Consider the following 57,002-nt stretch of genomic DNA (forward strand, 5'->3'; position numbering starts at 1 on the left):
GCGGGCGTGTCCCTGGCCGCCACGGTGGTCCGCGTACTTGCCCGGCTGGCCGCGACGGTCGGCCGGATGGTCAAGATCGTCGCCCGGCTCGCCGAGGTGCTGACCCGGCTGGCCGCCCGGCTGGCCAAGGTCTCCGGCCAGCTGATGAAGTACGCCAAGGACGTCATGGAGCTGAAGAAGCGGAAGAAGCAGTACAAGATGCTGACCCGCAACGGCTGGACGGCCGAGGGGCGGGCGTTCCAGATCGAACGGTTCACGATGCTGTTCCCGGGAAAGATCGCGATCAACTACGCGTCACCTGTGAACATCCCGGGCTTCGGCGGGGCGGCGCTGGACACCACGGTCGGGCTGCACGACGTCGCCGACGGCACGAAGGACCGCAACTACCTGGTCGACGGCACGTACCGTGAGGACCTCGGCCCGTACACCAAGGGCGTGCAGAACGTCTTCGACAGCATCCTGCCCTGAGAGAGGTACGGACATGGCCTTCCCCGGCCTGGACCGGATCGAGGCGCTGGCCCGCAATCTGGACGGTTGGCAGCGGGAACTGGCGGCGCGGATGAGCGAGATCGAGGAGACCAGCGCGGTGGGGGTCAGCGACTCCGGCCTGGTCCGGGTCACCGCCGCCGCCGACGGCGGGATCCTGTCGTCCGAGTTGGACGCCCGGGCGATGCGGCTCGATTCGTACACCCTCGCCGAGGAGTTCACCACCGCCGCCCGCCGGGCCCAGGAGGCCGCGGCGGCGCAGGTCCGCGAGCTGGTCGGTGAGGTCATCGGCACTCCGGGAGGCGGGCCCACCGGACCCCGCGGCCACGATGACCACTGACCCGGTGGACGGCCGGCGGGAGCGGTACGCGGAGGGCCTGGCCCGGTTGCTCGACCCGGGCGAGCAGCTCCGGGCCCTCGCGCAGGCCCGCGAGGGGATGGGTGCGGGCCCGGCCGATCCGCAGCCGCCGCAGCCGCCCGCCGACGGGGGCGGGCCCGGGTTCCTCGGCGTCGTGCTCAACGTGCTGGGTCCGATCATCACCTTCGGCCGGCTGGACGACGCCGTCACCCGGCTCTTCTTCGGTGTCAGCGGTCGAGGCGGGCCCGGCTCCGCGGCGTCCCTGCTGCGCCACGCACTGACCGTCGGCAAGGTCACCGACCTGCGCGAGAGCGTCCTGGCGGTGACCGACAAGCGGCTGCTGCTCGCCACCACCGGCCGGATGACGCTTACCTCCGGCGCGGCGGCGGACGACCGGGCCCGGTCCGATCTCGAGGTCCGGTTCGCGCTGCCCCGGGCCGCCGTGGCCGGGGCGCGCGTCGGCTGGTACCGGCTCAATCCCCGCCGGCTGCGGATCGACTTCACCGACGGCTCCTGGCTGGCGTTCACCGTGCCGCTCGGCGAGTCGGCCCGGCCGCTGCGGGAGGTCGCCTCAGCCCTGTCCGGCTGAGTCGCCGGTCAGCGGGGCGGGCAGCGGCGCGCTGTGCAGCACCGCCAGCCGGGAGACCGCCCGGGTGAGCACCACGTAGAGGCGGTGCAGGCCGCGCGGCTCGGCCGCCACGATGTCCGCCGGCTCGACCACGACGACATGGTCGTACTCCAGGCCCTTGACCAGCGTCGCGGGCACCACCGTGACGCGCGCCGCGGTGGCCGGGTCGTCGGCGGTCGCGGTCTGGACCCCGCGGCGGCGAGGGTGGCGCGCAACCGGTCGACCGTGCGGTCCGCCGCGATCACGGCCACCGAACCCTCGTGTGCCAGCGCCGCGCGCACCTCGGCCACCGTCGCCGGAACCGGATCCGCGACGGTACGCACGTCCAGCGCGCCGTCGCGGCGCAGCGACTCGGCCGGTGGCACGTCCACGGCGAGCGACGGGAGCAGCCGGTTGGCGAACGCGACCACCGCCGCGGGCACCCGGAAACCGACCGTCAGCGGCACCACCGCCGCGTCCGGCTTGCCGAGGTGGCGCAGCGTCTCGCGCCAGTCCCGGGCGGCCCACGGCGCGGTGCCCTGCGCGAGATCGCCGAGCAGGGTGATGGAGCCGTGCTCGCTGCGCCGGGCGATCGCCCGGCACTGCATCGGCGAGAGGTCCTGCGCCTCGTCCACCACCACGTGCCCGTAGCCGGCCGGCCGCTCGATCAGGCCCGCCCCCTCGTCGAGCAGCACCGCGTCGGCGGCGGTCCAGCGGGTCGCCTTCGGCGTCCGGCCCGGCCTCGTGCCGGCGCCCGGGCTGGTGAGCAGTGCCTGCTCCTCGGTGGTGAGCAGGCCGTCCGCCGCGGCGGCCAGCCGTCGCGGATCGGTGAGCAGCGCGTGGAGCAGACCCTCCGGGTCGAGCGCCGGCCACACCGCGTCGAGGAAGGTGGTCACCGGCTTCGACTTCGCCATCCGGCGCAGCCAGGCGTCGCTCGGCGACTCGGCCCGGCGCGCCTCGGCCTGCCGTTGCAGCAGGCCGACCACCCGCGCCCGGACCCGGTCGCGGCCCACGGCGTACGGCAGCCCTTCCCGGCGGGTCTCCTCGACCACCCGGTGCAGCGGCTCCAGACCGATCCGCCAGCGGAACGACCCGTCGGAGACCGCGATCGGCTCGACCGGTTCGCCGACGTACGCGTCGACGGCCCGGCGCAGCACCTCGGCCATCCGGACGTCGTGCTTGACCGTCGCGACGGCGGGCTCGTCGACCGCGCGCACCGGCACCCGGGCGACCAGGTCCTCCACAGTGGCCTGCTCGACCTCGACCTCGCCGAGCGCCGGCAGGACCGCGGCGATGTACGACAGGAAGGCCCGGTTCGGCCCGACGATCAGCACGCCGGCCCGGCGCAGCCGTTCCCGGTGCAGGTAGAGCAGGTAGGCGGCCCGGTGCAGGCCGACGGCCGTCTTCCCGGTGCCCGGCGCCCCCTGCACGCAGATCGAGTCGGCCAGGTCGGCCCGGACCAGTTCGTCCTGCTCCGGCTGGATGGTGGCGACGATGTCCCGCATCGGCCCGACGCGGGGCCGCTCGATCTCGGCGGTGAGGATCCGGCTGGCCGTCCCCAATTCCTCGCCCCGGTCCAGGTGCTCGTCCTCGAAGCTGGTAAGCGCGCCGTTGTTGAAACCGAAGCGCCGTCGTACCGCGACGCCCTGCGGGTCCCGGGCGCTGGCCCGGTAGAACGAGCGGGACACCGGGGCCCGCCAGTCCAGCACCAGCGGCTCGCCCAGGTCGTCGGTGACGTGGCGGCGCCCCACGTGGTAGCGCCGGCCGGCGTGGTCCGCGTCCTCGTGGCCGAAGTCGAGCCGGCCGAAGAAGAGCGGCGTGGTGGGGTCGTCGGCGAGTTCGGCGACCCGGCGGGCGAGGTGCCGGCCGAGCTGCTCGGCGGTGTACGCGTCCCCGGCCACCGTGTCGCCGGTGGCGAAGAGCGCCTCGGCCCGTTCGCGCATCCGCCGCAGGGCGGCCCGGGAGAGGTCGAGGTGCGCACGTTCCGCGGCGAGGTCGTCGTCCAGAGTGAGGTCGGTTGCGGTCACGCTGATTTCCCCTTGAGGTCATCCGCTGATCGCTCGCGTGTCCGGGCGCGGATGGCCGGCGTCCGGCGCGGGGACGTCCGGTGCGGTGCGAAGCTCACCTCGGCCGTCAAGCGGCCTGCCAGCTTACGCCGAGGTCGCGCGCCCCTCCACCGATTTTCCGGAAGCTGACGCGACTCCGGCGGTGCCGGTCGTCGGGGCGGTTGGCCCGACGGGTCCGGGCGGCGGGATCATGTCGGTATGACCGAGCCGCACACCGAGGCGCGCCGGACGATCAGCGACCCGCAGGTGATGCGGGCGCTGGCCCACCCGGCCCGGATCGCGATCCTGGAGCACCTGAGCACCAACGAGGGCGGTGCGACGGCGACCGACTGCGCCGAGATCGTCGGGTTGTCGCCGAGCGCGACGAGCTACCACCTGCGGGCGCTCGCGAAGTTCGGCCTGGTCGAGGTGGCGCCGAGCCGGGGTGACGCCAGGGAGCGGGTCTGGCGAGCCGTGGGTCGGGGCTTGATGGTCGACCCGGGTCGGGATGCCGGTCCGGAGGCCCGGGCCGCCGAACAGGCCCTCGTCGAGGCGTACGCGGTCCGCGAGCTGGACCGCACCCGGGACTGGTTGCGGCGGGCGGGCGACGAGCCGACCGAGTGGTACGAGGCGGCGCTGTTCAGCGACAGCACCCTGGTGCTGACGGCCGAGGAGTTGGCGGAGCTGAACCGGGCGGTGGCGGAGTTGCTCGACCCGTACCGGAAACGGAACCGGCCGGAGCCGCCGGCCGGCGCCCGCGCGGTCGCGATCCACTACAAGGTCGTGCCGTTGGCGTAGGGCCCGGGGGCTTGAAACGCGAGTTGTGAAGGACTATTTTCGAAATATGTCCTTCACAACTGGTCCGTCGCGCTGGCGCGACGTCTGGCTGGCCACCACGGCCCGCGGCACCACCATCTGCGGCGAGTTCCTCGCGACCACCGCGCTGGCCCTGGCCCTCCAGGCGCGGGGCGCGGACGGGCTGGCCGTCTCGGGGCTGCTCCTCGCGGCGACACTGCCACTCGTGGCGCTGGCACCGCTGACCGGCCGGCTCGCCGACCGGGTCGACAGCCGGGTGCTGCTGGTCACCGTCGGTGCCGCCCAGTCCCTGATCTGCCTTGTGCTCGCGCACACCGAGCACCCGGTGGCGGTCGTCGCGCTGGTGGGCGTGCTCGCCTGCGGGCTCGCGGTGACCCAACCCTGCCTGGCCGCCCTGCTCCCGGCCATGGTGCGCGAGGAGGACCTGCCCCGGGCCAGCGCCATCCAGCAGACCGCCGTCTCCGTGGGCGCGCTCGGCGGCCCGGTGCTCGCCGGGCTCCTGGTCGGGCAGTTCGGCGCCCGCCTACCGCTGCTGCTGAACGCGGCGTGCTATCTCGCGCTTGTCGTCGCCGGGCTGCTGATACGTACCCGACGGGGCGGGCGACGCGGCGTGGTCCCTGGGGGTGCGGCAGCCGCGGCGCCGGCCTGGCGGCTGCGGCGCGACCCGTTGCTGCTGACGATGGTGGTGACGACCGCGGCGGTGATCACCGCCGTCGGCGGCATCAACGTGGTCGAGGTGTTCTTCATCCGGGAGACGCTTGACGGTTCGGCCACCATGTACGGCCTGGTCGGCGCCGCCTGGATGGCCGGCCTGCTGCCGGGCAGCTGGCTCGCGGCCCGACTGTCCCGGCGGCTCACCGACGACGGCGCGCTGCTCGGTGGGGTCCTGCTCGCCCTCGGGGGCTGCGCGCTGATGGTCGCGCTCGCCGCCACCGTCCCCGCGGCGGCGCTGCTGATCCCGCTCTGGCTCCTCGGAGGCGCGGCCAACGGAAGCGACAACGTATTCGCCAACGTGCTGACCGCCCGACGGGTGCCGGAGGCGTCGCGGGCCCGGGCGTACGCCGTCAAGGGCGCGGTGGTGCAGGGCGGCTCGATGGTCGGCTACCTGGTCGGCGGCGTCCTCCTGGCGGTGGTCCCACCGCGCCCGCTGATCGCCGGCCTCGGGCTGGCCGGCCTGCTGGTCGTCGGGGCGTTCGTGCCGTTCGTGGCCCGCGCGGCGCGGCGGAACCGGACCGTCGGACACCCCGTGCCGCGGACCGACCCCGCCGGGACGCGGATCGCTGCGGTATCGGCCACTCCCGCCCGGCCCGGCGAGCCGGCCCAGGTCACGGGGGATACGGTCGGGGCATGGTCGAGCACGTCGCGCGCCCCCGGGTCGGGCACATCCAGTTCCTGAACTGCCTACCGATCTACTGGGGGCTGATGCGCTCGGGCGCCCTGATCGACGTCGACCTGCACAAGGACTCGCCCGACCGGCTGAGCGCCGCCCTGGTCGCCGGTGACCTGGACATCGGCCCGATCACGCTCGTCGAGTACCTGAAGAACGCCGACGACCTGCTGCTCCTGCCCGACCTGGCGGTCGGCAGCGACGGTCCGGTGCTCTCGGTCAACATCGTCTCCACCCGGCCGCTGGCCGAGCTGGACCGGCGCCGGGTGGCGCTCGGCTCGACCTCGCGGACCGGCGTCCTGCTGGCGCAGCTGCTGCTCGCCGACCGGTACGGGGTGCACCCCGAGTACTTCCGCTGCCCGCCGGACCTCACCCAGATGCTGCTGGAGGCGGACGCCGGGGTCCTGATCGGCGACGTGGCGCTGCGCGCCCTCTACGAGGCGCCGCAGCGCGGCCTCACGGTCACCGACCTCGGGCAGGCCTGGCGCGAGTGGAGCGGCCTGCCGATGGTCTTCGCGGTCTGGGCGGTACGCCGGGACTTCGCCGCCGCCCACCCGGGCCTCGTCAAGGAGGTGCACGAGGCGTTCCTGCGCTCGCGGGACCTGTGCCTCGCGGAGCTGGACCAGGTCGCCGAGGCGGCCGCCCGCTGGGAGTCCTTCGACGCGGACACCCTGGCGACGTACTTCCGCACGCTCGACTTCAGCCTCGGCGACCGCCAGGTGGCCGGCCTGCGCGAGTTCGCCGCCCGCGCGGCCGCCGCCGGCGCCGTCCCGGAGCTGCCGGCCGGAGGTCCCGCCTTCTTCGAGGGCTGAGCGCCCGCTCTAGGGGCGGGTGAGCAGGGCTGCGGTGATCTTCTGGCAGCCCTGCATGCCGTACTCGTAGCCCTTCTCGATCGGGTACCGCAGCATCACGCCCATCGTCCAGGTGTCGCCGATCGCGAGGCAGTTGACGTGGTTCTCCTGCTCGCGGGTGCGGTCCACCCACCCGTTCTTGATCGCGATGGTCTTCCGCTCGGCCGCCGGGAACGCCTTGCGGATGCCGAAGTCGCCCGCGCCGCGTACCAGCCGCATCTCGTTGAGCAGCCACTCCGTCCACTCCGGGCCCGCGGCCCGGCCCTCGACGATGCACTGGCCGAGGCGGGCGGTGTCCCGGGGGGACAGGTTGGTGCGGCTCCAGCCGCCGTCGGCCGCGACGCTGCTGTCGGTCAGCTTGCACAGGGACAGCAGCCGCTTGATCGACGCCGAGCCTCCGAGGCTGTTGTAGAACTGCTGCGTCCGGGTGTTGTCGCTGTCCCGGATGATCTTCGTGGCGTCGGCCAGCTTCGCGTCGCTCGGGGTCCTGCCCGCTTCCGCCGTACGGCGCAGGTAGTCGGCGACGATCCAGGACTTGATCAGCGAGGCGGTGGTGCTGGTCTCGGCCATGTTCTCCGAGCCGATGATCTCGCCGGTGCGGCGGTCCAGCACGCTCCACGCGTACCAGCCGTCGAGGTCCAGATCGGTCAGGTCGTCGGCCGCGAAGGGCAGGGGCTCCAGCGAGGGGCTGGGCGACGGCGACGGGCGGACGCTGCGGTCGCTGGGCGCACCGGTGGACCGGTCCGCCGGCCCGGTCGGGGCACCCCAGCGCGCCGCCGCCTCGGACTCGAACGGCGAGCCGGGCAGCAGGCGCAGCGAGACGAGCACGAGTCCGATCAGGATGGCCGCGATGGCGACCGTCCGGACGATCGAGGTGGCGCCGCCCCGCGTACGGCGCTCGCTGGCCATCAGACCTTCCCGGCCGGCTGCTGCGGCACCTTGAGGGCGGCACCGGGCTGCGGGGTGACGAGTTGGGCGGCGACGCTGGCGCAGACCTGCGCGCCGTAGTCGAGGCCGCTCCGCTGCGGGTACCGGAGCATGACCGCGAGACTCCACTTGTCGGTGACCGCCAGGCAGTTGACGTGCCAGTTGCCGTCGTAGTTCAGCGGGGTCCAGCCGTTCTTCATGGCCACCGGGCCCTGACTGATGATCGACTCCGGCAGGCCGTCGATGATTCCCCACCGGCCACCGCCGGAGCGCTGCTTCTGGTCCTTCGCGGCGGTCGTGCCGCGGACCTTGCTCATCTCGTCCAGCAGGTACCCGGTCCACTTCGGGCCGGCGGCCTTGCCGTCGGCGATGCAGTCACCGAGCCGGACCGCGTCCCGGGGTGACATCTGGGTGAAGCTCCACCAGCCGACGTACCCGGGCACGGTGCCCGGTCTGGTGTCGGTGAGGCCGCAGGTGCCGATCATCCGCTTGATGGTGGCCGCCCTGCCGACCGCCCCGTAGAGCGCGTTCGCCGCGTCGTCGTTGCTGTCCCGGATGGCGGTCGTGATGTTCTTCCGCATCGCCGCCGAGGGCGCCTTGTCGCCGAGCTGCCGCAGGTAGTCGGCGGCGAACCAGGCCTTGATCATCGACTCGGTGGAGCTGGTCGCGGAGAGGTTCTTCGCCCCGGAGACCGTGCCGGTCCCGCGGTCCATCAGCGCCCAGGAGAAGAAGTCGCCCTTGAAGGCCACGGACACCGGCGCGGCGGCCAGGGTCGGTGGCGGGGGCGGCGTGGGGGCGGGTGCCGCGACGCTCTCCGCGCCGCCGCCGGCACCCCCACCGTCGCCGTTGGCGAGCCGGGCGTACGCGGTGGGGACGAGCAGGGCGCTACCGAGGAGAACCGCCATGACGGCGAGCACCAGGGTCACGCGGGGTCGCATGAGTGGGTGAGCTCCAGGTGTCAGGGCCGGGGGGGACCGGCTTGCGTTGTCCGGACCGAGCGGCGGGCCGTCGAGGCCGGGGGTGGCCTCAGCTGCATCAACGAGCGTCGGCAGCCGATCGGTATGACGGAGGAAGTCTACGTGCGGATTCGCGCTGCGCCGAGATCCGCGCACCTGGCAACTTGCGGCGAAGGCGGGATATGCCGACGGTTCGCGTCTTCTGGGGGGATTCGCCGCGGCGACGTGATTCACCTCATAGGCCATTCGGTCACTCAGCGTGTTTGACCGGCGGCGGCTTTCCCTGAATTCTGTTACAGCCACTGGAGTTTCGAGTGGGGAGCTGTAACACTTGGGCCATGTATGGCAATGACTTCCCCGCCGAGGACGCGTCCGGCGGCCTCCTCGGTGAGGTCGAGGCGGCCGAGGCGGCCCTGCGGGAGGCCGCCGAGCGCGGGCGGCGTGGCACCGCCGTCGGAGAGGATCTGGCGGCCTACTTCACCGAGGTCATCGACGCCGACCAGAAGGTCGAGCCCCGGGACTGGATGCCGGAGGCGTACCGGAAGACGTTGATCCGGCAGATCGCCCAGCACGCGCACTCCGAGATCATCGGAATGCAGCCGGAGGGCAACTGGATCACCCGCGCACCCTCGCTCAAGCGCAAGGCGATCCTGCTCGCCAAGGTGCAGGACGAGGCCGGCCACGGCCTCTACCTCTACGCCGCCGCCGAGACGCTTGGCGTCAGCCGGGACGAGTTGGTCGACCTGCTGCTCAGCGGCCGGCAGAAGTACAGCTCGATCTTCAACTACCCGACCCTGACCTGGGCGGACATGGGCGCGATCGGGTGGCTGGTCGACGGCGCGGCGATCGTCAACCAGGTGCCCCTGTGCCGCTGCTCGTACGGGCCGTACGCACGGGCCATGATCCGAATCTGCAAGGAGGAGTCGTTCCACCAGCGGCAGGGGTACGAGATCCTCCACACCCTCGCCCACGGCACCCCAGCTCAGAAGGCGATGGCCCAGGACGCGGTGGACCGGTGGTGGTACCCGTCGCTGGCCATGTTCGGCCCGCCGGACTCCGACTCCACCCACTCCGCCCAGTCCATGGCCTGGAAGATCAAGCGCTTCTCCAACGACGAGCTGCGCCAGCGCTTCGTGGACATGTGCGTCAAGCAGGCCGAGGTGCTCGGCCTCACCCTCCCCGACCCGGAGCTGCGCTGGAACGACGAGCGCGGGGCGTACGACTTCACCCAGCCCGACTACGACGAGCTGATGCGGGTGATCAAGGGAGAGGGCCCGTGCAACCGGCAGCGGATGGCGCACCGGCGGCGGGCGCACAGCGAGGGCGCCTGGGTCCGCGAGGCCGCCGCGGCGTACGCGGCCAAGCAGAGCGACAAGGAGAAGGTGGCAGCGTGACCGAGCAGTCCCCCCTCTGGGAGGTCTTCGTGCGGGCCCGCCGCGGGCTGTCCCACACCCACGTGGGCAGCCTCCACGCGCCCGACGCGGAGCTGGCCCTGCGCAACGCGCGGGACCTGTACACCCGGCGGCAGGAGGGCGTGTCGATCTGGGTGGTGCCGGCCAGCGCCATCACCGCCTCCAGCCCCGACGAGAAGGACGCCTTCTTCGACCCGGCGGCCGACAAGGTCTACCGCCACCCCACCTTCTACGAGGTGCCGGACGGGGTGGCGCACCTGTGAGGGGTCCCTTCGACTTCGCCCTCCGGCTCGGCGACGACGCGCTCATCGCGGCGCAGCGGCTGGCCGAGTGGTCCACCCGCGCGCCGGAGATGGAGGAGGACATCGCACTCGCCAACATCGCCCTCGACCAGCTCGGCGCCGCGCGCCTGCTGCTGACGTACGCGGGCGAGCTGGAGGGTGCCGGCCGGGACGAGGACGCGCTGGCCTACCTGCGCGACGACCGGGAGTTCCGCAACTGCCTCCTGGTGGAGCTGCCCAACGGCGACTTCGCGGTGACCATGGCGAAGCTGCTCTTCCTGTCGGCGTACCAGCTGCCGCTCTACACCGCGCTGTCCGGCTGCGCCGACGAGCGGCTGGCCGCGATCGGCGCCAAGGCGCGCAAGGAGTCGGCGTACCACCTCGATCACGCCTCGCTGTGGGTGCGGCGGCTCGGCGACGGCACCGCAGAGTCGCATCGCCGCATGCAGGCCGCCGTCGACGAGATCTGGCCGTACAGCCACGAGGTGTTCACTCCGGACCCGGCCGCGCCGGTCGACCCGGCCACCCTGCGGGCCGATTTCGACGCGACCGTGACCGGGGTGCTCGACGAGGCCACGCTGACCCTTCCGCGGAACGCGTGGGTGCCCTCCGGTGGCCGGGAGGGCGTGCACACCGAGCATCTGTCGTACCTGCTCGCCGAGATGCAGGTGCTGCACCGCGCCCACCCGGGGGCGAAGTGGTGAGTGACCCCAGGGCGGCCGTCGCGTCGGTGGTGGACCCGGAGATCCGGGTGATCACCATCGACGAGCTGGGCATCCTGCGGTCCGTCGACGAGGACCCGGCCACCGGCCGAGTCGTCGTCACCATCACACCCACCTACACCGGCTGCCCGGCGATGGACGTGATCCGCGCCGACATCCGTCGGGCCCTGGCCGCCGCTGGGCACCCCGACGCCGAGGTCCGCACGGTCTTCGCGCCGGCGTGGAGCACCGACTGGATCTCCGCGACCGGACGCGCCAAGCTCGCCGCCGCCGGGATCGCCCCGCCGGGTCCGGCGCGCCACGACGGTGCGGTGCCGCTGACCCTGGCCGTCCGCTGTCCGCGCTGCGGCTCACCGGAGACCGAGCAGGTCAGCCGGTTCGGCTCCACCGCGTGCAAGGCGCTCTGGCGCTGCCGTTCCTGCTCCGAACCCTTCGACCATCTGAAGGCGCTGTGACTGTCACGATCACCCGGCCGGTCCGCCGCCGGCCGGTCTTCCACCCGCTGCCCGTCGCCGCCGTCGACCGGCTCACCGCCGACGCCGTGGCGGTCGCCTTCGCCGTGCCCGAGGAGTTGCGCGGGACCTTCGCGTTCTCCGCCGGCCAGCACCTGACCGTGCGCCGGGTGACCGACGAGGGGGAGGAGGTGCGACGCTCATACTCGATCTGCTCGACCCCGGAGGAGCTGGCCCGGCACGGCCGGCTGCGGATCGGGGTCCGGGAGATTCCGGGCGGGGCCTTCTCCGCGTACGCCTGTGGGGCGCTGCGTGGCGGCGACACGGTCGAGGTGCTGCCGCCGTTGGGTCACTTCACCACGGCGTTCGCGCCGGACCGTGTGCGGCGGTACGGCGCGGTGGTCGCCGGCTCCGGCATCACCCCGGTGCTCTCGCTTGTCGCGACGGCGCTGGCCGTCGAGCCGGCCAGCACCTTCACCCTGGTGTACGGCAACCGCACGGCGAACACGGTGATGTTCGCCGAGGAGTTGGCGGACCTGAAGGACCGGTACCCGACCCGGCTGCACCTGGTGCACGTGCTCTCCCGTGAGCAGGGCGAGTCGCCGCTGCTGTCCGGGCGGATCGACGCCGAACGCCTGAGCCGGCTGCTGGACACCGTCGTGCCCGGTGACGCGATCGAGGAGTGGTTCCTCTGCGGCCCGTACGGGATGGTGGTCGACGCCCGGGACGTGCTCACCGGGCGCGGTGTCGCGGAGACGGCGGTGCACACGGAGTTGTTCCACGTCGACGCCCCGCCGGAGCCGGTACGCCGCCCGGGCGACGAGCCCGGCGCCGGCGCCGAGGTCACGATCGTGCTGGAGGGGCGTTCCTCGACGTTCACGATGGGCCGCGAGGAGCGGGTGCTGGACGCGGCGCTGAAGGTGCGTGCCGAGCTGCCGTACGCCTGCAAGGGCGGGGTCTGCTCGACCTGCCGGGCGAAGGTCGTCGACGGCGAGGTCACCATGGCCCGCAACTACGCCCTGGAACCCGACGAGCTGGCGGCGGGCTACGTCCTGACCTGTCAGTCCAGCCCCACCACGGACCGGCTGACGGTCGACTACGACGCCTGAGCAGCCCGCCCGCCCGCGCCCGCCCGCCCGACCGGCGCCGAGCGTGCGGTGCGTGCGCGGTTTGGCGTCACTCTCGGTCAGACCGTCGTCGTGACGTCAGGACTCCACCCCGTGCCTTTGCTCTGCTTACCCATACGCACAAGGTCGCTGACCAGCAGCTTCCTTCCAAGCGGGCCGACGGCGGTGGGGGGCGCATGGTCGCGGTGCGTGACCGTTGCGGACAGGTAAGCAGAGCAAAGGGGCGGAGTGGTCTGCCGGCGGGGGCAGAGCGGGCGCCGGCGGGGCAGTGGGCCGGGCGATCGGACGATCGAAACCGTCGGGGCGGGCCGGGCTGAGGGCGGGCCGGCCGGTGGGTGAGGTCCGGGCGTGGCCGGGCGTGGAGAGCCGGGGAGGTCACATCCGGGTGGCCGCTCGTCGCCGGGCGAGGGAGCCCGACGTAGGCTCGAGGGCGTGACGGTGAGCCGGGAGATCGACGACATCCTGCAGCGCGGCGCGGACGGCGGGCGGATCACGCCCGAGGAGGCCCTGCTGCTCTACACCGACGCGCCCTTCCACGCGCTGGGCGAGGCGGCCGACGCGGTACGCCGGCGGCGGTACCCGGACAACATCGTCACGTACCTGATCGACCGCAACATCAACTACACGAACGTCTGCGTGACGGCGTGCAAGTTCTGCGCCTTCTACCGCGCGCCGAAGCACAAGGAGGGCTGGACCCACTCGACGGAGGAGATCCTGCGCCGGTGCGGCGAGGCCGTCGAGCTGGGCGCCACCCAGGTCATGCTGCAGGGCGGGCACCACCCGGACTACGGCGTCGAGTACTACGAGGAGCTGTTCTCCTCGGTGAAGAAGGCGTACCCCCAACTCGCGATCCACTCGATCGGCCCCAGCGAGATCCTGCACATGGCGAAGGTCTCCGGAGTGAGCCTGGACGAGGCCATCGCGCGGATCAAGGCGGCGGGCCTGGACTCGATCGCCGGCGCCGGCGCCGAGATGCTGCCGGAGCGGCCGCGGAAGGCGATCGCACCGCTGAAGGAGTCCGGAGAGCGTTGGCTCGAGGTGATGGAGCTGGCCCACCGGCAGGGCGTCGAGTCGACCGCGACCATGATGATGGGCACCGGTGAAACCGCGGCCGAGCGGATCGAGCACCTGCGGATGATCCGCGACGTGCAGGACCGGACGCGGGGCTTCCGGGCGTTCATCCCGTGGACGTACCAGCCGGAGAACAACCACCTCAAGGGGCGTACGCAGGCCACCACGCTGGAGTACCTGCGGCTCGTCGCGGTGGCGCGGCTCTTCTTCGAGACCGTGCCGCACCTCCAGGCGTCGTGGCTCACCACCGGCAAGGACGTCGGGCAGCTCGCCCTGCACATGGGCGTCGACGACCTCGGCTCGATCATGCTTGAGGAGAACGTCATCTCCTCGGCGGGCGCACGCCACCGATCCAACCTGCACGAGCTGATCGGGATGATCCGCTCGGCCGACCGGATCCCCGCCCAGCGCGACACCCTCTACAACCGACTCGCGGTGCACCGGACACCGGCGGACGACCCGAGCGACGACCGGGTGGTCTCGCACTTCTCCTCCATCGCCCTCCCGGGCGGTGGCGCCGGCAGGACGCTCCCGCTCGTCGACGCTCGCTGACGCGCCCGCCCGCCCGGACGGTCGATCACCGTCCGGGCACGGCCGGTGACGAGTTTCGACTGGCCAAACGGCCGGTGCCGGTGGGTCGTAGATATCGATTCGGTGACCATTCCGTTGAGCGACGGGCACGTCGACGGATGACAACCCCGATCAATCCGGACAATCCTTAAGCCCCTCTTAGGTGGGCTGGCCAGGAGGCACGTCGACGGGGCTGGCGAGGATGATCGCCACCCGCTAACGTCCCCGCCCGTATGTTTCCTTCACCCCACGGGGGGACGCTTCCATGATCTTCCGTAACCGGTCGCTGGCGCGGCTCGGCGCGGCGGCACTGCTGGCCACCGGCGGGCTCGCCGTGACGGCGACGCCGGCGTACGCCGAGGACACCAAGGCCGACCTCGAGGTGACCGTCGCCGGCACCACGCTGGCCGAGGGCGCCACCGAGAAGGTCGGCTGGCTCAAGGTCAAGAACAACGGCCCGGGTACGCCGGCCGCGCTGAAGGTCGGTGTCGACCTCGCCGGCGTCTACGACGAGCGGATCTTCTCGGTTCCGCTGGGCCAGGACTGCGAGCTCGAGGACGCCGCCAAGTTCGTCTGCGCGGTGCCGGCGGATGCGATCCCGGGCCCGGGCGAGACGCTCGAGTACCCCGTGCTCACCATCAAGGACGTCGAGGGCACCGACGGCGGGGAGAGCAAGGTCCGCTTCTTCCTCGCCTCGGCCGACGACACCACGCCGGACAACAACCACAAGGACATCACCCTCCAGTTCGAGGGTGAGCCCGGCGTCGACCTCGGCGTCGTGGTGCCCGACGTGAAGACCCGGCCCGACGGTTCGCCGCTCTACGCCGGTGACGACGCCCTCGTCTTCGGTGAGATCATCAACCAGGGCGACACGATCGCCAAGGGCGTCGAGTTCAAGCTCCAGCTGCCGAAGGACGTCGCCTTCACCGAGCAGTACGAGGGCTGCGAGTACTCGGCCGACGCGGGCACCGCCACCTGCCGTGACGAGGCGATCGTCGTGGATCCGCAGACGATCCTGCTGATCCAGTTCCCGGTGAAGGTCGGTGCCGGGGTCCAGGCCCCGGTCACGCTGCCGGCCGGCTCGCTCGCCGCCGACGCGCTCGGCGTGGCGGAGCCCGGCTCCCCGGAGGCCCGCGGCGCCCGCACGACCACCCTTGAGAACGCCCGCCTGGTGAACAAGGGCGAGCGGATCACCGACGTGGACCCGACGGACAACATGGACGACTTCGCGGTCGTCGTCGCTGCCAAGGGCGGCGCCGGCGGTGGCGGCGAGGGTGACGGCGACGGCGACGGCCCCGGCCTGCCGGTGACCGGCCCGCAGGCCGGCCTGATGGGCGGAATCGGCGTCGCGGTGCTGCTCGCGGGTGGTGTGATGTTCCTGGTCGCGCGGCGTCGCCGGATCGTCCTGGTCAGCCCGGGTGACGAGAAGCCGACCGCCTGACGGTCCTCCATCGACCCGCGAGGGTCGTTCACATAACGCAGGGCAGTGCGGGCGGGATGGTCACATCCCGCCCGCACTGTCCCATCCGGACCGGTACCCGGCGGCGCGCGCCGGGAACTGGCATTACCGGATCCGAGTCAGATAACGTCCGCTCGTTCCGCAACCCTGCCCATCAGCCGTCCCTGACCCCCGGGGGATCGATGACACTTCTCCGCTTGCTGGCCCGAGCCGGGGCGGTCGCCCTGCTCGCGGCGACCGGCATCACCGGCGTGGCCGCTCCGGCGCACGCCGCCGACCAGGCCGACCTGGCCCTCACCCCGCTCAGCTACGAGCTGGCCAAGGGCGTGAAGGAGGCCAAGGCCAAGCCGTTCAAGTTCCAGGTCGACAACACCCGCGGCGACGTCGACGCGACGGCCGTCCGGGTGACCGTCGAGACGAAGCACCTGAAGGCCCGCAAGGTGGGCGTGGTCGTACCGGAGGGCTGCGAGGTCGACGGCACGTCGTTCAGCTGCCTCCTCGGTGACCTGCCGGCCGGCACCACCGAGGACTTCGGCATCCCGCTCTTCTCCACCGGCGGCCGCGGTGACGCCGGCACGCTGGTCGTGACGATCACGTCCGCGACGCCGGATCCGCACGCCGAGGACAACACCGTCGAGCACGACATCACCGTCGCCAAGCGCGGCTACGACCTGACCACCTGGGTGCAGGACGTCTACGCCGACGTGGACGTCGACGGCGACGACGAGGGCGAGGCCAAGCTCGCGGCGGTGAAGCCCGGCGACACCGCTCCGCTGGACTGGGCGGTCTACAACCACGGCAGCCGCCGGGCCACCGGCATCGCGTACGGGATCTCCCTGCCGGCCGGCGTGACCTTCGCCGAGCTGCCGGAGGGCTGCGTCGAACAGGAACTCGGCGGCGTCGCGGCGGCGTACTGCGAGGATTCCGGCGCGGTGCTCAAGCCGGGCCAGTTCTACACGGCGGACGTACGGGTGACGGTGGGCGCGGACGTGACCGAGCCGGTGCTCCGCCCGGGCTTCCTGTTCGCCGCCGGCCTCGACGCCGCGCAGGGCGAGCCGGAGGCGGAGCCCCGGGTCGCCAGCGACGCCCAGCGTCGGACGTTCACCGAGGTCGACCCGGTCGACAACACGGCACAGTTCGACGTGTTCGTGGACCTGAGCGCCGGGCCGACGCCGACGCCCACCCCGACCGGTGAGCCGACCGCCACGCCGACCCCGACCGCCGTCCCCACGACCACTCCGACGCCGGGTGACGGCTCCGGCGAGGGCGGCGGGCTGCCGGTCACCGGTGTGCAGGTCGGTTTGATCGCCGGCATCGGCGCGGCCGTGCTGGTGGCCGGCGGCGCCCTGCTGCTGCTCTCGCGGCGGCGGAAGGTCGTCCTGGTCAGCGACGACTCGTCGACCGACTGATCGGTCCGGGCCCTGGCGGGGGCGGGACGGCCACGGGCCGTCCCGCCCCCGTTTCGCGTCGGGCGTGGTGTTAACAAGGGACCCTTCCTCTACCGCAGGCGTTAAGAAGGGGCCCTTCCTTCAGCTCTGGTGGGGGCTGGCAGAGTGGAGGGGTGAGTCGCACTCCCCAGGGCCAGCGCGCCAGCCTGGACAAGCAGCCGCACGAGGTCGCCGCGATGTTCGACGGTGTGGCGGCCCGGTACGACCTGACCAACACGGTCCTCTCCTTCGGGCAGGACCGGTCCTGGCGGCGGGCGACCCGGGCCGCGCTCGGCCTGCGGCCGGGCGAGCGGGTGCTGGACGTGGGCGCGGGCACCGGTGTCTCGACCGAGGAGCTGGCCCACTCGGGGGCGTACGCGGTCGGCGCCGACCTCTCCCTCGGCATGCTGTACGCGGGCAAGCGGACCCGTCCCGGCGTGCCGCTGCTGGCCGGGGACGCGCTGCGGCTGCCCTTCGCCGACGCGAGCTTCGACGCGGTGACCATCTCCTTCGCGCTGCGCAACGTCAACGACACCGGCGCGGCGCTCCGCGAGTTGGCACGGGTGACCCGGCCGGGCGGCCGGCTGGTGGTCTGCGAGTTCAGCACCCCGGTGAACCCCGCGTTCCGCACGGTCTACCTGTCGTACCTCATGCGCTCGCTGCCGGCCGTGGCGCGGGCGGTCGCCAGCAACCCGGACGCGTACGTCTACCTGGCGGAGTCGATCCGTGCCTGGCCGGACCAGGCGGCGCTGGCGGCGCGGATCGGTGCGGCCGGCTGGGGTCGGGTGGCCTGGCGGAACCTGACCGGCGGTGTGGTGGCGCTGCACCGCGCGGTCCGGAGCTGACCGACCAACCAGTTTTCAGTGAATATCCGTATTTAGTCCAATTTGCCCCGTAGGCTCGCCCCATGACGGGACCCGACCGGGGAGATTTCACGGCACCCACCGACGACGACGCGACGGAACTCGTCGCCCAGCTCAAGGAGCTGGCCGGCGCCGATCCCGCCGACGTCCGCCAGGTCGTGGCCGAGGTGCTCGCCGCACTGGACCGGGCCGCCGGCGGGGCGCTGCGCGAGCACCTGCCGGCGACGATCCGCGCCGAAGCCGGCCTCGACGCCGCCCCGGCCCGCAACTGACCCGCCCGCCCGTCCGACTCGCCACCGAAAGGGCCCCGACGCCCGGCTCGGCCCGCCACTGAGCGGGCTGTTTCCGGCAAGTTAGGTTCCCCTCACCAGGCAGCGGTGTTACGCCGGTCATAGACTCCTCAGCGTCTGGCTTGTGAAGCATTTCACGAGCACGCGGGAGGAGGCGCGGATGACCACGGTGGAGAACGACGCCGACGTGATCGTCGTGGGCGCCGGTCCCGGTGGATCGGCGACCGCGTACCACCTGGCTCGGCACGGTGTCCGGGTGCTGCTGCTGGAGAAGACCGAGTTCCCCAGGGAGAAGGTCTGCGGCGACGGGCTCACCCCGCGCGCGGTGCGCCAACTGATCCGCATGGGCGTGGACACCTCGACCGAGGCCGGCTGGCTGCACAACCGCGGCCTGCGCGTCATCGGCGGCGGGATCCGGCTCGAACTCGACTGGCCCGACCTGGCCAGCTTCCCCAACCACGGTCTGGTGCGCACCCGGCTGGACTTCGACGACCTGCTCGCCCAGCGGGCCGTCGCGGCCGGTGCCAAGCTGCGCACCAGCGTGAACGTCGTCGGGCCGGTGCTCGACGGCGACGGCCGGGTGGTCGGTGTCGAGGCCGAGGTCGGCCCGGAGCAGGAGCCGGCCACCTTCCGGGCGCCCCTGGTGGTCGCGGCGGACGGCGTCTCCGGCCGCTTCCCACTCGCGCTCGGCCTGGCCAAGCGGGAGGACCGGCCGATCGGCGTGGCCGTACGGCGGTACTACCGCTGCGCGGCGAAGCACGACGACGACTACCTGGAGTCCTGGCTGGAGCTGCGCAGCAAGGGCAGCGACGCGCTCCTGCCCGGCTACGGCTGGATCTTCGGCCTGGGCGACGGCCGGGTGAACGTCGGCCTGGGCGTGCTCAACTCCTCGTCGGCCTTCGGGAAGACGAACTACCGCCGCCTGCTCACCGACTGGCTCGCGAACACCCCCGAGGAGTGGGGGATGACCGACGAGACCAACGCGGAGGGCCCGATCCTCGGCGCGGCGCTGCCGATGGGCTTCAACCGGGTACCGCACTACACCCGCGGGGTCATGCTGGTCGGCGACTCCGGCGGCATGGTCAACCCGTTCAACGGCGAGGGCATCGCGTACGCGATGGAGTCGGGTGAGCTGGCCGCGGAGATCGCGGTGCAGGCCCTCGCCCGGCCGGCCGGCGCGGAGCGGGAGCGCGCTCTGGCGGCGTACCCGACGGAACTGAAGGCGCGGTTCGGCGGCTACTACCGGCTCGGCGGCATCTTCGTGAAGCTGATCGGCCGGCCCGAGGTCATGCGGGCCGCCACCAGGTACGGCATGCCGCACCCGACGTTGATGCGCTTCGTGCTCAAGCTGCTGGCCAACCTGACCGACCCCCGTGACGGGGACGCGATGGACCGGGTCATCAACGCGATGACGAAGGTGGCGCCGGCCGTGTGAACCGCTCGTGGTGACCCGCGCACGTTGAGTGCAAAAGGCCAGGTCCGGGGCTTGTCACGGCCGCCGGACGGGGACCGGGACGACCCCCCGCTGGCAGCCGCCGGCCGGGACGTGAATAGTGTGATTTTCCTCAAGCACCGAGGGCAGGGAAGGACGAGCAGGAGAAACGATGTCGCTCTCGCCTTACGTACCGATCATCGGGCTGTTCGCCCTCGCCGCGGCGTTCGCGCTGTTCTCCGTGGCGGCCGCCCGTCTCACCGGCCCTCGTCGCTTCAACAAGGCCAAGCTCGAGGCGTACGAGTGCGGGATCGAGCCCAGCCCGCAGCCGGTCGGCGGCAGCCGGTTCCCGATCAAGTTCTATCTGACGGCGATGCTCTTCATCGTCTTCGACATCGAGATCATCTTCCTCTACCCCTGGGCGGTCTCGTTCGACGCCCTGCCGATCTTCGGCTTCGTGGAGATGGTCCTGTTCATCGTCGCGGTCTTCGTCGCGTACGCCTACGTGTGGCGGCGCGGCGGCCTGGACTGGGACTGAGGGAGGAACCTCAATGGGTATCGAGGAGAAGCTCCCCGCCGGCGTCCTGCTCACCTCGGTGGAGAAGCTGGTCAACTGGTCGCGGAAGACGTCGACGTGGGGGGCCACCTTCGGCCTCGCCTGCTGCGCCATCGAGATGATGGCGGCCGGCGGTCCCCACTACGACCTGGGCCGCTGGGGCATGGAGGTCTTCCGGGCCTCGCCACGGCAGGCGGACCTGATGATCGTGGCCGGCCGGGTGAGCCAGAAGATGGCCCCGGTGCTCCGCCAGATCTACGACCAGATGGCCGAGCCCCGCTGGGTGCTCTCGATGGGCGTCTGCGCCAGCAGCGGCGGCATGTTCAACAACTACGCGATCGTCCAGGGCGTCGATCACGTGGTCCCGGTGGACATGTACCTGCCCGGGTGCCCGCCCCGGCCGGAGATGCTCATCGACGCGATCCTCAAGCTCCGCGAGAAGATCATGCACGAGCCGCTCGGCCCCAACGGCCGCAAGATGCTCGAGGCCCGCGAGGCCCGCGGCGACGTGCCGGTCGTGCCGTACGGCTCGATGCCGTCCTCGTACCGCAGTGACAAGGCCCGGCGGGCCGAGTGGACGAAGGCCGTCCAGGAGGGCCGCGAGGAGCAGCTGCGGATCGAGAAGTGGATGGAGTCCCAGAACCACCTGCGCGAGTACGGGGGACTGAAGAAGTGACCGCTCCTCACGACAAGCCGAACGACGGCGGGGTTCCGGTACCGGTGACCCCGGCCGGGGCCAGCAGCGGGGCGCCGGCCGAGTACCCGCCGTCCAGCCCCGCCGGGCGCGGCATGTTCGGCAACCAGGGCACCGGCGACGTCTCCGGCTACGGCGGCCTGGTCCGGCAGCGCCGGCCGATCGAGGAGGCGTCGCGGCCGTACGGCGGCTACTTCGACGACGTGACCGACGCGCTGGAGGAGGCGTACCCGGCCTTCGGCGACGCCATCGAGAAGGTCGTGGTCGACCGGGGTGAGCTGACCCTGCACGTACGCCCCGAGCGGATCGCCGAGGTCTGCCAGGTGATGCGGGACGACCTCGCGCTCCGGTTCGAGCTGTGCTCCTCGGTGTCCGGCGTGGACTACCTCGGCGCCGACGCTCGCCGGCTGCACGTGGTCTACCAGCTCACCTCGATGACGTACCGGCGCCGGGTCCGGCTGGAGGCCGCGGTCTCCGTGGAGGACCCGCACCTGCCCAGCGTGACAAGCGTCTACCCGACCGCCGACTGGCAGGAGCGGGAGGCGTACGACATGTTCGGCATCGTCTTCGACGGTCACCCGGCCCTGACCCGGATCCTCATGCCGGACGACTGGGAGGGCCACCCGCAGCGCAAGGACTACCCGCTCGGCGGTGTGCCCGTCGAGTACAAGGGCGCCGAGATCCCGCCGCCGGACCGGAGGAGGTCGTACCAGTGAGTGCGACGAGTGAGCTTGCGAGCCCCGCAGTCGCGAACGGAAGGCCTGCGCAGTGAGCACCTCTAACTACGCCACCGAGCGTGAGACCACCGAGGGCAGGGTCTTCACCGTCACCGGTGGGGACTGGGACGACGTCGTCTCCGGCGCCGACCCGATCAACGACGACCGGCTCGTCGTGAACATGGGTCCGCAGCACCCGTCCACGCACGGCGTGCTCCGGCTGATCCTGGAGCTGGAGGGCGAGACGGTCCGCGAGCTCCGCTCGGTCGTCGGCTACCTGCACACCGGCATCGAGAAGAACCTGGAGTTCCGCAACTGGGTCCAGGGCTCGACCTTCGTGACCCGGATGGACTACCTGTCGCCGCTGTTCAACGAGACGGCGTACGCGCTGGCGGTGGAGAAGCTGCTCGGCATCGAGGAGCAGGTCACCGAGCGGGCGACCACCATCCGGGTCCTGATGATGGAGCTGAACCGGATCTCCTCGCACCTGGTCTGGGTGGCCACGACGGCCATGGAGCTGGGCGCGGTCAACATGATGCTGTACGGCTTCCGCGAGCGGGAGTACATCCTCGAGATCTTCGAGCTCGTCACCGGCCTGCGGATGAACCACGCGTACGTCCGGCCGGGCGGCGTGGCGCAGGACGTGCCGGACGAGGCGATCGTCAAGATCCGCGAGTTCCTGAAGCTGATGCCGAAGCGGCTCAAGGAGTACGAGGACCTGCTCTCCGGCCAGCCGATCTGGCTGGAGCGGACGCAGAACGTGGCGGTGCTCGACGTGACCGGCTGCGTCGCGCTCGGCGTCACCGGCCCGGTGCTGCGCTCCGCCGGTCTCGCCTGGGACCTGCGCAAGACCATGCCGTACTGCGGTTACGAGACGTACGAGTTCGACGTGCCGACGCACACCGACGGCGACGTGTGGGGCCGCTACCTGGTCCGGATGGCCGAGATCCGGGAGTCGCTGAAGCTTGTCGAGCAGGCGCTGGACCGGCTGAGGCCGGGCCCGGTGATGGTTGCCGACAAGAAGATCGCGTGGCCGGCGCAGCTCGCCATCGGCGTCGACGGCATGGGCAACTCGCTGGAGCACGTCGCGAAGATCATGGGTCAGTCCATGGAGTCACTGATCCACCACTTCAAGCTCGTCACCGAGGGTTTCCGGGTCCCACCGGGCCAGGTGTACGTCGCGGTCGAGTCGCCGCGTGGCGAAATGGGCGTGCACGCGGTCTCCGACGGCGGCACCCGGCCCTACCGGGTGCACTACCGGGAGCCGAGCTTCATCAACCTCCAGGCCCTGCCGGCGATGGCCGAGGGCGGCCTGATCGCCGATGTGATCGCCGGCGGCGCCTCGCTGGACCCCGTCATGGGCGGATGTGACCGGTGAGTGCGAGGAGTGAGGTTGCCAGCCCCGCAGTCGCGAACGGAAAGGCGACTCCGATGACCACGACTTTCAGTGACGAGACCCGGGCCCGGGCGCGGGAGATCATCGCCCGGTACCCGGCCGACCGGTCCCGCTCGGCGCTGTTGCCGCTGCTGCACCTGGTGCAGTCCGTCGAGGGGTACGTCTCCCCGGCCGGCATCGCGTTCTGCGCCGAGGTGCTTGGGCTGAACAAGGCGCAGGTCGGGGCGGTCGCCTCCTTCTACACGATGTACAAGCGCCGGCCGACCGGTGACTGGCTGGTGAGCGTCTGCACCAACACCATGTGCAACGTCCTCGGCGGCCAGAAGGTCTACGACACCCTCGCCGAGCACCTCGGGGTGGGCCACGACGAGACCACGGCGGACGGGACGATCACCCTGGAACACGCCGAGTGCCTGGCCGCGTGCGACTACGGGCCGGTGCTGACGGTCAACTACGACTTCTTCGACAACGTGGACCCGCAGACGGCCGTCGACGTGGTCGACGAGCTGCGCGCCGGTGGCCGGCCGACGCCGAGCCGCGGCGCCCGCCTCTGCACGCTGAAGGAGATGTCGGTGCAGCTCGCCGGCTTCGCCGACGAGCGTGAGGGCGCGGTCGCCGACGGCGTGCCGGGCGAGCCGACCCTGCGCGGGCTGCGCCTCGCGCAGGAGCACGGCGTCTCGGTCCCCGGCTTCGACCCGAGCACCCCGATCCGCAGCAAGGCCGAGGCCGACAAGGCGGCCGCCGAGGCGAAGGCGAAGGCCGAGGCCGCGAAGCCGGCGCAGCCGGAGGCGGCCGCGAAGCCCGCGGTCAACGCCGGCACGGGTGAGCCGGTCGCGCCGGCGCAGGCGGCCGGCAGCACCACCCGGGACGTGAAGGCGCCGGACGACAAGTCGCCCGAGGTGCGGGCGGCGGAGACCCGGCAGCCGGACGCGCGGACGCCGGTTCCCGACGCGCCGGGCACGAAGGTGCCGGTGGACGGCGCACCCCCGGCGCCACGCGAGGCCCGGGCGGCCGAGGAGTCCGGCGCGGCGGCGAACCCGCCGGCCGGTGACGGCAAGCCCGCCGGCGACGACGCCGGCGCGCAGGAGCGCTCGCTCAAGGATGCCGAGGCAGCCGCGAGTGCGAGGAGTGAGCTTGCGAGCCCCGCAGTCGGGAGCGAAGGGGGAAACCAGAAGTGACCACTCCTCGGCCGGAGACGCTGGCCAAGCTCACGCCGGTGCTCACCAAGCGCTGGCTCTCGCCGGACGCCTGGCAGCTCGACACCTACGAGAAGCTCGACGGGTACGCGGCGCTGCGCAAGGCGCTCAAGGCCCACCCGGACGACCTGATCCAGCTGATCAAAGACTCCGGTCTGCGCGGCCGCGGCGGCGCGGGCTTCCCGACCGGTCTCAAGTGGGGGTTCATCCCGCAGGGCGACGGCAAGCCGCACTACCTGGTGGTCAACGCCGACGAGGGCGAGCCGGGCACCTGCAAGGACCTGCCGCTGATGACGCACGATCCACACTCGCTGGTCGAGGGCGTGATCATCGCGTCGTACGCGATCCGGGCCAGCCGCGCCTACATCTACATCCGGGGTGAGGCGGTGCACGCCGCACGGCGGCTGCGCAGCGCGGTGCGGGAGGCCTACGCCAAGGGCTACCTCGGGAAGGACATCCTGCGCAGCGGGTTCGACCTGGACCTGGTGGTGCACTCGGGCGCCGGGGCGTACATCTGCGGCGAGGAGACCGCGCTGCTGGACTCGCTGGAGGGCTTCCGGGGCCAGCCCCGGCTCCGGCCGCCGTTCCCCGCGACGCACGGCCTGTACGCGAGCCCGACGGTGGTGAACAACGTCGGCACGATCGCGTCGGTCCCGTACATCGTGCTGGGCGGCGCGGACTGGTGGCGGAGCATGGGCACCGAGAAGTCGTCCGGCCCGATGATCTACTCGCTCTCCGGCCGGGTCGCGAACCCCGGCCAGTACGAGTGCTCGATGGGGATCACGCTCCGCGAGCTGATCGAGCTGGCCGGCGGCATGCAGCCGGGTCACAACCTGCGGTTCTGGACGCCGGGTGGCTCGTCGACGCCGCTGCTCACCGCCGAGCACCTGGACGTGCCGCTGGACTTCGAGGGGGTGGCGGCGGCCGGGTCGATCCTGGGCACCACGGCGACGCAGATCTTCTCCGACCAGGACTGCCCGGTGTACGCGACGTACCGGTGGCTGGAGTTCTACCACCACGAGTCGTGCGGCAAGTGCACGCCGTGCCGCGAGGGCAACTACTGGATGGTCCGCGTCTACCGCCGGATCCTCTCCGGTCAGGGCACCCACGACGACCTGGACACTCTGCTGGACACCTGCGACAACATCCTCGGCCGCTCGTTCTGCGGTCTGGGTGACGGCGCGACCAGCCCGGTGACCTCCTCGCTGAAGTACTTCAAGCAGGACTACCTCGACTACATCGAGGGACGTACCGCTCCGAAGCTCTCCGACAAGCAGCTGGTGGGAGCCCACTGATGACGGACGTAGCCAAGCAGACCGAGACGGTCACGCTCACCATTGACGGCATCGAGGTCACCGCGCCGAAGGGGGCGCTGCTGATCCGGGTCGCCGAGCAGATGGGCATCGAGATCCCACGGTTCTGCGACCACCCGCTGCTGGCCCCGGCCGGCGCCTGCCGCCAGTGCCTGGTCGACGTGGAGGGGCAGCGCAAGCCGGTCGCCTCCTGCACCCAGACCGTGGCCGACGGCATGGTCGTGAAGACCCAGCTCACCTCCCCGGTCGCCAAGAAGGCGCAGGAGGGGATCATGGAGCTGCTGCTGGTGAACCACCCGCTCGACTGCCCGATGTGCGACAAGGGCGGCGAGTGCCCGCTGCAGAACCAGGCGATGTCGACCGGCCGTACCGACTCGCGGTTCCACGAGCACAAGCGTGAGTACGAGAAGCCGCTGGAGATCAGCACCCAGGTGCTGCTCGACCGGGAGCGCTGCGTGCTCTGCCAGCGGTGCACCCGGTTCTCCGAGGAGATCGCCGGCGACAAGTTCATCGACCTGATGAACCGCTCGTCCGCCGAGGAGATCAACATCTACCGGGACGAGGCGTACGGCGGGGAGGAGGGCGAGGACGGCGACGTGCCGTTCAACTCGTACTTCTCCGGCAACACGGTCCAGATCTGCCCGGTCGGTGCGCTGACCGGTGCGCAGTACCGGTTCCGGGCCCGCCCGTTCGACCTGGTCTCCACCCCCAGCGTCTGCGAGCACTGCTCGGCCGGCTGCGCCCAGCGCACCGACTGGCGGCGCGGCAAGGTGCTGCGGCGGCTGGCCGGCGACGACCCGGCGGTCAACGAGGAGTGGAACTGCGACAAGGGGCGCTGGGGTTTCCAGTACGCCCGCGCGTTCGACCGGCTGACCACCCCGCTGGTGCGCGACGAGCAGACCGGTGAGCTGCGTGAGGCGTCGTGGAGCGAGGCCCTGACCGTGGCCGCCGAGGGGCTGCGCGCGGCGCGGGACGGCGGGCGGGGCGCGGCGGTGCTCACCGGCGGCCGGCTGACCGTCGAGGACGCCTACGCGTACGCCAAGTTCGCCCGCGTCGCGCTGCACACCAACGACATCGACTTCCGGGCCCGGCCGGTCTCCCGCGAGGAGGCCGACTTCCTGGCCAGCTCGGTGGCCGGGGTCACCGAGGTCACCTACGCCGACGTCGAGAAGGCACCGGCGGTGGTGCTGGTCGGCCTGGAGCCGGAGGAGGAGTGCCCCATCCTCTTCCTGCGGCTGCGCAAGGCGTACCTGAAGAAGACCCTGACGTTGTACGCGATCGCCCCGTTCGCGACCCGCGGCCTGGAGAAGCTCGGCGCCAAGCTGGCCCGGGTGGTGCCGGGCGAGGAGGCCAGCGTGCTCGCCGAGCACGCCACGGTCGCCGAGGCGCTGAGCCAGCCGGGGGCGATCCTCGTCGTCGGCGAGCGGCTGGGCGCGGTGCCGGGCGGTCTCTCCGCCGCGGCGGACGTGGCCCGGCGTACCGGGGCCAAGCTGGCCTGGGTGCCGCGGCGGGCGGGTGACCGGGGTGCGGTCGACGCGGGCTGCCTTCCGAACCTGCTCCCCGGTGGTCGCCTGGTCACCGAGCCCGCCGCCCGCGCCGAGCTGGGCGAGGCGTGGGACATCCCGGCCGGGGTCATCCCCAGCCAGGCCGGCCGGGACACCGACGGCATCCTCGCCGCGGCGGCCGCCGGGCAGCTCGGCGCGCTTGTCGTGGCCGGCGTCGACCCGGCGGACCTGGCCGACCCCCGGCTGGCCGAGGAGGCGCTGGAGTCGGTGCCCTTCCTGGTCAGCCTCGAACTGCGCAACAGCGCGGTGGCCCGCCGGGCGGACGTGGTCCTCCCGGTCGCGCCGGTGGTGGAGAAGGCGGGCAGCTTCCTGGACTGGGAGGGGCGGCTGCGTCCCTTCGAGGCCGTCCTGCAGACCGCCGCGATGACCGACGGCCGGGTGCTGGACGCGTTGGCCGCGCAACTCGACGTGCGGCTCGGCACCGCCGACGTGCCGAGCGTCCGCCGCGAACTGGGCGGGCTGCCGCGCACCCGTACCACTCGGCCGGCGGCGCCGACCGTGGAGCCGGCGGCCGCGCCACAGCCGGGCGCCGGTGAGGCGGTGCTGGCCACCTGGCACCAGCTGATCGACCTGGGCAGCCTGACCGACGGCGACGAGCACCTCGCCGGCACGGCCCGCCCGCCGGTGGTCCGGCTGGGCAAGGGCACCGCCGAGGCCATCGGTGTCGCCGACGGCGACGCGGTCACGGTCGGCACCGACCGGGGCGCTATCACCCTGCCGGCGGCGGTGACCGAGATGCCGGACGGCGTCGTGTGGCTGCCGACCAACTCGCCGGGCTCGACGGTCCGCCGCAGCCTCGGCGCCACGGCCGGAGCGATCGTGCGGGTCTCCGCCGCCGCGATCCCACCGGCCGTTCCCCAGCAGGCCGACGCGCCGGTCGCCGCCGACGCGGCCGGTCGCCCGGGCCCGCTCCTCAACTCCGGGGGTGCCGCATGACCTTCCTCGCCCAGGAGCCGACGCTTGCCGACTTCGGTCAGGACACGTGGTGGCTGATCCTGATCAAGATCGTCTTCGCGTTCGCGTTCGGCCTGCTGGCCACGCTGCTCGGCGTGTGGTTCGAGCGCCGGGTCGTCGCCCGGATGGCGGTCCGGCCCGGCCCCAACCAGGCCGGCCCGTTCGGTCTGCTGCAGACGCTCGCCGACGGCCTGAAGATGGCCTTCAAGGAGGACATCCTCCCGCGGGCCGCGGACAAGGTCGTCTATTTCTTCGCCCCGGTCATCTCGGTGGTCTGCGCGGTCACCGCCCTGTCGGTGATGCCGTTCGGCCCGATGGTCAGCATCTTCGGGCACCGGACGCCGCTGCAGGTCACCGACGTGCCGGTGGCGGTGCTGCTGGTCCTGGCCTGCTCCTCGATGGCGGTGTACGGCGTCGTGCTCGCCGGGTGGGCCTCCGGGTCCACCTACCCGCTGCTCGGTGGTCTCCGGTCCACCGCTCAGCTGATCTCGTACGAGGTCGCCCTCGGGCTCTCCGTCGTGGCGGTCTTCATGCTCTCGGGGACGATGTCGACAAGCGGCATCGTCGCCGCCCAGGGTGAGCGGCCGCGCCTGGAACTGTTCGGCGCGGACATCGCGGCACCGGGCTGGTACGCGATCCTGCTCTTCCCGAGCTTCGTCATCTTCTTCATCGCGATCGTCGGTGAGACCAACCGCGCTCCGTTCGACCTGCCCGAGGCGGAGTCCGAGCTGGTCGCCGGCTTCATGACGGAGTACAGCTCGCTGAAGTTCGCGCTCATCATGCTCTCCGAGTACGTGGCGATGGTCACCATGTCGGCGTTCACCGTGACGCTGTTCCTCGGCGGCTGGCGGGCTCCCTGGCCGCTGAGCATCTGGGACGGGGCGAACGCGGGCTGGTGGCCGATGCTGTGGTTCTTCCTCAAGGTCGTCGCCCTGGTCTTCGTCTTCATCTGGCTGCGGGGCACGCTGCCCCGGCTGCGCTACGACCAGTTCATGCGCCTCGGCTGGAAGGTCCTGCTCCCGATCAACCTGGTCTGGATCCTGGTGCTGGCCGGCTGGTTGAAGACCCAGGGTTGGGAGCGCGCCGACCGGCTGATCGTGTACGGGGCTGTCGCCGGTGTGGTGCTGCTCGCCACGCTGTTCTGGCCGAGCCGCAAGCCCACGGCCAAGCCGACGCTCGCCGAGCAGGTCGGCAACCGTCCACCGGGCAGCTTCCCGCTGCCCCCGATGGACCTTCAGGTACCACCGAGCCCGCGGACCCGGCGCGTCGTCGCCGAGCGGGAGCCGGCCAACCTCGCCGCCGGCACGGACTCCAGGGAGGTGTGACGTGGGCGCGATCACCGGAACGTTCAAGGGCTTCGGGGTCACCTTCTCGCACATGTTCAAGAAGGTCGTCACCACCGACTACCCGTCCAAGCCGCCGGTCTCGGCGCCGCGCTACCACGGGCGGCACATCCTCAACCGGCACCCGGACGGCCTGGAGAAGTGCATCGGCTGCGAGCTGTGCGCGTGGGCCTGCCCCGCGGACGCGATCTACGTGGAGGGTGGCGACAACACCGAGGAGCAGCGCTTCTCCCCGGGTGAGCGGTACGCCAGCATCTACCAGATCAACTACGCCCGCTGCATCTTCTGCGGGCTGTGCATCGAGGCCTGCCCGACCCGCTCGCTCACCATGAGCAACGAGTACGAGCTGGCCCGGGACAACCGGCAGGACCTCATCTTCACGAAGGAGCAGCTGTTGGCGCCGCTGCTGCCGGGCATGGAGCAGCCACCGCACCCGATGCGGTTGGGTGACAGCGAGAAGGACTACTACGTCGGCGCGCTGGAGAACCCGGGCACCTCGGCCGGTGCGGAGCGCTCGCCGATGGGCCCCGGCCGCTACCAGCTCGACGATCACCCCGGGGTGACCTTCCCGGGTGCCGAGCAGGCCGCGCAGCGGGCCGGCAAGGGAGACGGAGCATGACCACGCAGACGGTGCTCGCCGCGGCGGGCTCGGTGTCCGGTGGCGAAGCGGTCACCTTCTGGATCCTCGCCCCGCTGGCGCTGCTCGGCGCGATCGGCATGGTCGTCGCCCGCAACGCCGTGCACTCGGCGCTGTGGCTGGTGCTGACGATGCTCTGCCTGGGCGTGTTCTACGTGCTCCAGGCCGGGCCGTTCATCGGCATGGTGCAGATCATCGTCTACACCGGCGCGATCATGATGCTCTTCCTGTTCGTGCTGATGCTGGTCGGCCGGGACGCGTCCGACTCGCTGATCGAGACGCTGCGCGGCCAGCGGATCGCGGCGATCGTCCTCGGGCTGGGCTTCGCCGGCCTGGTCGGCACCGGCGTCTACCGGGCGCTGGCCGGCGGCGACGCCGCCGGCCTGGCGGTGGCCAACGCCGAGGGCAACGTGCAAGGCATCGCGCGGCTGCTGTTCACCAAGTACGTCTTCGCGTTCGAGCTGACCTCCGCGCTGCTCATCACGGCGGCGGTCGGCGCGATGGTGCTGGCGCACATCGAGCGGCGCAAGGAGGACCGGATGGACCAGGTCGCCACCATGAAGGCGCGGTTCCGCCCCGGCAACTACCCCGGCCCGAAGCCCGGTCCGGGCGTGTTCGCCACCTCGTCCTCGGTGGCCACGCCGGCCCGGCTGCCGGACGGGCGGCTGACCGAGCGCAGCACCCCCGACATCCTGCCGGTGCGCGAGCTGGGCGCCGAGGAGACCACGCTGAAGGGGACCGACAGGTGAACGAGTTCTTCTCGGTGGAACCGAACTACTACCTGGTCCTCGCCGCGGTGCTGTTCACCATCGGCGCCGCCGGGGTGCTCGTCCGGCGCAACGCGCTCGTGCTGTTCATGTGCGTCGAGCTGATGCTCAACGCGGCCAACCTGACCCTGGTCACCTTCAGCCGGATCAACGGTGACCTCAACGGCCAGATCATGGCGTTCTTCGTGATGGTGGTGGCCGCGGCAGAGGTCGTGGTCGGGCTCGCGATCATCATGGCGATCTTCCGGACCCGGCGCTCGGCGAGCGTCGACGACGCCAACCTTCTGAAGTACTGAGGGGCCTGCGGTGATGGAGATTCTGGCGAACGCTCCGGTCGAGCCGGTGGGCGCCGTCACGTACGCGGCGGCCGACGGGCTGCTCGGCAGCGTCTGGCTGCTGGTCGCGATCCCGCTGGTCAGCGCGGCGATCCTGCTGCTGCTGGGCCGCCGGGCGGACCGGTGGGGGCACTGGCTGGGCGTGGCGTCGATCGGCGTCGCGTTCGTGCTCGGCCTGACCTACTTCCTCCAGCTCCGCGGGCTGGAGAACCGGTCCGTCGAACTGAGCCTGTGGGAGTTCATCGCGGTCGGCGACCTGCGCGTGGACTTCGGCCTGCTCTTCGACCCGCTGGCCGCGGTCTTCGTCCTGCTGATCACCGGGGTGGGCTTCCTGATCCACCTGTACGCCGTGGAGTACATGGCGCACGACCCGGGTCGCCGGCGGTTCTTCGGCTACTTCAACCTGTTCGTCGCCGCCATGCTCCTGCTGGTGCTCGGCAACAACTACGTGATGCTCTACTTCGGCTGGGAGGGCGTCGGCCTGGCGTCGTACCTGCTGATCTCCTTCTGGTACGAGCGGCCGAGCGCCGCCACGGCCGGCAAGAAGGCGTTCCTGATGAACCGCGTCGGTGACGCCGGCCTGGCCATCGGCATCTTCATCATGTTCGCCACCCTCGGCACCACGCAGTACGACGAGGTGTTCTCGGGCGTCGGCTCGCTCACCGCCACCACGGTCCTGGTGCTCGGCCTGCTCCTGCTGCTCGGCGCGACCGGCAAGTCCGGCCAGTTCCCGTTGCAGGCGTGGCTCCCGGACGCGATGGAGGGCCCGACCCCGGTGTCGGCCCTGATCCACGCGGCCACCATGGTCACCGCGGGCGTCTACCTGATCGCCCGGTCGAACCCGATCTTCTCGGCCAACTCGACCCTCCAGCTGGTGGTGGTCAGCGTCGGTGCGCTGACCCTGCTGATCGGCTGCGTCATCGGCGCGGCCAAGGACGACATCAAGCGGGTGCTCGCCTGGTCGACGGTCAGCCAGATCGGTTACATGTTCCTCGGCGTCGGTCTCGGTGGCGCGGCGTACGCGCTGGCCATCGTGCACCTGCTGGCGCACGGCTTCTTCAAGGCCAACATGTTCCTCGGCGCCGGCTCGGTCATGCACGGGATGAAGGACCAGGTGGACATCCGCCGCTTCGGCGGGCTGGCCAAGTACATGAAGATCACCTGGCTGACCTTCATGACGGGCTGGCTGGCGATCATCGGCCTGCCCCCGTTCTCCGGCTTCTTCTCGAAGGAGCCGATCATCGTGGCCGCGTTCGAGCGGGAGGGCTGGACGGCCTGGCTCTTCGGCACGGCGGCCCTGCTCGGCGCCGGGCTGACCGCGTTCTACATGACCCGGCTGTTCGTGCTCACGTTCCACGGCCCGGCCCGCTGGACGGAGGACATCGAGCACCCGCACGAGTCGCCGAAGCTGATGACCATCCCGCTGATCCTGCTCGCCGTCGGGTCGGTCGCCGCCGGTGCGTTCATGGCCGGGCCGGTCCCCGAGTGGCTGGAGGCCACGGCCGGGCTGGGCGGTCAGACCGAGGCGCACGAGGCGGTGCTGTCGCACCTCGCGATCACTATCCTGTCGATCCTGGTCACGGTGGCCGGCGCCGGGCTCGCCTGGTTCCTGTTCCGGGCCGGCACGGCCACCGAGCCGCAGCCGGCGGGCGTGCTGGTCACCGCCGCCCGGAAGAACCTCTACACCGACTCCTTCAACGAGGCGGTCTTCGAGAAGCCGGGCATCTTCCTCACCCGGGCGCTGGTCTACCTCGACAACCGCGGCATCGACGGGCTGGTCAACGGTCTCGCCGCCGGGGTGGGCGGCGGTTCGGGCCGGCTCCGGCGGCTGCAGACCGGCTTCGTCCGGTCGTACGCCACCTCGATCCTGGCCGGTGCCCTGCTGGTGGTGGCGGCCTTCCTGGCCGTCGAGGCGGGGTGGTTGGCGTGATCGGACTTCAGGCGGCCGTCACCGACGGACCGCGCAGCGACGACGGAGGTAAGGCCGCGTAATGTCCGACTTCCCGTTCCTCTCGGTGCTCACCGTGGCGCCGCTGGTCGGTGCCCTCGTGGTGGCCCTCCTGCCCCGCCGGCGGCCGGAGCTGGCCAAGCGGGTGGCGCTCGGCTGGTCGCTGCTGGTGCTGGCGCTCTCGGTGGTCATGTGGGTGACCTGGCAGACCGGCGGCGAGCGGTTCCAGTTCCGCGAGTCGTACCCGTGGATCCCGAACTGGGGCGTCAACTTCACCTTCGCCGCCGACGGCATCGCGCTCGTCATGTTGATGCTGATCGCGGTGCTGGTGCCGCTGGTCATCCTGGCGTCCTGGCACGACGCCGAGTCCTCGAAGCGGTCGGTGCCGGTCTACTTCGCGCTGCTGCTGGTCCTCGAGTGCACGATGATCGGCGTCTTCGCCGCCGCCGACGTCTTCCTGTTCTACGTGTTCTTCGAGGTCATGCTCGTGCCGATGTACTTCCTCATCGGCAGCTACGGCGGCCACCAGCGGCAGTACGCGGCGGTGAAGTTCTTCCTCTACTCGCTGGTCGGCGGTCTGTTCATGCTCGCCGCGGTGATCGGCCTGTGGGTGGTCGGCGGGAAGACCTTCGACTGGCAGGCGCTGTCGCAGGTGGACATCTCCACCGGCACCGAGCGTTGGCTGTTCCTCGGCTTCTTCCTCGCGTTCGCGATCAAGGCGCCGTTCTTCCCGTTCCACACCTGGCTGCCGGACGCCGGTGGTGCGGCCCCGGCCGGCGCCGCCGCGCTGCTGGTCGGCGTGCTCGACAAGGTCGGCACCTTCGGCATCCTGCGCTACTGCCTGCCGCTGTTCCCGGACGCGGCGAAGTGGTTCGCGCCGTGGGCGCTGGCGCTGGGCCTGATCGGCATCGTCTACGCGGCGCTGCTCGCCGTCGGGCAGAACGACCTGAAGCGGCTGGTGTCGTACACCTCGATCGCGCACTTCGGCTTCATCGGGGTCGGCATCTTCGCGTTCACCAGCCAGGCGGCGACCGGCGCGGTGCTCTACATGGTCAACCACGGGCTCGCCACCGGCCTGCTCTTCCTGGTGGTCGGCATGCTGATCGCCCGGCGCGGTTCCGCGCTGATCAGCGACTTCGGCGGTGCCGGCAAGCTGGTTCCGCTGCTGGCCGGGGTGCTGTTCTTCGCCGGTCTCGCCTCGCTGGCGCTGCCCGGCACGGCGCCGTTCATCTCCGAGTTCCTGGTGCTGATCGGCACGTTCACGGTGAACAAGCCGGTCGCGGTGATCGCCACGCTCGGCATCATCCTGGCGGCCGCGTACGTGCTCTGGATGATCCAGCGCACCACCCAGGGCACCCTCAACCCGGCGCTGACCGAGGTCGACGGCATGAAGCGCGACCTCAACCTGCGCGAGAAGGTCGTGGTGGCTCCGCTGATCGCCCTGATCGTGCTGCTCGGCTTCTACCCGAAGCCGGTGACCGACGTGATCAACCCCGCCGTCCAAGCCACCATGCAGGACATCGGTAGGACCGACCCGGCCCCGTCGGTGGGCACCGTCCAGGAGGCGGCCAAATGAGTGAGCTGAAGCTTCCCTCGATCGAGTACGCGGCGCTCGCGCCGATACTCATCATGCTGGGCGCCGCGCTCGTCGGTGTGCTGGTCGAGGCGTTCGTGCCGAGGCGGCTGCGGAACCTGGTGCAGCTTGCGGTGGCGCTGCTCGCGGTCCTGTCCGCGCTGACCATGGTCGTGCTGAACGCCGACGAGCGCCTCATCACCATCGGCGGGGCGATCGCGGTGGACGGGCCGGCCCTCTTCCTCCAGGGCGCGATCCTGGTCCTGGCCGCGATGGCGCTGCTGCTGATCGGCGAGCGTACGGTCGAGCGGGGCGGGGCGTTCGTGGCCCAGGCGGCGGTCACCGCCGAGTCGGCCGACGACCGCCGGCAGGCCGAGGGCACGAACGGCCTCACCGAGGTCTACCCGCTGACCACGTTCGCGGTCGGCGGCATGCTGATCTTCGTGGCGGCGAACGACCTGCTGACCATGTTCATCGCGCTGGAGGTCTTCTCCCTGCCGCTCTACCTGCTCTGCGCGCTGGCCCGCCGCCGGCGCCTGCTGAGCCAGGAGGCGTCGTTGAAGTACTTCATGCTCGGCGCGTACGCCTCGGCGTTCTTCCTGTTCGGCGTCGCCCTGGTGTACGGCTTCACCGCCGGCATCCCGGGCCGGCCGGCCGGGGTCGACTTCGCCACCGTCCACGCGGCCGTCGCCGAGAGCCCGGCAAGCCCGCTGCTGCTCTTCGCCGGCATGGCGCTGCTCGCCATCGGCCTGCTGTTCAAGGCCGCCGCGGCGCCGTTCCACGTCTGGACGCCGGACGTCTACCAGGGCGCACCGACGCCGGTCACCGGCTTCATGGCGGCGTGCACGAAGGTGGCCGCGTTCGGCGCCCTGCTGCGGGTCTTCCACGTGGCGTTCGAGGGCGCGCGGTGGGACTTCACCCCGGTGCTCGGCGTGGTCGCGGTGCTGACGATGCTCGTCGGTGCGGTCCTGGCGGTCACCCAGACCGACATCAAGCGGCTGCTCGCGTACTCGTCGATCGCGAACGCCGGTTACCTGCTGGTCGGCGTGCTCGCGCCGAGCAGCGAGGGCATCTCCGGGACGATGTTCTACCTGGTGGCGTACGGCTTCTCGGTGCTTGCCGCGTTCGCTGTGGTCACCCTGGTCCGCGACGCGGACGGGGAGGCCACCCACCTGTCCCGGTGGGCGGGTCTCGGGCGGCGCTCCCCGTTCTACGCCGCGCTGTTCACCTTCATCCTGCTCGCCTTCGCCGGCATCCCGCTGACCAGTGGCTTCACCAGCAAGTTCGCGGTCTTCGGCCCGGCCCTGGACGGTGGACAGGCCTGGCTGGTGATCGCCGGTGTCCTGACCAGCATGGTGCTCGCCTTCCCGTACCTGCGGGTGGTCGTGCTGATGTGGCTCTCCGAGCCCGGCGAGTCCACCCCGACCGTGACCGTGCCGGGCGGGCTGACCTCGGCGGCGCTGATGATCGGCGTGGTCGCCACGCTGGTCCTCGGTGTCGTTCCGGCGCCGCTGCTCGACCTCGCCACCGGAGCGGCGGAGTTCGTCCGCTGACACCTGTCGCCCGGGGCCGGTACGCGGACGCGTACCGGCCCCGCGCCGTTCCCGGAGCCGGTCCGCGTGCCCGCCGACGGTCCGGCCATCCCCGGCCCGGGGCTGGTCGGGGGCGTGTGGCATGGTTGGAGACGTGGTGAATCCGGCTGGCGAGCGTTCAGGTGCCACCGGCGCGGGCGGCCGCCCGGGCCGGGAGAGCACGGGTCAGTTCGGCGCGCTCGGTCTGCACCTCGCCGATTCCCGCGTCGAGGAATCGGTGCTGCGGGTGCTGGAGGGCGTCGAGGCCGAGCTGCGGTCCAGCGTCGCGAGCGCCGACCCGTTCGTCACCGAGGCGGCCCGGCACCTCGTGGAGGCCGGCGGCAAGCGGTTCCGTCCCCTGCTGGTGGCGCTCGGCGCGCAGTTCGGTGACCCGACGGACCGGCAGGTCGTGCCCGCGGCCGTGGTGATGGAGCTCACTCACCTGGCGACGCTCTACCACGACGACGTCATGGACGAGGCCCCGGTGCGTCGTGGTGCCCCGAGCGCCAACTCCCGGTGGACGAACTCGGTCGCCATCCTGGTCGGTGACTACCTCTTCGCCCGGGCCGCGGACATCGCGGCCGAGCTGGGCACCGAGGCCGTACGCCTGCAGGCCCGCACGTTCGCGCGGCTGGTGCACGGCCAGATCGCGGAGACGGTCGGACCGCGCGCCGGCGACGACCCGGTGGCGCACTACCTGAGCGTCATCGCCGAGAAGACCGGCTCGCTGATCGCCACGTCGGCGCGTTTCGGTGGCATGTTCGGCGGGGCCAGCGCCGAGCACATCGAGGCGCTCGCCGGCTACGGGGAGACGATCGGGGTGGCCTTCCAGCTCTCCGACGACCTCCTGGACATCGCCAGCGAGTCGATGCAGTCCGGCAAGACACCCGGCACCGACCTGCGCGAGGGCGTCCCGACCCTGCCGGTGCTGTACGCGCTCGCGTCCGACGACGCCGACGCCGCGTCGGTGCGGCTGCGGGAGATCCTGGCGACCGGTCCGCTCACCGACGACGACCTGCACGCCGAGGCACTCGGCCTGCTCCGCGAGAGCCCGGCCCTCAAGCGGGCCCGCGAGACGGTCCGCAGCTACGCCGAGGACGCCCGTGCCCAGCTCGCCCCGCTCCCGCCGGGCCCGGCCCGCCGGGCCCTCGAGTCCCTCTGCGACCACATCGCCGACCGCACCAGCTAACCCCCCGGCCCTACCGAGCGGGCCGGGCGGGACAGGAGGCGGCTGCCGGTCAGCATCAGGGCGGCCGCCAGGAGCATCGAGACCGCCGCGGTCGTCCACATGGTCGGATAGCCCAGATGGGCGGCCAGCGGGCCGAGGGTGAGCGGGCCCAGGCAGCCGCCCGCGTACACCCCGGTCTGGGTGATCGAGGTGGCCGCGGCCGGCGCCTGCGGGTGGAGCCGCACCACGGCGAAGTTCATCAGCCCCGGCCAGGCCCAGCCCAGCCCGAAGCCGAGCACCACGCCGGCCACCAGCGGCACCGGGCCGGCGACGGCGAGCAGGGCGAGCCCACCGGCGCCGACGACAAGCATCCCGGCGATGACCGTCACGTGCCCGCTCGGCCGCCGGTCGCCGAGCCAGCCGGCGCTCACCCGCGCGACGACGCACACGGCGCTGCCCAGGGTCAGTGTCAGCCCGGCCAGACCGGGTGCCAGGCCCCGCGCGGCGGCGGAGTCCACGGCGAACGTGCCGAGCGCGTTCGCGGAGGCGGCGGCGAGGGCCGCGGCGACGCCCACCACGACCAGCGCCCCGGTCGCCCGGCCTCCGCGGGCGGCGGCCTTCCGCGCCGGCCGTGGCTCCCGCGCCGACACGACCGGCAGCACCGCCAGGGCGGCGCCGGCGGCCGCCACGAACGCCCACCGCCAACCGACGGTGAGCGCCACGGTCGGCACCGCCACGCCGGCCAGCAGCGTGGAGACCGGGATGGCCGCCTGCTTCACGCCGAACGAGAGCCCCTGCCTCCGGACCGGTACGTGCCGGGCCAGCGCGGCGTTGCTCGCGAGCTGGCCCAGGGCGTTGGCGGTGCCGGCCAGCGCCAGCAGCCCGACAAGCACCGGGTAGGTCCGGGCGAGCCCGGCGACGCCGAGCATGCTGGTGGCGGAGATCAGGATGCCGGCGCGGGCGACCACGGCGGGGCCGTACCGCTCGGCGAGCGCGCCGGACGGCACCGACGCCAGCGCGCCGACCCCGAAGTAGATCGCCACGACGAGACCGAGGCCGGCCGGGGAGAAGCTCAGGTCGGCACCCATCTGAACGGCGAGCCCGCCAACCAGGAAGACCGGCAGGACGCAGGCGATGGTGACGGCGACGGCCCCGGCGGCGGCGCGTACCGGCCGGGTCGGAGCGTCGGCGGGCTGCAGCGCGGTGTCGGCCATGATCTGAACAACCTACGCGAGTCGCCGTCAGGTAACCGTGCGTGTCCGGGCCGGTGCGGCCAGTGGATGACGATCTGGCATCCTCCACCCGAACAGGCATTTCGCGCCGGGCACGTTTTTCATATGGTGTAAGTCCCCGGCTGCGGAGGTGGTTGTGCGCGACCCCTTGGCGGAACCTTCGGACCTGATCCGGAGCGTGTCCCGCGCGCTGCGAGTGCTCGAGTCGGTCGGTCGCGCCCCGAAAGGGCTGACCGTCAAGCAGATCGCGCGACGGTGCGAGCTGACCGTCGCCACCACCTACCACCTCGTCCGCACCCTGGCCTACGAGGGCTACGTCATCCGCCGCGAGGACGGCACGTACATCGTGGGGCTTGAGGTGGCCGACCGATACCGCGAGCTGGTCACGGCCTTCCGGGGGCCGCCCGCGGTCGGGGAGTGCCTGCGGCGTGCCGCCGCCGACACCGGCTACAGCCACTATCTGGGCAAGTTCGTCGGCGGCCAGGTCGCGATCACGGCCGTGGCCGAGGGTCCGCGCTCGCCGTACCTGGAGGACCTGGTCCCCGGCTTCGACGAGGGCGCGCACGCCACCGCGCTGGGCAAGGCGCTGCTGGCGACCCTCACGGCCGAGCAGCGGTTCCGCTACCTGCGCGAGTACGGCATGCGCCCGTTCACCACCGCCACGCTGACCACTGTCGAGGCCTTCGAGGCCGACCTGGCGGCGGGCGACCGGCGGGGGATGCAGATGGAGCTGGGGCAGTACCGGCAGGGCGTGGCGTGCGCGGCGGTGCTGGTGAGCCCCGACAAGGACATGGAGCGCCGGGTCGTGCTCGCCTGCGCCCTGCCGGCCAGCGAGATGATGACCTCCGCGCGGGTGGTCCGGGCGAAGCTGCTCACCGCCGCCCGGGGCATCGCGGACTCCCTCACCGCCGAGAACTGACGCCGGCCGGGCCGGGACGGTGTCCGCGGCCCGCCGAGCCAGCCGGTGCCGCCGGACGCGAAGGGCCCTCCCCCCGGCTGGGAGAGGGCCCTTCCCGGCGGTCCAGCGCCGAACCGCCCGGAGGAGGTCAGCTGCCGATCGGGCCACCGTCGAGGCGCCAGGTGACCACGACGCCCGGCTTGGCGTAGTCGCCGTCCGGCCAGTTGGAGGCCGGGTTCTCGACCGACGCCCCGGAGATCTCACCGGGGTGCTGCACGGCCACGAAGACCGAGCGGTTGTCGCCGGTGATGAACGGCCCGCAGGCCTCCGCGCCGACCGGCACGGTCAGGAACTGCTTCAGGTGGCCCCGCTCCGGGCCCTCCACCGGCGTGGCGAAGAGGCCGTCGTTGCTGCCCAGCGCGTTGCCGTCGGTGGAGATCCAGAGGTTGCCGGTGGCATCGAACGCGACGTTGTCCGGGCAGGAGATCGGGGACACCCTGGTCTTGTCGTACCCGGCGAAGTAGGTCGACGGGTCGGCCGGGTCGCCGGCCACGATCGGCACCGACCAGGCAAAGGTCTCCGCCGAGTTCTCGCCCCGGTCCTCCACGATCTCCAGCACGTGGCCGTGCTTGTTGGCGGTGCGCGGGTTCGCCTCGTCCGCCTTCGGGTTGCTGCCGACGCCCCGGTTGCTGTTGTTGGTCAGCGCCACGTACACCTTGCCGGTGAGCAGGCTCGGCTCCACGTCCTCGGGCCGGTCCATCTTGGTCGCGCCGACCTTGTCCCCGGCGAGCCGGGTGAAGGTGAGCACCTCCGCGGCGGTCATGCCCTCGACGTGCGAGCGGTTGCCGCTGACCAGCTTGATCCACCGGCCGCGCCCGTTGAAGGCGCCGTCCGACGGCAGCGTGCCGGAGCCGTCGATCTCGGCGGCGCTGGTCTCCTCCAGCTTGGCGACGTAGAGGCTGCCCGACTCCAGCAGGGTCAGGTTGTGCCGGCGGGCGACCCAGGAGTCGCCCTTCATGAACTTCTTGTCCGACACGAACTTGTAGAGGTAGTCGAACCGCTCGTCGTCGCCCATGTACGCGACCACGTGGCCGCTCTTGGCGACGATGACGTTCGCGCCCTCGTGCTTGAACCGACCGAGCGCGGTGTGCTTGCGCGGCCGGCTGTCCGGGTCGTACGGGTCGATCTCGACGACCCAGCCGTGCCGGTGCGCCTCGTTGGGGTGCCGGGCCAGGTCGAACCGCTCGTCCGCCCGGTCCCACTTGCGGCTGCCGCTGGGGTAGCGGCTGGTGGTGCTGATGCCGTAGCGCGCCAGCTTCGGCTTCAGCTCCGCCGGCGCGCCGTCGCCGCCGACGAAGTACTGGTTGAAGTTCTCCTCACCGGAGAGCACGGTGCCCCACGGGGTCACGCCGCCGGCGCAGTTGTTGAGCGTGCCGACGACCGTACGACCCTTGGGGTCGGCGGCGGTCTTCAGCCAGGCCGAGCCGGCAGCCGGGCCGGTCAGCTCGAACCGGGTCGTGTTGGCGGTGATCCGCCGGTTGAACTGCCGCCGGCCGGAGCGGACCGGACGCCACTCGCCGGTGCCGCCGACGCGTTCCAGCTCGACCACCGACATGCCGTGCGCGGCCATCGCGACCTTCAGCTGCTCCACGGTCAGCGCGTCCATGCCGCTGAAGCCGGGGAACATCAGGTCCTCGTTCGTGTACTCGTGGTTGACCACGAGCAGGGCGCGGTTGCGGCCGAGCGGCAGCACGCCGACGAAGTCGTTGTTGTGGCCGAACTGCTCAGCCTGCGCGGCGGCGGTCTGCCGGTGCAGGTCGAACTCGGGGGCACCGGGCACGACCTCGTCGCCCCACCGGATGACCACCGAGTGGTCGTAGCCGTTCGGGACGACGAAGCTGTCCAGGGTGTTCGGCGGGACCGGCTTGAAGGTCAGCGCGCCGTTGCCGACACCGCCGCGCGGGCGGCCGAAGCCGGCGGCGTCCGGCACCGCCGGGGCGGCCGGGGCGGCCGAAGCGGCGCCGGCCCCGGCCAGCGCTCCGGCGGCCGCGCCACCGAAGCCCAGGACCAGCGCGCCGACGGCGCCCGCGCGGACCACGCCACGGCGGGACACCTCGGCGTCGACCAGGTCGCCGAAGTACGTGTTGTCAGAGGTGTTGGGCACCGGGTGATCGCAGGCGTTGCCGCACCGGTAGAGACAGGTCATGGCGTCGCGGCTGCCGTGGCGGGTGGAGCCCAGCAGCGGGAGCAGCCGAGGACGGTCGCTCATGTGGAGGAGCCTCCTGGAGGGGGACGGCGCACGCCGGGTCAGCGGGTGGCGTGCGTACCCGCCGGACGCTAGGAGGGGCCGGTGGCCGCCGGTCGGCTCCGATGTGAACCGGGCATGAACACCTTGACCGGAGCAACCATGATGACCTGCGGCTGAACCGATCGGGACGGGCGTACGTATGTCCCTGCGAAGGCCTGCCGGACCTAGGCCGTGTGTCGACGTCCCGCCGTGGCTCGTGCCGGGGCGGCGACCCACGGGCTGCTCGCCGAGAGCGAGGAACCGCCATCAGCGACGACGACGCCCAACTGCTCCGCGCCCTGCACGACGAGCACGCGGAGGCGCTGTACGCGCACGCCCTGCGCCTGGTCAACGGTGACCGGCAGCGGGCCGAGGACCTGGTGCAGGAGACCCTGCTGCGGGCCTGGCGGCACCCGGAGTCGCTCGACCCGCGTCGCGGATCGGTGCGTGGCTGGCTCTTCACCACCGCCCGGAACCTCGCGATCGACGCCTGGCGTCGCCGCTCCACCCGGGTCGGCGAGGTCTACACCGACGAACTGCCCGAGCCGCCGGAGACGGTCGACGAGGCGGAACGCGCGGTGGAGGCGTGGACCGTCGCCGAGGCGTTGAACCGACTCAGCCCCACCCATCGTGACGTCTTAGTGGAGTGCTTCTACCAGGGACGGTCGGTGGCCGAGGCCGCTGCGCGGCTCGGGGTGCCGCCGGGCACGGTCAAGTCCCGGACGCACTACGCGCTGCGCTCACTGCGGTTGGTCCTGGCCGAGATGGGGGTGACGGGATGACCCGGTGCGAGTTCGCGCACGACGACGGCGCGTACGTGCTGGGTGCGCTCGCCCCCGCCGAGCGGGCGGCGTACGAGCGGCACCTCACCGGCTGCGCCGAGTGCCGGCAGGCGGTCGCCGAGATCGCCGTGCTCCCCGGGCTGCTGGGGCGGCTGGACCCGGCCGACCTGGACCACTTTCTGCCGCCGCCGGAGGACTCCCGGCTGCCTGACCTCCTCGCCGTCGCGCGGCAGCGGCGGCGCCGGGAACGGCTCGCCACCCGGCGCCGGTACACCCTCACCGCGCTCGCGGCCGCGGCGCTGGCCCTTGTCGTCGGTCTCGGCACGGCCGCCGTCCTGCCCGGTACGTCGCCCGACCCGACGCGGGGCGTGCAGATGGTCGCCATGCAGCCGGTCGCCGGCACGGTGCCGGTGCACGCCGAGATCGGGCTGGCCGGCACCGAGTGGGGGACGGCGGTCACGATGCGCTGCGGGTACGACGCGAAGGTGGGCTACGGCAAGGCGCACGCCTTCCGGCTGGTGGCGCACGGTCCGGACGGTGCGACCGAGCAGATCGGCTCGTGGCTCGCCGCACCCGGGGACGACCTGCGGATCAGCGGCGCGACCAGGTTCACCGACGCGGAGCTGGTCCGGCTGGAACTGGTCCGCGCCGACGGCACCCCCGTCCTTGCCTACGAGCTTCCCTGAACCCCCTTCACACGCGATCTTGCACTTCTGGCCCCGGCGAAGGGTGCGTTCCGGGCGAAGCGAGGGCCGAAACTGCAAGATCGCGGTGTGCCGTGGCGGCGGCGCGGGCAGTGCGGCGTGCGCGGCCGGTCGCCCGGAGGGCGTCGACCGTGAAGATCGTCAGGGCCAGCCAGACCAGGGCGAAGCCGGCCAGGCGGGCCGGGGGCATCGGCTCGTGGAAGATGAGTACCCCGCAGCCGAGTTGGAGGATCGGGGCCAGGTACTGCAGCATCCCGAGGCTGCTCAGCGGTAGGCGGTTGGCCGCACCGGCGAACATCAGCAGCGGGATCGCCGTCACCACGCCCGCCATCACGAGCAGCGCGGTGTGGCCGGGGGAGACCGCTCCGAAGGTGGCGTCGCCCCGGGCTGTCAGCCACCAGAGGTACGCCAGGGCGGGCAGCGCGAGCGCCGCCGACTCCACGAACAGCCCTTCCGCGGCGGGCAGGCCGAGGCGCTTCTTGACCAGCCCGTACCCGCCGAAGCTGAACGCCAGGGTCAACGCGAGGTACGGCAACCGTCCGTAGTCGACCGTCAGCACCGCGACCGCCACCCCGCCCACGCCGAGCGCCGCCCACTGCGCGGGCCGCAGCCGCTCCCGCAGCACGAAGACCCCGAGCAGTACGACGACGAGCGGGTTGATGAAGTACCCGAGCGCGGTCTCCACCACCCGGTCGGAGTTGACCCCGTGGATGTAGGTGCCCCAGTTGACGCCGATCAGCACGGCGGCCGCGCCGACGCCGGCCAGGGCCCGCGGGCGGCGCGCCAGTGCCCGCAGGAATCCGATGTTGCGTAGCGCTGCCAGCACCAGCGCGACGAAGACCACCGACCAGACGATCCGGTGGGCCAGGATCTCCACCGGACCGGAGGGCTGGAGGAGCTTCAGGTAGAGCGGGAAGAAACCCCAGAGCAGGTACGCGCCGATGCCGTAGAGGTAGCCGAGCCGCGTCGGTGTCACGCCTCCACGGTAAGGGGCGTAGAGGTGTTTGACTCATTGCCGGTGAGCGGGGTCACCCGCTGGTCGAGCTGCATCCAGAGGCTCGCGTCGGGCAGCGGCGTGAAGCCCGCCCTCGCGTAGACCTCGTGCGCGTCGTTGGTGGCCAGCAGGATCCGGCGTACGCCGAACTCCGCCAGGTGGTCCCGGACCGCGCCGGCGAGCCAGGTGCCCAGCCGTCGACCCCGCTCGGCCGGGTCGACGTACACGTCGCAGAGCCAGGCGAAGGTGGCCCGGTCGGTCACCACCCGGGCCACCGCCACCTGCCGCCGGTCGTCCGGTCGGTAGACGCCGAAGCCGATCGAGCCCGCGAAGGCGCGCTCCACCGTCGCCCGGTCCCGCCCCAGGGCCCAGTACGCGTCGGTGGCGAGCCAGCGGTGCACCCGCTCGAGATCGAGACGCTCCGGATCGGTGCTGAGCAGGTAGCCGTCGTCGCGGGTCAACGTGAACACCCGTCCGACGTTAGTCGCCGGCCGTCGCCGCCTCGGCGGCCAATTCCCGGGATCTGGTCGGTCAGTCCCGGTCGAGGATGGCGCCGAGGATCCAGGTGACCACGCCGACGAAGAGCGCGCCGAGCACGGCGGCCGGCCAGAACCCGTCAACGTGGAACGGCAGCCCCGCTTCGCCGGCGATCCAGCTGGTCAGCAGGAACAGCAGTCCGTTGACGACAAGCGCGATCAGCCCGAGGGTCAGCAGGTAGAAGCCGCAGCCCACGGTCTTGATGATCGGCTGGAGCACCGCGTTGACGACACCGAAGATGACGGCGACCAGGACCAGCGTGGTGACGGTCTCGGTGGCCGAGTTCGAATCGAGCGTGATGCCCGGGATCAGCAGCGTGGCCAGCCAGAAGGCGACCGCCGTGATGGCCAGGCGGATCAGGAGCCCTTTCAGGAAACCCATGGCGCAAGATGCTGCCACGGTCTGATCACCTACGGAACCCTCCGGACCGGGCCGGTATCGCCGGCGCGGCTCCGGCACCGCTCAGTGGCGGCCGGGCCCGCCGATCAGTTGCGCCTCGATCGGCGACGGCGTCAGACGCGCCCACCGCAGCGCACGCCGGTTGACCACGGCCACCATGTCCTCCCGGATCCGGGTCAGCCATTCGGCCGACTCGCCGAGCCCCAGCGCGCTTCCCGCAAGCGTCGCCTCGGCGCGGCCGAGCGGCTGGAGCAGGGCCAGATCGGCGCGGCCGAGCGCCGCGACGTCGGTCACGGTCAGCTCGTCCCGGAGGAGAACCGTGGCCTGCCACGGCGGATCCGGCTCCGGCGCCGGACCGACCGGCCCGGTGTCGACCACCAGCAAGAGGGGCCGCAGCGGCGAGCCCGGTTCGCCGCCGACCGGCCGCCCCGGCGGCAGCAGCGGAATGGTCCCGCCGGGTGTGCCGACCCCTCGTACGAACGGCTCCCAGGCGCGCGGGCGGGCGGTCTGCACCACCACGCGGGCGCCGAGCGCCATCGCCCGCAGAGAGATCATCTGACCGGCGCCGAGCCCGCCGACGAGCACGACCCGGGTGCCCTCCGGGCGGAACAGCCGAACGGTCACCGCGGCGCCGTGCCGGTTGGCGCCCAGCAGCAGACCCGCTCCACCGATGACCAGCTCGGGTGCGGCCGGCCCGGGCGGCCCGCCGTCGGGCAGGGCCAGGGGGACGGTGGCGGCCAGCCCGGCGAGATGCTCGCCGTCGAGCCGCCGCACCTCGCCGCCGGACCCGTCCACCGTGCGGTGCAGGGCCTGCACGGCCGTCGCCAGCTCGCCCGGCGTCGCGGCGGCCAGCCGCACGGTCAGCCCGGACGGCGGCGACGTGGTGTCGTGGGTGGACGGCCCGGCGCTGAGCGCGACGGTAACGGCGGTGGCCGGCAGGGCGAGCAGGCGGGACACCAGCCGCCGCCCACCCTCGGCGCGCGGGTCCGGCCAGCGGTCGAGCCGGAAGCCCGCCTGGAGCAGGCTTCCGCTGCGCAGGGCCGACCAGGACTCCCGAGCCGGGCCGGCCTCGTGATGAGCCAGCTCCGCGATGACGCGCAGCGCCGCGTGCTCACCCAGCGGCCGGACCGACGCCGGACCGGCCCGGCGGACGATCCGCCGCAGCGTGCCGGCCAGGGCGTGCCGCAGCTCGACCGGGGTGGCGCCGTCGACGCGGAGCACCCGGACGGCGAGCACCGCCCGCTCGCGGCCGGGCAACCGCCCGTCGGTCAGCTGCCGGTAGGACGTGGCGACCGCCCCACCGCCGAGCGCGACGGCCGGGGCGGCCACGGCGGCCAGCACGAGCTGGACCCGGACCGGCGGACCACCCGGGGTGGCCGCCGACAGCAGCGCGGCCGGCGGCGGTAGCGCGCGGGAGCCGTCGCCGATCAGCTCGCCCGGCTCGAGGATCTCCAGCAGCGCCACCATGCCGGCGGCGTCGTCCAGCACCGCCGCCGGCGTGCCGGCCAGCTCGGCGGACCGCACGACGGCTCCCGGGTCGACCAGGTCCAGCAGGTCGGCGGGGCCGGCCTCGGCGGGCAGGGCACGCCGTCGGGCGACGTACGCCAGGGCGGTGCCGAGCCACTCGAAGAGCCAGCGCCCTCGCACCCGCGCGCCGGCCAGCGCCAGCAGCAGCGCGGCGACCGCCACGCCCCCCAGCACCGCCGATGCTCCCCGACCCAGGGCGGCGAGAAGGACCGCCCCGGCCACCTGGAGGACGACCACCTGGCCGGCTCGGACGCCGCCGGACGGCCGGCCGCGCGCACTCCACTGTGGGGGCAGGACGGCGGTGGGCGGGTCGCCCGGCGCGGGACCGGGTCGGGCCCGCCCAGGTGCGCGGTGCTCCGCCCGCTGCCTCGGTATCCGCGACGACGTGCCGGTTTGTGCGATCGGCGCCCGGCTCGTCGGGATGGTCGCCGGCACCCGCACCTCCTCCACCGGTCACGCGCTGCGATGCGAACGCCGCCCATCGTAACGGCCCGGGCGTCGGTCGTGGGGGTCGCCGTTGTCCACAGGGGAGCGGGAGGGGTAGCAGAACCGCGATCGTACGGCTACCGTCAGCGACGAGTTTCGCTGACCCACGTCGCCGTGCCCGCCGGATCCCCAGCGGGCCGCGCCCCCGAACGGGTGCGCCGGCGGCCAGCCACGACCCACGAGACGAGGTGACGTCCGTAGTGTCCGAGACCCAGGCGGAAGCCGCGGTGATGCAGCAGACCGCCGCGAAGTTCGAGCAGGTCGACCAGTCGTTGCAGTCCATGCTGAGCAGCCTCATGGCCGAGCTGGAGGTGTTGCAGCAGGCCTGGCGCGGCGCTGGTGGACGGTCGTTCGAGCAGGTCAAGCAGCAGTGGGCGCAGGACCAGGCGGCGCTGCAGCGGGCGCTGCGGGAGACCGCCACCGCCATCCGCACCGCCGGCCAGCAGTACGACGTGTCGGACACCGAGGCCGCCGGCCGGGTGGCCACGACCAATCGCGGCGGCATTCAGCTGCCGCTGTAGACCCGGAACCGGGGGAGGAGACAAGGCATGGAGCACGGTGTGCTGGTCGTCAACTTCGCCGCGCTGCAGCAGGCCGGCGCGGACATCCAGAGGGCGCTGACCACGCTCGACGCGCAGCTCGGTCAGCTCGAAAGGGACGCCGCCCCGCTGGTCGCGAGCTGGTCCGGCGAGGCCCGCGCGGCGTACGAGCAGCGGCAGGCCCGCTGGCGTTCCGCCTCGCAGGACCTCCAGGCGATGCTCCGCGACATCAAGCTCGCGGTCGACGACTCCGCGGCCGACTACCTCGACACGGAGAAGCGGAACGCCAACCTGTTCCAGTGACGCGAGGCGCCGGTCGCGCCGACCCGAGCGGGTCGGCGCGGCCGGTGTGCGGTCGGGCGGTCCGACATCCGGGTCGGGCGGTCCGACATCCGGTCGGGCCGCGGGCAGTGCGCTCGGCCATGGGCAGTGCGCTCGGGCGGGCGGCCCTCGGCATCCAGCGCCGGCGCCGGTCAGTCCGCGTCGGGCGGCCGCCACCGGCGGCGGACGCCGTGCGGCAGCACCACTGCCAGCAGCACGGCGGCCGTGACCACGGCCGAGCCCACGCCGGCCACGAGCAGAGCCTGGTCCCGCGCCGAGTCCCGGCGGGCCCGCTCAGCGAGCCGGGCCGGATCGTCGCGGTCGTCGAGCAGCGCCGCGGCCGGCCGGGCCCGCACCGACCCGCCGCCGCTCTCGGTGAGCGCCCGGTACGGGTTCAGTACGCCCGCCCCGTACCCGGCGCCGGGGGCGGGATCGGTGGTGGCCAGGATCCGTTCCGCCACCTCCGCCCCGTCCAGCTCGGGCCGGTACTGACGCAGCAGGGCGGCGGTGGCCGCCACGAAGGGCACCGCGTAGCTGGTGCCCTCGGCCCGGTGGTGCCCCCGCCCGGGGGCCGCCGTCACCACGTCGCCGCCCGGCGCCACCAGGTCGACGTAGGGGCCGGTCTGGGAGAAGGAGGAGCGCACCCCGTCCGCACCGATCGCGCCCACACCGAGCACCCCGTCGTACGCGGCCGGGTACGGACGGGGGTCGCCACTGTCGTGCAGGTTGCCGGCGGCGGCCACCACGATCACGTCCCGGGCGAGCGCATGACCGACGGCCGCCCGCACAGCGGGATCGTCCCGGTACAGCACGACGGAGAGATTGAGCACGTCGGCGCCGTTGTCGACCGCCCAGCGGATCGCCCCGGCGAAGTCGCGGGCGCTCACCGTGCGCCCCGACTCCCGGCCGTCCACCACCTGCTGCTCGCTGACGCGTACCGGCAGGATCCGCGCGTCCGGCGCCAGGCCGTGGAAGGCCACGCCGTCCTGCCGGGCGGCGGCGATGATGCTCGCGACGCCGGTGCCGTGGCCGGCGCAGTCCCGGGTGCCGTCCCCACCCCGGTCGAGCAGGTCGGTGCCGGTGGCCACCCGTCCCGCGAGCTGCGGGTGCGTGTGATCCACCCCGGAGTCGACCACCGCCACGGTCACCCCCGCTCCAGTGGCGAGCGGGGCCAGCCGTTCCGGTGCGTACCGCTGCTGCGGCCACGGCACCGTGGTGATCGGTCGGGCCGGCGCGAGCGGTGTCGCGCACCGGGGCGCGGCATGCGCGGGGACGACGGTCAGCATCGCCACCACCACCGCCGACGTGGCGAGCAGCGGGCGCAGCGCACTCCGGAACATCGACCGCCTCCGTATCGTGTCGACTCCGGAACGCGATGTTATCGCCTGGGCCGGTCCGGCGCGGCCAGCCATTGTGATCTTGCTAGCACCTTGTAGGTTGTACGCGATACCTGTGGCCTGTTGCCGGGGAGGAGGGGTGGCCGTGACCGAATGGGAGCCGGCCACCGAGGCGGAAGCCGCGATGCGCGACGCGTTACGCGCCAACGACCAGCAACTTTACTTCCGCATCCTGTCGCGGACGGATCTGCTCCTTCCCATCTCCGCGCAGGCGCTCGCCGGCCAGGCCCCGATGAACTGGGGCACCTGGACCACCGGTGGCCGGACGCACGTGCTGGCGTTCACCTCCCCCGCCGCGATGCGCGCGTGCCTCGGCGAGCACGCCGGCGCGAGCCGTCGGGCCGCGTACGGTGAGCTGGCCGACCACTGGCCCAACCACGAGTGGTGGCTCGCCGTGAACCCCGGCCTGCCCATCGAGGGGTACCTGCCGGCCTGGTACGTCGCCCAGCTCTCCCGCGGCGACGTCCGCCTGCCCGGCCGCACGATGGGGGCGCGGGCCCGCCTGGAGCGGGCGGAGACGCTCGTCCGGGGCCGTGCCACCGGGACGGCGGGCGGGGACGGTCAGCCGGCCACCGGGCCCCAGGGCCGGGTGCCGCAGGCCGGTCCGGCTCCGGACAGCGGTGCGCCGCTGGGCCCGGCGCCGCCGCCCGTGCCACCGCCGGGAACGCCGCTGCGGAGCCCGGCCGAGTTGCGTGCGGCCGCCCTCCGTCGGCCACTGATGGATACCGGACGCGGTTCACCGACCCCGGCCGACCGATGGCCGCCACCGCCCGTCGTGGACCGTCCCGGCCAGCGGCCCGCCGACCCGGACGCGCCGACGAACGGACGCCCGCCCGGGGACGCCGACCGGCCCAACCACCGCTCGTTCTTCGAGCCGGCCTCCAGCCAGGCGAGCCGGGAGGAGCGGGCGGTGCCGCCACCGCGCTTCGCCCGCGGTGGCCAGCCGTTCCCGCGTCGCCGGCCGCTCACCGATCCCCCGGCGGAGGCTTCGACGCAGGCCTTTCCCGCCGGAGACGCCTCGCGTGCCGGGCCGGCCCGGGCGTTCGCGGCCCCCGCCGAGGAGACCTCGCGCGCGCCGCAGCGGGCCACCGTCGAGGAGGCCCGGACCGTCCGCTTCCCGGTGCCCGACCCGGCGACCCTCCAGGCGTACGCCCGCCGCACGCCGGACGGCGACCCGACGCAGGCCCTGCCCCGGCGCCGCCCAGCCCCGCCACCCGCTGACCCGGAGCCCGCCTCGGTCGCCGAGCCGGTCTCCGGCCCGCCCGCGCCCCGCCGTGGCTTCACCCCGATCGTCATCGAGGGCACGATCGTCGAGTCGCGGGACCTGACCGTCCCGCCGGTCCCCGGGCCGCCCGGGGAGGTGAGAGAGGGCGCGCAGCGTCCAGTGGCCGAGCCGGGGTGGCTCGCCGGGGACGGGATCGTCCCGCCGCCCGAGGTCGCCGAGCCGGTCGTGCCGCCGCCTGCGGCTTACCCGCGGCCGGCTGCTCCACCGGGGCCCGGAGAGGTGTCGCCAGCGGCCGTCGAGCCGGTCGCACCGCCGCCCGCGGCCTACCAGCGGCCGGCTACTCCGCCGGGGCCCGGAGGGGTGTCGCCGGCGGCCGTCGAGCCGGTCGTGCCGTCGCCCGCGGCCTACCAGCGGCCGGCAGCCCGGCCAGCCGCCGAACCGGCGGTGCCGGCGGCGGCCGGACCGGTCACCCCGCCCGACGGCGAACCCTCCGCCGGGCCCGACCGGCAGGCCGTCTCGGGGCCGGCCGGCGCGGCGCCGGATCTTCCGGCCGCCGCTCCCGCCACGGCGGGCCCCGCCAGCGCACCTACCGGCGAGGGCCCGGTAGACGACGCCTCGGCGCCGACGCTCGCCGACCCCGCCGCCGCCCCGACCTCGGCGGCCCCGATCCCGGTGGCCCCGACCCAGGCGGCCCCGATCCCGGCCGCCCAGACCGACCCGGCCAGCCCCGACCCCGTCGCAGCGGCACCGACGACTGCGGACCCAGCCGACGTCGCGGTGCCGGCGCCCGCCGACGTCGTGGCCGCTCCGGCCACCGCGGGTCCGATGGACGCCGCCGGTCCGCCGGTGACGGCCCGCACCGGGCCCCTGGACAGCGTCTCCGGCGCGCCGCCGGTCGGCGTGCCGGCCGACTTCGAGCCGGCGAACGAGGTCGAGGAGGACCTGGTCGACGCGACCGGCAGCGGAAGCACCGACACGTTCCTGTCCACCCTGCTGCTCGCCCGGGTGCTGCTGCCGGTGGCCCCCGACTCGGCTCCCGGCAGCCGGCCGGGCGAACCGGGGTTCGTGTGGCGTACGGAGGAGTTGGACGGGGAGAAGTTCGTCGTCGTCTACACCTCGCCGGAGCGGCTCGCCGACCACACCGACGCGGCCCTCGAGACCGTCCGGATCCGCTTCGTGCAGCTCATCCACCGCTGGCCGGACCGGTCGTGGTCGTTCGCCGTCAATCCCGGCACGCCGATCGGGGCGAAGCTGCCCGGCGAGCAGATCGTCGGCCTCGCCAACTGGGCGGCGGAGGTGGGTCTCCGCGACGACGCGGGCCCCGAGCCCGAGGCGCCGGCCGCCGCGACGGCACCGGCCGAGCGACCACGCTACGAGCCGTCCGCCGCCGACCCCACCCGTCCGGTCGTCATGCAGAAGGCCGTGGCACCCAGCCAGCTCGCCTACTACCTCGAGCGCGGCTACGACCGGGTCTCCGGCTTCGTGCACCGCGCCGGCGAGCTGGCCCACCTGACCACGCCGGCCCAGCTGTACGAGGCGCTCGGGCTCGGTTACCCCGACTCCCCGTTCGACCGGGCGGCCGAGGAGATCTACGTGCTGCGCTGGCCGGCGCACCGGCCGAGCCTCTACCGCATCCCTTACGGCGGGCAGAACGAGCCCGCGATGCGGGCGATGGAGGGCTGGGTCATCGAGCGGCCGCCGTTCCGCGGCAACGGCTTCGCACCGGGCGAGGGCAGCGACGTGGTGGCCGAGTTCAAGGTGGACAGTGCGCGGCTGCCGCACGGGGCGCAGCTGTGGCGGATCGGCGCGGACGGCACCGAGCGGGTGGTCGCCACCCTCGACGCCGACGCGCTGCTGTGGCGAACGGTGGGTGACGAGTGACCCGCGACGGTTTCGTGGCGCGCTGGCAGGGCCGCGAGTACCAGGCCAGCCCGGACGGCGACGGCGTGCGGCTCTACCGGCCCGACGAGGGCGACGGCTTCACCGAGGTCCGGCCCGGCCGGTACGTGCGCGTGGTGCCGGCCGCCGAGGTCGACGACCTCGTGTACGTCCGGACCACCTGCACCTGGAAGGGGCAGCCGTTCATCGTGCTGGGCGAGCACGACGGCTGGCTGCGCGTGGAGTACACGGGTGGCCGGTGGCCGGTGGCCGAGGCGCTGGGCCTCGAGGTGTTCGACTTCGGCGTCTACCAGGGGTGGGCACCGGCGGCCGAGGTCAGTGACCTGAGCGAGCTGCGCGTCTAGGGCGGGGGCGTCGACCCCTCGCCGTACGGCTCGACGGGCCTTTCACGACTTCGTCCAGCGCAGGATCTCACCGAGCACGACGTCCCGCGCCTCGACGTGCGGGAAGTGCCCCACGTGGTCGAGCAGGCGCCACTCGTAGGGGGCCATCACGTACCGGCCGGAGCCCTGGGCGGTACGCGGCAGGGAGGCCCGGTCGAGCGCGCCGTGCAGCTGGAGGGTCGGCGTGACGAGCGGCTTCTGCATGAGCCGCACGAAGCGGTAGCCGTGCAGCCGCAGCACCGAGCGGAACGCCCAGCGGTAGCCCTCCAGGGCGCAGAAGGCGGCCTGCGGGATGCGCATCGCCTCCCGGCACCGGGCGGCGTACGCGGCGAAGTCCGGTCCGTGCACCCAGCGCGGTCCGCCCCAGCGACGCAGTGTCTCCTCCACCGCCGCCGCGTCGTCCCGGGTCAGCACGTGCTCGTAGCGGGGAAGCTGGAACTTCAGGGCCGGCGTGGACGCGGCGAACTGGCCACGCGGGTCGGCGAAGATGGCGGCCCGCAACCGCAGCGGGTGCGGCGCACCGAGCACCACCAACCGGCGGACCAGCGACGGGTGGAACGAAGCCGCCGTCCAGCCGATCAGGCCGCCGGCGCCGGAGCCGACCACGGTCGCCGACCGCTCGCCCAGGGCCCGGATCAGCCCGGCGACGTCGGCGGCGAGGGTGTACCCGTCGTACCCCCGGGGTGGCTTGTCGCTCGCCCCGTAGCCGCGCAGATCGACCGCCACGGCCCGGAATCCGGCGTCGGCGACGGCCGGCAGCATCTCGTGCCAGGCCCACCAGTGCTCGGGGAAGCCGTGCAGGAAGAGCACCATCGGCCCGGTTCCCGCCTCCACCACGTGGAACCGGCTGCCGTTGGCACCGACGAACCGGTGCGTCCACGGCCCCTCGGTGAGGACGCAGGACTCGTCGACGGGCCCGCCACGCTGCTCGGTCATGTGTCACAGCCTAGGGCAGGCCCCGGAGCCGACCGGGTGGCCGCGGCCCGCGCACGCCGGGGATCAGGGGTTTCTCCGGGGAGCGCCCGGCCGCCGGTAGGGGCGGCACCACCGTCAGCCGACCCGCTCGATCTTCAGCAACGCGGCTGGCCGGCCGGGGCCGCAGTCCACTCCCTCCGGCGCCGGTCCCGATCATGGCCCGGACCCAGGTGCCGGTGGGGAAGGTGCCCATGCCCGGCCCGTGCAGCGCGTACTCCCGGCCGTCGTCGGTGACGAGCCCGTAGCACGGGCCGTCGCCACCACGGGTTATCCGTCCGGCGAGGAGCCCGGGTTTGCGCACGTCGGTCGGGTGTCGGGGTGGCCCGGTCGGCGGTCGCAGCGTCGGCAGGTCCGTCGACGGGGGCGGCGTCCGGCCGGACGGCGGCACGGGCGTTGCGGCGGCCGGCGGCTCCGATGCCGCCGCGGGGGTGTCGCCGGACGGGGGTCCCTGTGTCGCGGGCACGTCGTCTCCGTTCTCGCTCGGCGCGCAGCCGAGCAGCACGAGGGCCAGTACGAGGGCCGGTACGAGGCGGGGACCGAGGGTGGGCACGTCGGTCAGACGCGGCCACCGTGGGCCCGGTTCCCGGGTCGAGCGCGGGAGCTGGCCCCGGGGGTGTCGGGCCGGCCGGGGCCGGAGACGGGCGATGCCCGGGCAGAGGATCTGCCCGGGCATCGCGTCGTGTCGCCGTGTGATCAGCGCATCAGGAGATGCGGATCTTCATCGAGGTGCCCTTCTGCTCCAGCACCTTGATCTTGACACCGACGGCCGGGAGCTTGACGCCGTGGTTCGGCAGCTCCGCGTACCAGTACTTCTTGGTGTCGTCGAACAGCGGCTGCGCAGCCTGGCCCCGGATGTAGTGCGGCTGGCTGTTGATGTGCAGGGTGAAGGAGTCCGCCTTCTTCAGGCTGAACGGCGCGTCGTACACCTGGACGCGGGCCCGCCACGGCTGGCCGGTCAGGTTGTAGATCGGCCGCGGGTGCGCGTCGATGTAGAGGTTGCGCCCCTCACCCGGGTGTTCGAAGGTGTCGTTGTCCGCGTACCGGGTGTTCCAGTACGAGATCAGCAGACCCTCCTGGTACGCGTAGTGGTCCACCCAGTCCGGGCGGGTGTTCGCGTACCCGAAGTAGTACGGGCCGGTCTTCAGGTACTTGTCGTACGAGACGTACGAGCGGTTGCCGGCGATGTAGAAGTTGGCGAAGTTCCGCTTGTAGGTCTCCTCGACGACCGTCCAGCCGCCGAGCGTCCAGCCGGCCGCACCGGACTCGGCGCCGTCGCTGAGCAGGGTCTGCCCGTCGGCGGTCACCGTGATCGCGTCACCGAAGAAGCCGCCCTCGGAGACACCACCGTCGGTCTGGTAGCGGAGTCGGATCTGCGCCGCCTGGCCGGCGATCGCGTCCAGCGGGATGTTGATGTCGACCCACTGGCCCTCGCTGGAGCCGTCGAGGGCGAAGCGTCCGGGCGAGATCTCCTTGAGCGGCTGCCCGTTCGCGGTGCCCGGCAGCGTGGTCCAGGTCTGGCCACCGTCGGTGGACGCCTCGAAGAAGAGGTAGTCGTAGTCCGCCTCGATGCTGTAACGGCCCTTGAGCGACAGCGCAGCGCTGCTCTTCCCGGTGAGGTCGACGGCCCGCGTCATCGAGTTGTTCAGGTCGTCTTCGTTGCCGGAGAAGAACTGCTTGGTGCCTTCGAACGGCTTGCCGTTGTCGAACGTGTACTCCCGCTCCGGCAGCACGACCACCACGCCCTGCGCCTTGTCGGAGTTGTACTCCTGCGGGCCCAGGTTGAGGGTGCGCTTCTGCCCCGCGACGACCACCTCGTAGTCGAGCCAGCCGAGCTGGAGCTTGTTCCACGCGCCCAGGTCGCCACCGCGCTCGCCGATGCCACCGTCGTTCTTGGCGCCGAGCCGGCTCTGGGCCATCAGGGTCCAGTGCTCGTTGTTGTTGTCGCCGCCGTTGATGTTGTTGTAGTCGTCCGGCAGGCCGAGGTCGTGGGCGTACTCGTGGTAGAAGACGCTCCGACCGCCGTTCTCCGGCTGGATGGTGTAGTCACCGATCCAGATGCCGGTGTCGCCGATCTGGGTGCCGCCGGCCGGGAAGTTGGCCGGACCGGTGCGACCCTGGTCGCTGGCGAAGGCGTACCAGCGGTGGCTCCAGATGGCGTCCTCGCCCTGCCACGGGTCACCGTCGGCCTCGTCGCCGCCGGCGTGGACGATCTGGAAGTGGTCGATGTAACCGTCGGGCTCGTTGAAGTTGCCGTCGCTGTCGTGGTCGTAGCGGTCCCACTGGTCCATGGCCTTGACGTCGGCGGCGATCTGCTCGTCCGTCCGGCCCTGGGCCTTCTGGTCGGCGACCCACTGGTTGGCGGCGTCCCGGACCAGCGCCCAGGTGTTGGTGCAGACGTTGGAGCCGCACGGGTAGCCGCCGGACCTGCCGTACCGGGCCTCGTTGTACTGGACCTTGACCCAGTCGGTGACCGTGCCCTCGACGCTGTAGCGGCCCGAGGACTGCGCCTCGTAGTACTGCTTCACCGACTCGTCGCCAGGGGCCGTACCGAAGTACAGCTTGCGGAAGTAGTCGGCGCTGTAGTCGGCCTGCCAGACGGTGGAGTTGTCCACCGCGCGGTTCGGCTCGGGGATCTCGTTGTGCAGCGGCCCGTCGAACCGGGCCGGGCCCGGCGTGTCCGGGTCGGTGTCCTGGTCGGGGTAGTTCGGGTGCCGCTCGTTGCCGAACTCGGCGAGGATCACGAAGATGCGGTCGGTCTTCTCGCGCGACAGCTCGACGTACTGGTCCTTGACCGGGCCCTTGCCGGTCTTGGTGCTCTTGGCGGAACGGCCCGCCTGAGCGCCTTCGACGGCCTGCTCGCCGACCTTGACGACCGTGCTGCCGTTGATCTTCTGCGCCTTCGCCTTGCCGGTGAGGACCTCGCTCAGGCCCTCCTGGCGCAGCGCCCGCCGCTTCTCCTCAAGCGGGTTGGGCAGATCGTGGTCAACGTGGGCGGGCTCGGCGACCGACGGAGCGGGCGCCGGCAGCTTGGGCTTCGGGGCGGCGCTGGCGGACGGTCCGACCGCCAGTCCCGTCGCCGTCAGCGAGAGCCCGAGCAGACCCACTGCGACTTTGCGCACGTGGTACCTCCGGGTGTGAGGGAACCG

General features: G+C 72.5%; 50 protein-coding genes and 1 pseudogene (1 of these 51 only partly in view). 39 read left to right on the top strand and 12 right to left on the bottom strand.

Annotation, left to right across the window (positions count from 1 at the left end; translation table 11 throughout):
* The 3 genes in view from ABTW87_RS00855 to ABTW87_RS00865 are tightly spaced (at most 13 nt apart) and all read left to right on the top strand, a layout consistent with a single transcriptional unit that may run on beyond the window.
* Positions 1–468 carry the 3' portion of a WXG100 family type VII secretion target gene (locus ABTW87_RS00855; RefSeq protein ID WP_350647230.1) on the top strand. Its footprint begins 459 nt before the window's first position, so 468 of the gene's 927 nt are visible here — the last part of the coding sequence; the start codon falls outside the window, past its left edge; the stop codon is at positions 466–468.
* Positions 469–481: 13 nt separating this feature from the next.
* Positions 482–826, top strand: a complete 345-nt coding sequence (locus ABTW87_RS00860; protein ID WP_350647232.1) for a YbaB/EbfC family nucleoid-associated protein — start codon at positions 482–484, stop codon at positions 824–826.
* Complete coding sequence (locus ABTW87_RS00865) at positions 816–1,433, top strand: hypothetical protein (protein WP_350647234.1); 618 nt, start codon at positions 816–818, stop codon at positions 1,431–1,433. Before ABTW87_RS00860 ends, ABTW87_RS00865 begins: the two co-directional genes overlap by 11 nt.
* Here the strand turns inward: ABTW87_RS00865 and ABTW87_RS00870 are convergent.
* Positions 1,416–3,478, bottom strand: a pseudogene (locus ABTW87_RS00870) (HelD family protein). The gene ABTW87_RS00865 and the pseudogene ABTW87_RS00870 sit on opposite strands and share 18 nt — an antisense overlap.
* 237 nt (positions 3,479–3,715) lie before the next feature.
* Between ABTW87_RS00870 and ABTW87_RS00875 the strand changes: the two are divergent.
* The 3 genes from ABTW87_RS00875 to ABTW87_RS00885 are packed head-to-tail and all read left to right on the top strand — an operon-like array spanning position 3,716 to position 6,511.
* Positions 3,716–4,294, top strand: a complete 579-nt coding sequence (locus tag ABTW87_RS00875) for a helix-turn-helix domain-containing protein (protein ID WP_350647236.1) — start codon at positions 3,716–3,718, stop codon at positions 4,292–4,294.
* A gap of 46 nt (positions 4,295–4,340) precedes the next feature.
* Positions 4,341–5,708, top strand: a complete 1,368-nt coding sequence (locus ABTW87_RS00880; protein WP_350647238.1) for an MFS transporter — start codon at positions 4,341–4,343, stop codon at positions 5,706–5,708.
* Complete coding sequence (locus ABTW87_RS00885) at positions 5,660–6,511, top strand: menaquinone biosynthetic enzyme MqnA/MqnD family protein (RefSeq protein WP_350647240.1); 852 nt, start codon at positions 5,660–5,662, stop codon at positions 6,509–6,511. Before ABTW87_RS00880 ends, ABTW87_RS00885 begins: the two co-directional genes overlap by 49 nt.
* Before the next feature lie 9 nt (positions 6,512–6,520).
* On the opposite strand, the gene ABTW87_RS00890 is transcribed toward ABTW87_RS00885, so the two are convergent.
* Positions 6,521–7,459 carry a serine hydrolase gene (locus ABTW87_RS00890; RefSeq protein WP_350647242.1) on the bottom strand — a complete coding sequence of 313 codons (939 nt, stop codon included), beginning with the start codon at positions 7,457–7,459 and terminating at the stop codon, positions 6,521–6,523.
* On the bottom strand, positions 7,459–8,415 hold the full coding sequence (locus ABTW87_RS00895) for a hypothetical protein (RefSeq protein WP_350647244.1): 957 nt from the start codon (positions 8,413–8,415) through the stop codon (positions 7,459–7,461). The genes ABTW87_RS00890 and ABTW87_RS00895 overlap by 1 nt, the downstream gene beginning before the upstream one ends.
* 356 nt (positions 8,416–8,771) lie before the next feature.
* On the opposite strand from ABTW87_RS00895, the gene paaA reads away from it, so the two are divergent.
* The 26 genes from paaA to ABTW87_RS01025 all read left to right on the top strand — a co-directional run bounded on the left by paaA (position 8,772) and on the right by ABTW87_RS01025 (position 37,292).
* Positions 8,772–9,827 carry a 1,2-phenylacetyl-CoA epoxidase subunit PaaA gene (gene paaA / locus ABTW87_RS00900; RefSeq protein WP_350647246.1) on the top strand — a complete coding sequence of 352 codons (1,056 nt, stop codon included), beginning with the start codon at positions 8,772–8,774 and terminating at the stop codon, positions 9,825–9,827.
* Complete coding sequence (paaB, locus tag ABTW87_RS00905) at positions 9,824–10,108, top strand: 1,2-phenylacetyl-CoA epoxidase subunit PaaB (protein WP_350647248.1); 285 nt, start codon at positions 9,824–9,826, stop codon at positions 10,106–10,108. The genes paaA and paaB overlap by 4 nt, the downstream gene beginning before the upstream one ends.
* Positions 10,105–10,830 (top strand): 1,2-phenylacetyl-CoA epoxidase subunit PaaC, encoded by a 726-nt coding sequence (paaC, locus tag ABTW87_RS00910; RefSeq protein ID WP_350647250.1) that lies wholly within the window; start codon positions 10,105–10,107, stop codon positions 10,828–10,830. The genes paaB and paaC overlap by 4 nt, the downstream gene beginning before the upstream one ends.
* A complete protein-coding gene (gene paaD, locus ABTW87_RS00915; RefSeq protein WP_350647252.1) occupies positions 10,827–11,303 on the top strand; it encodes a 1,2-phenylacetyl-CoA epoxidase subunit PaaD in 477 nt (158 codons plus the stop codon). Before paaC ends, paaD begins: the two co-directional genes overlap by 4 nt.
* Positions 11,300–12,409: a 1,2-phenylacetyl-CoA epoxidase subunit PaaE gene (gene paaE, locus ABTW87_RS00920; protein ID WP_350647254.1), complete on the top strand. Its 1,110-nt coding sequence runs from the start codon at positions 11,300–11,302 to the stop codon at positions 12,407–12,409. Before paaD ends, paaE begins: the two co-directional genes overlap by 4 nt.
* 450 nt (positions 12,410–12,859) lie before the next feature.
* A complete protein-coding gene (gene mqnC / locus ABTW87_RS00925) occupies positions 12,860–14,050 on the top strand; it encodes a cyclic dehypoxanthinyl futalosine synthase (RefSeq protein ID WP_350647256.1) in 1,191 nt (396 codons plus the stop codon).
* A 283-nt stretch (positions 14,051–14,333) separates the two neighbouring features.
* Positions 14,334–15,509 (top strand): COG1361 family protein, encoded by a 1,176-nt coding sequence (locus tag ABTW87_RS00930; protein ID WP_350647258.1) that lies wholly within the window; start codon positions 14,334–14,336, stop codon positions 15,507–15,509.
* Between the two features lie 200 nt (positions 15,510–15,709).
* On the top strand, positions 15,710–16,936 hold the full coding sequence (locus ABTW87_RS00935) for an LPXTG cell wall anchor domain-containing protein (protein WP_350647260.1): 1,227 nt from the start codon (positions 15,710–15,712) through the stop codon (positions 16,934–16,936).
* A gap of 152 nt (positions 16,937–17,088) precedes the next feature.
* Positions 17,089–17,799 (top strand): demethylmenaquinone methyltransferase, encoded by a 711-nt coding sequence (locus ABTW87_RS00940; RefSeq protein ID WP_350647262.1) that lies wholly within the window; start codon positions 17,089–17,091, stop codon positions 17,797–17,799.
* A 62-nt stretch (positions 17,800–17,861) separates the two neighbouring features.
* Complete coding sequence (locus ABTW87_RS00945) at positions 17,862–18,089, top strand: hypothetical protein (RefSeq protein WP_350647264.1); 228 nt, start codon at positions 17,862–17,864, stop codon at positions 18,087–18,089.
* Between the two features lie 178 nt (positions 18,090–18,267).
* The gene (locus ABTW87_RS00950) at positions 18,268–19,542 is read left to right on the top strand and encodes a geranylgeranyl reductase family protein (RefSeq protein ID WP_350647266.1); all 1,275 of its coding nucleotides are present in this window, start codon (positions 18,268–18,270) and stop codon (positions 19,540–19,542) included.
* A gap of 169 nt (positions 19,543–19,711) precedes the next feature.
* Positions 19,712–20,077, top strand: coding sequence for an NADH-quinone oxidoreductase subunit A (locus ABTW87_RS00955; RefSeq protein WP_350647268.1), 366 nt, complete (start codon positions 19,712–19,714; stop codon positions 20,075–20,077).
* 13 nt (positions 20,078–20,090) lie between these two features.
* The gene (locus ABTW87_RS00960; protein WP_350647270.1) at positions 20,091–20,771 is read left to right on the top strand and encodes a NuoB/complex I 20 kDa subunit family protein; all 681 of its coding nucleotides are present in this window, start codon (positions 20,091–20,093) and stop codon (positions 20,769–20,771) included.
* A complete protein-coding gene (locus ABTW87_RS00965; protein WP_350647271.1) occupies positions 20,768–21,505 on the top strand; it encodes an NADH-quinone oxidoreductase subunit C in 738 nt (245 codons plus the stop codon). The genes ABTW87_RS00960 and ABTW87_RS00965 overlap by 4 nt, the downstream gene beginning before the upstream one ends.
* Positions 21,506–21,557: 52 nt before the next feature.
* On the top strand, positions 21,558–22,883 hold the full coding sequence (locus ABTW87_RS00970) for an NADH-quinone oxidoreductase subunit D (RefSeq protein ID WP_350647272.1): 1,326 nt from the start codon (positions 21,558–21,560) through the stop codon (positions 22,881–22,883).
* 53 nt (positions 22,884–22,936) lie between these two features.
* Complete coding sequence (nuoE, locus tag ABTW87_RS00975) at positions 22,937–24,079, top strand: NADH-quinone oxidoreductase subunit NuoE (protein WP_502891506.1); 1,143 nt, start codon at positions 22,937–22,939, stop codon at positions 24,077–24,079.
* Positions 24,076–25,392, top strand: coding sequence for an NADH-quinone oxidoreductase subunit NuoF (gene nuoF, locus ABTW87_RS00980; protein WP_350647274.1), 1,317 nt, complete (start codon positions 24,076–24,078; stop codon positions 25,390–25,392). Before nuoE ends, nuoF begins: the two co-directional genes overlap by 4 nt.
* Positions 25,392–27,911: an NADH-quinone oxidoreductase subunit G gene (locus ABTW87_RS00985; RefSeq protein ID WP_350647276.1), complete on the top strand. Its 2,520-nt coding sequence runs from the start codon at positions 25,392–25,394 to the stop codon at positions 27,909–27,911. The genes nuoF and ABTW87_RS00985 overlap by 1 nt, the downstream gene beginning before the upstream one ends.
* Positions 27,908–29,254 carry an NADH-quinone oxidoreductase subunit NuoH gene (gene nuoH, locus ABTW87_RS00990; RefSeq protein ID WP_350647277.1) on the top strand — a complete coding sequence of 449 codons (1,347 nt, stop codon included), beginning with the start codon at positions 27,908–27,910 and terminating at the stop codon, positions 29,252–29,254. Before ABTW87_RS00985 ends, nuoH begins: the two co-directional genes overlap by 4 nt.
* A 1-nt stretch (position 29,255) precedes the next feature.
* Positions 29,256–29,891, top strand: coding sequence for an NADH-quinone oxidoreductase subunit NuoI (gene nuoI, locus ABTW87_RS00995; RefSeq protein ID WP_350647279.1), 636 nt, complete (start codon positions 29,256–29,258; stop codon positions 29,889–29,891).
* Complete coding sequence (locus tag ABTW87_RS01000) at positions 29,888–30,658, top strand: NADH-quinone oxidoreductase subunit J (protein ID WP_350647280.1); 771 nt, start codon at positions 29,888–29,890, stop codon at positions 30,656–30,658. The genes nuoI and ABTW87_RS01000 overlap by 4 nt, the downstream gene beginning before the upstream one ends.
* Positions 30,655–30,972, top strand: a complete 318-nt coding sequence (gene nuoK / locus ABTW87_RS01005; RefSeq protein WP_350647281.1) for an NADH-quinone oxidoreductase subunit NuoK — start codon at positions 30,655–30,657, stop codon at positions 30,970–30,972. Before ABTW87_RS01000 ends, nuoK begins: the two co-directional genes overlap by 4 nt.
* A gap of 13 nt (positions 30,973–30,985) precedes the next feature.
* Positions 30,986–32,941, top strand: coding sequence for an NADH-quinone oxidoreductase subunit L (nuoL, locus tag ABTW87_RS01010; protein ID WP_350647584.1), 1,956 nt, complete (start codon positions 30,986–30,988; stop codon positions 32,939–32,941).
* Between the two features lie 61 nt (positions 32,942–33,002).
* A complete protein-coding gene (locus ABTW87_RS01015; RefSeq protein ID WP_350647283.1) occupies positions 33,003–34,535 on the top strand; it encodes an NADH-quinone oxidoreductase subunit M in 1,533 nt (510 codons plus the stop codon).
* On the top strand, positions 34,532–36,085 hold the full coding sequence (gene nuoN / locus ABTW87_RS01020; protein ID WP_350647285.1) for an NADH-quinone oxidoreductase subunit NuoN: 1,554 nt from the start codon (positions 34,532–34,534) through the stop codon (positions 36,083–36,085). The genes ABTW87_RS01015 and nuoN overlap by 4 nt, the downstream gene beginning before the upstream one ends.
* 121 nt (positions 36,086–36,206) lie before the next feature.
* Complete coding sequence (locus ABTW87_RS01025; protein ID WP_350647287.1) at positions 36,207–37,292, top strand: polyprenyl synthetase family protein; 1,086 nt, start codon at positions 36,207–36,209, stop codon at positions 37,290–37,292.
* Here the strand turns inward: ABTW87_RS01025 and ABTW87_RS01030 are convergent.
* A complete protein-coding gene (locus ABTW87_RS01030; protein WP_350647289.1) occupies positions 37,289–38,485 on the bottom strand; it encodes an MFS transporter in 1,197 nt (398 codons plus the stop codon). The genes ABTW87_RS01025 and ABTW87_RS01030 overlap by 4 nt on opposite strands.
* Positions 38,486–38,639: 154 nt before the next feature.
* On the opposite strand from ABTW87_RS01030, the gene ABTW87_RS01035 reads away from it, so the two are divergent.
* The gene (locus ABTW87_RS01035) at positions 38,640–39,422 is read left to right on the top strand and encodes an IclR family transcriptional regulator (RefSeq protein ID WP_350647290.1); all 783 of its coding nucleotides are present in this window, start codon (positions 38,640–38,642) and stop codon (positions 39,420–39,422) included.
* Positions 39,423–39,549: 127 nt separating this feature from the next.
* Here ABTW87_RS01035 and ABTW87_RS01040 read toward each other — a convergent pair whose 3' ends face one another.
* Positions 39,550–41,670: a PhoX family protein gene (locus ABTW87_RS01040; protein WP_350647292.1), complete on the bottom strand. Its 2,121-nt coding sequence runs from the start codon at positions 41,668–41,670 to the stop codon at positions 39,550–39,552.
* Positions 41,671–41,954: 284 nt separating this feature from the next.
* Here ABTW87_RS01040 and ABTW87_RS01045 point away from each other — a divergent pair, with 284 nt between their 5' ends.
* Together ABTW87_RS01045 and ABTW87_RS01050 are read left to right on the top strand one after the other, a co-directional pair.
* Positions 41,955–42,470, top strand: coding sequence for a sigma-70 family RNA polymerase sigma factor (locus tag ABTW87_RS01045; RefSeq protein ID WP_350647585.1), 516 nt, complete (start codon positions 41,955–41,957; stop codon positions 42,468–42,470).
* Positions 42,467–43,156, top strand: a complete 690-nt coding sequence (locus ABTW87_RS01050; protein ID WP_350647294.1) for an anti-sigma factor family protein — start codon at positions 42,467–42,469, stop codon at positions 43,154–43,156. Before ABTW87_RS01045 ends, ABTW87_RS01050 begins: the two co-directional genes overlap by 4 nt.
* 7 nt (positions 43,157–43,163) lie before the next feature.
* Here the strand turns inward: ABTW87_RS01050 and rarD are convergent, their stop codons facing one another.
* The 4 genes from rarD to eccE all read right to left on the bottom strand — a co-directional run bounded on the left by rarD (position 43,164) and on the right by eccE (position 47,066).
* Positions 43,164–44,150: an EamA family transporter RarD gene (gene rarD, locus ABTW87_RS01055; protein WP_350647296.1), complete on the bottom strand. Its 987-nt coding sequence runs from the start codon at positions 44,148–44,150 to the stop codon at positions 43,164–43,166.
* A complete protein-coding gene (locus ABTW87_RS01060) occupies positions 44,147–44,638 on the bottom strand; it encodes a GNAT family N-acetyltransferase (RefSeq protein ID WP_350647298.1) in 492 nt (163 codons plus the stop codon). The genes rarD and ABTW87_RS01060 overlap by 4 nt, the downstream gene beginning before the upstream one ends.
* A 61-nt stretch (positions 44,639–44,699) precedes the next feature.
* Positions 44,700–45,086, bottom strand: coding sequence for a phage holin family protein (locus ABTW87_RS01065; RefSeq protein WP_350647299.1), 387 nt, complete (start codon positions 45,084–45,086; stop codon positions 44,700–44,702).
* Between the two features lie 81 nt (positions 45,087–45,167).
* Positions 45,168–47,066, bottom strand: a complete 1,899-nt coding sequence (eccE, locus tag ABTW87_RS01070; RefSeq protein WP_502891507.1) for a type VII secretion protein EccE — start codon at positions 47,064–47,066, stop codon at positions 45,168–45,170.
* 251 nt (positions 47,067–47,317) lie between these two features.
* On the opposite strand from eccE, the gene ABTW87_RS01075 reads away from it, so the two are divergent.
* Both ABTW87_RS01075 and ABTW87_RS01080 read left to right on the top strand, forming a co-directional pair.
* Positions 47,318–47,638, top strand: coding sequence for a WXG100 family type VII secretion target (locus tag ABTW87_RS01075; protein WP_350647301.1), 321 nt, complete (start codon positions 47,318–47,320; stop codon positions 47,636–47,638).
* A 27-nt stretch (positions 47,639–47,665) separates the two neighbouring features.
* Complete coding sequence (locus ABTW87_RS01080) at positions 47,666–47,959, top strand: WXG100 family type VII secretion target (protein ID WP_350647303.1); 294 nt, start codon at positions 47,666–47,668, stop codon at positions 47,957–47,959.
* Between the two features lie 170 nt (positions 47,960–48,129).
* Here the strand turns inward: ABTW87_RS01080 and mycP are convergent, their stop codons facing one another.
* Entirely contained in the window at positions 48,130–49,317 is a 1,188-nt protein-coding gene (gene mycP, locus ABTW87_RS01085) for a type VII secretion-associated serine protease mycosin (RefSeq protein ID WP_350647305.1), read from the bottom strand.
* Positions 49,318–49,459: 142 nt separating this feature from the next.
* Between mycP and ABTW87_RS01095 the strand changes: the two genes are divergently transcribed.
* Complete coding sequence (locus ABTW87_RS01095) at positions 49,460–52,480, top strand: SseB family protein (RefSeq protein ID WP_502891508.1); 3,021 nt, start codon at positions 49,460–49,462, stop codon at positions 52,478–52,480.
* Positions 52,477–52,842 carry a UCP033725 family protein gene (locus tag ABTW87_RS01100; protein WP_350647306.1) on the top strand — a complete coding sequence of 122 codons (366 nt, stop codon included), beginning with the start codon at positions 52,477–52,479 and terminating at the stop codon, positions 52,840–52,842. The genes ABTW87_RS01095 and ABTW87_RS01100 overlap by 4 nt, the downstream gene beginning before the upstream one ends.
* A gap of 42 nt (positions 52,843–52,884) precedes the next feature.
* Here ABTW87_RS01100 and ABTW87_RS01105 read toward each other — a convergent pair whose 3' ends face one another.
* Both ABTW87_RS01105 and ABTW87_RS01110 read right to left on the bottom strand, forming a co-directional pair.
* Positions 52,885–53,817 carry an alpha/beta fold hydrolase gene (locus ABTW87_RS01105; RefSeq protein ID WP_350647307.1) on the bottom strand — a complete coding sequence of 311 codons (933 nt, stop codon included), beginning with the start codon at positions 53,815–53,817 and terminating at the stop codon, positions 52,885–52,887.
* A 740-nt stretch (positions 53,818–54,557) separates the two neighbouring features.
* Complete coding sequence (locus ABTW87_RS01110) at positions 54,558–56,960, bottom strand: immune inhibitor A domain-containing protein (RefSeq protein WP_350647591.1); 2,403 nt, start codon at positions 56,958–56,960, stop codon at positions 54,558–54,560.
* Positions 56,961–57,002: the final 42 nt, after the last annotated feature.

Origin of the sequence: Micromonospora sp. NPDC126480, from assembly GCF_040302465.1 — a bacterium.
Lineage (GTDB): Bacteria > Actinomycetota > Actinomycetes > Mycobacteriales > Micromonosporaceae > Micromonospora.

Excerpts from the sequence above, each read along its gene's own strand:
- ABTW87_RS00955 (WP_350647268.1), top strand. The coding sequence starts at position 19,712 with ATGTCGCTCTCGCCTTACGTACCGATCATCGGGCTGTTCGCCCTCGCC.
- nuoN (WP_350647285.1), top strand. The coding sequence starts at position 34,532 with ATGAGTGAGCTGAAGCTTCCCTCGATCGAGTACGCGGCGCTCGCGCCG.
- nuoE (WP_502891506.1), top strand. The coding sequence starts at position 22,937 with ATGACCACGACTTTCAGTGACGAGACCCGGGCCCGGGCGCGGGAGATC.
- ABTW87_RS00880 (WP_350647238.1), top strand. The coding sequence starts at position 4,341 with ATGTCCTTCACAACTGGTCCGTCGCGCTGGCGCGACGTCTGGCTGGCC.
- mycP (WP_350647305.1), bottom strand. The coding sequence starts at position 49,317 with ATGTTCCGGAGTGCGCTGCGCCCGCTGCTCGCCACGTCGGCGGTGGTG.
- ABTW87_RS01025 (WP_350647287.1), top strand. The coding sequence starts at position 36,207 with ATGGTTGGAGACGTGGTGAATCCGGCTGGCGAGCGTTCAGGTGCCACC.
- ABTW87_RS00860 (WP_350647232.1), top strand. The coding sequence starts at position 482 with ATGGCCTTCCCCGGCCTGGACCGGATCGAGGCGCTGGCCCGCAATCTG.
- ABTW87_RS01015 (WP_350647283.1), top strand. The coding sequence starts at position 33,003 with ATGTCCGACTTCCCGTTCCTCTCGGTGCTCACCGTGGCGCCGCTGGTC.
- ABTW87_RS00950 (WP_350647266.1), top strand. The coding sequence starts at position 18,268 with ATGACCACGGTGGAGAACGACGCCGACGTGATCGTCGTGGGCGCCGGT.
- ABTW87_RS00885 (WP_350647240.1), top strand. The coding sequence starts at position 5,660 with ATGGTCGAGCACGTCGCGCGCCCCCGGGTCGGGCACATCCAGTTCCTG.
- paaA (WP_350647246.1), top strand. The coding sequence starts at position 8,772 with ATGTATGGCAATGACTTCCCCGCCGAGGACGCGTCCGGCGGCCTCCTC.
- ABTW87_RS00875 (WP_350647236.1), top strand. The coding sequence starts at position 3,716 with ATGACCGAGCCGCACACCGAGGCGCGCCGGACGATCAGCGACCCGCAG.
- ABTW87_RS01040 (WP_350647292.1), bottom strand. The coding sequence starts at position 41,670 with ATGAGCGACCGTCCTCGGCTGCTCCCGCTGCTGGGCTCCACCCGCCAC.
- nuoH (WP_350647277.1), top strand. The coding sequence starts at position 27,908 with ATGACCTTCCTCGCCCAGGAGCCGACGCTTGCCGACTTCGGTCAGGAC.
- ABTW87_RS00935 (WP_350647260.1), top strand. The coding sequence starts at position 15,710 with ATGACACTTCTCCGCTTGCTGGCCCGAGCCGGGGCGGTCGCCCTGCTC.
- ABTW87_RS00960 (WP_350647270.1), top strand. The coding sequence starts at position 20,091 with ATGGGTATCGAGGAGAAGCTCCCCGCCGGCGTCCTGCTCACCTCGGTG.
- ABTW87_RS01050 (WP_350647294.1), top strand. The coding sequence starts at position 42,467 with ATGACCCGGTGCGAGTTCGCGCACGACGACGGCGCGTACGTGCTGGGT.
- ABTW87_RS00895 (WP_350647244.1), bottom strand. The coding sequence starts at position 8,415 with ATGCGACCCCGCGTGACCCTGGTGCTCGCCGTCATGGCGGTTCTCCTC.
- ABTW87_RS01065 (WP_350647299.1), bottom strand. The coding sequence starts at position 45,086 with ATGGGTTTCCTGAAAGGGCTCCTGATCCGCCTGGCCATCACGGCGGTC.
- ABTW87_RS00930 (WP_350647258.1), top strand. The coding sequence starts at position 14,334 with ATGATCTTCCGTAACCGGTCGCTGGCGCGGCTCGGCGCGGCGGCACTG.
- ABTW87_RS01030 (WP_350647289.1), bottom strand. The coding sequence starts at position 38,485 with ATGGCCGACACCGCGCTGCAGCCCGCCGACGCTCCGACCCGGCCGGTA.
- nuoL (WP_350647584.1), top strand. The coding sequence starts at position 30,986 with ATGGAGATTCTGGCGAACGCTCCGGTCGAGCCGGTGGGCGCCGTCACG.
- ABTW87_RS01105 (WP_350647307.1), bottom strand. The coding sequence starts at position 53,817 with ATGACCGAGCAGCGTGGCGGGCCCGTCGACGAGTCCTGCGTCCTCACC.
- ABTW87_RS01080 (WP_350647303.1), top strand. The coding sequence starts at position 47,666 with ATGGAGCACGGTGTGCTGGTCGTCAACTTCGCCGCGCTGCAGCAGGCC.
- ABTW87_RS00890 (WP_350647242.1), bottom strand. The coding sequence starts at position 7,459 with ATGGCCAGCGAGCGCCGTACGCGGGGCGGCGCCACCTCGATCGTCCGG.
- ABTW87_RS00985 (WP_350647276.1), top strand. The coding sequence starts at position 25,392 with ATGACGGACGTAGCCAAGCAGACCGAGACGGTCACGCTCACCATTGAC.
- ABTW87_RS00945 (WP_350647264.1), top strand. The coding sequence starts at position 17,862 with ATGACGGGACCCGACCGGGGAGATTTCACGGCACCCACCGACGACGAC.
- ABTW87_RS00865 (WP_350647234.1), top strand. The coding sequence starts at position 816 with ATGACCACTGACCCGGTGGACGGCCGGCGGGAGCGGTACGCGGAGGGC.
- ABTW87_RS01000 (WP_350647280.1), top strand. The coding sequence starts at position 29,888 with ATGACCACGCAGACGGTGCTCGCCGCGGCGGGCTCGGTGTCCGGTGGC.